This is a genomic window from Chryseobacterium sp. C39-AII1, from assembly GCF_039672645.1.
Taxonomy (GTDB): Bacteria; Bacteroidota; Bacteroidia; order Flavobacteriales; family Weeksellaceae; genus Chryseobacterium.
Window position 1 is genome coordinate 57672 of the sequence record NZ_JBDFPQ010000003.1, and the last position, 57671, is coordinate 115342.

53 protein-coding genes (2 of these 53 cut by a window edge) are annotated in these 57671 nt (G+C 33.6%); 28 read left to right on the forward strand and 25 right to left on the reverse strand.

Features of this window, described 5'->3' with window-relative positions; translation table 11 throughout:
• From ABEG63_RS05985 to ABEG63_RS06005, 5 genes are all read right to left on the reverse strand, one after another.
• Positions 1-563, reverse strand: partial view of a hypothetical protein gene (locus ABEG63_RS05985; protein ID WP_346583743.1) — the 5' portion only. It extends 211 nt beyond the left edge of the window; the window shows 563 of its 774 coding nt (coding positions 1-563); its start codon is at positions 561-563; its stop codon lies beyond the left edge, outside the window.
• A gap of 181 nt (positions 564-744) precedes the next feature.
• The gene (locus ABEG63_RS05990; protein ID WP_267406400.1) at positions 745-1371 is read right to left on the reverse strand and encodes a YceI family protein; all 627 of its coding nucleotides are present in this window, start codon (positions 1369-1371) and stop codon (positions 745-747) included.
• A 78-nt stretch (positions 1372-1449) separates the two neighbouring features.
• Positions 1450-2016 (reverse strand): YceI family protein, encoded by a 567-nt coding sequence (locus ABEG63_RS05995; protein WP_267406401.1) that lies wholly within the window; start codon positions 2014-2016, stop codon positions 1450-1452.
• A 145-nt stretch (positions 2017-2161) separates the two neighbouring features.
• A complete protein-coding gene (locus ABEG63_RS06000; protein WP_267406402.1) occupies positions 2162-3211 on the reverse strand; it encodes a glucokinase in 1050 nt (349 codons plus the stop codon).
• 115 nt (positions 3212-3326) lie between these two features.
• On the reverse strand, positions 3327-3890 hold the full coding sequence (locus ABEG63_RS06005; RefSeq protein ID WP_267406403.1) for a hypothetical protein: 564 nt from the start codon (positions 3888-3890) through the stop codon (positions 3327-3329).
• A 289-nt stretch (positions 3891-4179) separates the two neighbouring features.
• On the opposite strand from ABEG63_RS06005, the gene ABEG63_RS06010 reads away from it, so the two are divergent.
• Positions 4180-5559, forward strand: a complete 1380-nt coding sequence (locus ABEG63_RS06010; RefSeq protein WP_346583746.1) for a DUF1800 domain-containing protein — start codon at positions 4180-4182, stop codon at positions 5557-5559.
• A gap of 85 nt (positions 5560-5644) precedes the next feature.
• Positions 5645-6829: a DUF1501 domain-containing protein gene (locus ABEG63_RS06015; RefSeq protein WP_346583750.1), complete on the forward strand. Its 1185-nt coding sequence runs from the start codon at positions 5645-5647 to the stop codon at positions 6827-6829.
• Positions 6830-6888: 59 nt separating this feature from the next.
• Here ABEG63_RS06015 and ABEG63_RS06020 read toward each other — a convergent pair whose 3' ends face one another.
• The 4 genes from ABEG63_RS06020 to ABEG63_RS06035 form a co-directional block, all read right to left on the reverse strand.
• Positions 6889-7026, reverse strand: a complete 138-nt coding sequence (locus ABEG63_RS06020) for a hypothetical protein (protein WP_267406407.1) — start codon at positions 7024-7026, stop codon at positions 6889-6891.
• A 49-nt stretch (positions 7027-7075) separates the two neighbouring features.
• Complete coding sequence (locus ABEG63_RS06025; RefSeq protein WP_346583755.1) at positions 7076-8095, reverse strand: WYL domain-containing protein; 1020 nt, start codon at positions 8093-8095, stop codon at positions 7076-7078.
• A 104-nt stretch (positions 8096-8199) separates the two neighbouring features.
• The gene (locus ABEG63_RS06030; RefSeq protein WP_346584071.1) at positions 8200-8532 is read right to left on the reverse strand and encodes a HopJ type III effector protein; all 333 of its coding nucleotides are present in this window, start codon (positions 8530-8532) and stop codon (positions 8200-8202) included.
• Entirely contained in the window at positions 8526-12530 is a 4005-nt protein-coding gene (locus ABEG63_RS06035; protein ID WP_346583757.1) for an AAA domain-containing protein, read from the reverse strand. The genes ABEG63_RS06030 and ABEG63_RS06035 overlap by 7 nt, the downstream gene beginning before the upstream one ends.
• A gap of 99 nt (positions 12531-12629) precedes the next feature.
• Here ABEG63_RS06035 and ABEG63_RS06040 point away from each other — a divergent pair, with 99 nt between their 5' ends.
• The 6 genes from ABEG63_RS06040 to ABEG63_RS06065 all read left to right on the forward strand — a co-directional run bounded on the left by ABEG63_RS06040 (position 12630) and on the right by ABEG63_RS06065 (position 20524).
• Positions 12630-14009: an RtcB family protein gene (locus ABEG63_RS06040; RefSeq protein WP_346583759.1), complete on the forward strand. Its 1380-nt coding sequence runs from the start codon at positions 12630-12632 to the stop codon at positions 14007-14009.
• Between the two features lie 70 nt (positions 14010-14079).
• Positions 14080-16218 carry a hypothetical protein gene (locus tag ABEG63_RS06045; protein WP_346583761.1) on the forward strand — a complete coding sequence of 713 codons (2139 nt, stop codon included), beginning with the start codon at positions 14080-14082 and terminating at the stop codon, positions 16216-16218.
• Positions 16215-17228 (forward strand): HNH endonuclease, encoded by a 1014-nt coding sequence (locus ABEG63_RS06050; RefSeq protein WP_346583763.1) that lies wholly within the window; start codon positions 16215-16217, stop codon positions 17226-17228. Before ABEG63_RS06045 ends, ABEG63_RS06050 begins: the two co-directional genes overlap by 4 nt.
• A 271-nt stretch (positions 17229-17499) precedes the next feature.
• Positions 17500-18222 carry a hypothetical protein gene (locus ABEG63_RS06055; protein ID WP_346583765.1) on the forward strand — a complete coding sequence of 241 codons (723 nt, stop codon included), beginning with the start codon at positions 17500-17502 and terminating at the stop codon, positions 18220-18222.
• A 485-nt stretch (positions 18223-18707) separates the two neighbouring features.
• The gene (locus tag ABEG63_RS06060) at positions 18708-19457 is read left to right on the forward strand and encodes a nucleotidyltransferase domain-containing protein (RefSeq protein WP_346583767.1); all 750 of its coding nucleotides are present in this window, start codon (positions 18708-18710) and stop codon (positions 19455-19457) included.
• 11 nt (positions 19458-19468) lie between these two features.
• The gene (locus ABEG63_RS06065) at positions 19469-20524 is read left to right on the forward strand and encodes a nucleotidyltransferase domain-containing protein (RefSeq protein ID WP_346583769.1); all 1056 of its coding nucleotides are present in this window, start codon (positions 19469-19471) and stop codon (positions 20522-20524) included.
• A gap of 250 nt (positions 20525-20774) precedes the next feature.
• Here the strand turns inward: ABEG63_RS06065 and ABEG63_RS06070 are convergent, their stop codons facing one another.
• The 3 genes from ABEG63_RS06070 to ABEG63_RS06080 all read right to left on the reverse strand — a co-directional run bounded on the left by ABEG63_RS06070 (position 20775) and on the right by ABEG63_RS06080 (position 24233).
• On the reverse strand, positions 20775-21209 hold the full coding sequence (locus ABEG63_RS06070) for a cold shock domain-containing protein (RefSeq protein ID WP_267406421.1): 435 nt from the start codon (positions 21207-21209) through the stop codon (positions 20775-20777).
• Between the two features lie 294 nt (positions 21210-21503).
• A complete protein-coding gene (locus ABEG63_RS06075) occupies positions 21504-21863 on the reverse strand; it encodes a hypothetical protein (protein WP_346583771.1) in 360 nt (119 codons plus the stop codon).
• 105 nt (positions 21864-21968) lie between these two features.
• Positions 21969-24233, reverse strand: coding sequence for a polyribonucleotide nucleotidyltransferase (locus tag ABEG63_RS06080; RefSeq protein ID WP_346583773.1), 2265 nt, complete (start codon positions 24231-24233; stop codon positions 21969-21971).
• 492 nt (positions 24234-24725) lie between these two features.
• On the opposite strand from ABEG63_RS06080, the gene ABEG63_RS06085 reads away from it, so the two are divergent.
• A complete protein-coding gene (locus tag ABEG63_RS06085; protein WP_267406425.1) occupies positions 24726-26141 on the forward strand; it encodes a sugar MFS transporter in 1416 nt (471 codons plus the stop codon).
• A 375-nt stretch (positions 26142-26516) separates the two neighbouring features.
• Here ABEG63_RS06085 and rpsO read toward each other — a convergent pair whose 3' ends face one another.
• Positions 26517-26786: a 30S ribosomal protein S15 gene (gene rpsO / locus ABEG63_RS06090; RefSeq protein WP_267406427.1), complete on the reverse strand. Its 270-nt coding sequence runs from the start codon at positions 26784-26786 to the stop codon at positions 26517-26519.
• A 172-nt stretch (positions 26787-26958) separates the two neighbouring features.
• On the opposite strand from rpsO, the gene ABEG63_RS06095 reads away from it, so the two are divergent.
• The 11 genes from ABEG63_RS06095 (at position 26959) to ABEG63_RS06145 (ending at position 36854) form a co-directional block, all read left to right on the forward strand.
• Positions 26959-27510, forward strand: coding sequence for a pyruvate decarboxylase (locus ABEG63_RS06095; RefSeq protein ID WP_346583775.1), 552 nt, complete (start codon positions 26959-26961; stop codon positions 27508-27510).
• A gap of 246 nt (positions 27511-27756) precedes the next feature.
• Positions 27757-27900: a hypothetical protein gene (locus ABEG63_RS06100; protein WP_346583777.1), complete on the forward strand. Its 144-nt coding sequence runs from the start codon at positions 27757-27759 to the stop codon at positions 27898-27900.
• Between the two features lie 172 nt (positions 27901-28072).
• Complete coding sequence (locus ABEG63_RS06105; protein ID WP_267406431.1) at positions 28073-28234, forward strand: hypothetical protein; 162 nt, start codon at positions 28073-28075, stop codon at positions 28232-28234.
• 158 nt (positions 28235-28392) lie between these two features.
• A complete protein-coding gene (gene mgtE, locus ABEG63_RS06110; RefSeq protein ID WP_267406432.1) occupies positions 28393-29715 on the forward strand; it encodes a magnesium transporter in 1323 nt (440 codons plus the stop codon).
• Between the two features lie 12 nt (positions 29716-29727).
• Entirely contained in the window at positions 29728-31119 is a 1392-nt protein-coding gene (locus ABEG63_RS06115; protein ID WP_346583780.1) for a hypothetical protein, read from the forward strand.
• Positions 31119-31850 (forward strand): helical backbone metal receptor, encoded by a 732-nt coding sequence (locus ABEG63_RS06120; protein ID WP_346583782.1) that lies wholly within the window; start codon positions 31119-31121, stop codon positions 31848-31850. The genes ABEG63_RS06115 and ABEG63_RS06120 overlap by 1 nt, the downstream gene beginning before the upstream one ends.
• A gap of 137 nt (positions 31851-31987) precedes the next feature.
• Positions 31988-33010 (forward strand): hypothetical protein, encoded by a 1023-nt coding sequence (locus tag ABEG63_RS06125; RefSeq protein WP_346583785.1) that lies wholly within the window; start codon positions 31988-31990, stop codon positions 33008-33010.
• 191 nt (positions 33011-33201) lie between these two features.
• A complete protein-coding gene (locus ABEG63_RS06130; RefSeq protein ID WP_346583788.1) occupies positions 33202-34305 on the forward strand; it encodes a sigma-70 family RNA polymerase sigma factor in 1104 nt (367 codons plus the stop codon).
• A 16-nt stretch (positions 34306-34321) separates the two neighbouring features.
• Positions 34322-35215: an outer membrane beta-barrel protein gene (locus ABEG63_RS06135; protein WP_346583789.1), complete on the forward strand. Its 894-nt coding sequence runs from the start codon at positions 34322-34324 to the stop codon at positions 35213-35215.
• Between the two features lie 23 nt (positions 35216-35238).
• Positions 35239-36207, forward strand: a complete 969-nt coding sequence (locus tag ABEG63_RS06140) for a chorismate-binding protein (protein WP_346583790.1) — start codon at positions 35239-35241, stop codon at positions 36205-36207.
• 59 nt (positions 36208-36266) lie between these two features.
• Positions 36267-36854 carry an AraC family transcriptional regulator gene (locus tag ABEG63_RS06145; RefSeq protein WP_346583791.1) on the forward strand — a complete coding sequence of 196 codons (588 nt, stop codon included), beginning with the start codon at positions 36267-36269 and terminating at the stop codon, positions 36852-36854.
• Between the two features lie 89 nt (positions 36855-36943).
• Here ABEG63_RS06145 and ABEG63_RS06150 read toward each other — a convergent pair whose 3' ends face one another.
• The 11 genes from ABEG63_RS06150 to ABEG63_RS06200 all read right to left on the reverse strand — a co-directional run bounded on the left by ABEG63_RS06150 (position 36944) and on the right by ABEG63_RS06200 (position 47301).
• Positions 36944-37138 carry a hypothetical protein gene (locus ABEG63_RS06150; RefSeq protein WP_267406443.1) on the reverse strand — a complete coding sequence of 65 codons (195 nt, stop codon included), beginning with the start codon at positions 37136-37138 and terminating at the stop codon, positions 36944-36946.
• A gap of 5 nt (positions 37139-37143) precedes the next feature.
• Complete coding sequence (locus ABEG63_RS06155) at positions 37144-37746, reverse strand: MarC family protein (RefSeq protein ID WP_267406444.1); 603 nt, start codon at positions 37744-37746, stop codon at positions 37144-37146.
• A 44-nt stretch (positions 37747-37790) separates the two neighbouring features.
• Complete coding sequence (locus ABEG63_RS06160) at positions 37791-39512, reverse strand: BatD family protein (RefSeq protein ID WP_346583792.1); 1722 nt, start codon at positions 39510-39512, stop codon at positions 37791-37793.
• Positions 39513-39523: 11 nt separating this feature from the next.
• Positions 39524-40267, reverse strand: coding sequence for a tetratricopeptide repeat protein (locus ABEG63_RS06165; RefSeq protein WP_346583793.1), 744 nt, complete (start codon positions 40265-40267; stop codon positions 39524-39526).
• 99 nt (positions 40268-40366) lie between these two features.
• Complete coding sequence (locus ABEG63_RS06170) at positions 40367-41374, reverse strand: VWA domain-containing protein (RefSeq protein ID WP_346583794.1); 1008 nt, start codon at positions 41372-41374, stop codon at positions 40367-40369.
• Between the two features lie 5 nt (positions 41375-41379).
• Entirely contained in the window at positions 41380-42372 is a 993-nt protein-coding gene (locus tag ABEG63_RS06175) for a VWA domain-containing protein (protein ID WP_267406448.1), read from the reverse strand.
• Positions 42365-43261: a BatD family protein gene (locus tag ABEG63_RS06180; RefSeq protein WP_346583795.1), complete on the reverse strand. Its 897-nt coding sequence runs from the start codon at positions 43259-43261 to the stop codon at positions 42365-42367. Before ABEG63_RS06180 ends, ABEG63_RS06175 begins: the two co-directional genes overlap by 8 nt.
• Before the next feature lie 84 nt (positions 43262-43345).
• Entirely contained in the window at positions 43346-44209 is an 864-nt protein-coding gene (locus ABEG63_RS06185; RefSeq protein WP_312390269.1) for a DUF58 domain-containing protein, read from the reverse strand.
• A gap of 81 nt (positions 44210-44290) precedes the next feature.
• Complete coding sequence (locus ABEG63_RS06190) at positions 44291-44746, reverse strand: GNAT family N-acetyltransferase (RefSeq protein ID WP_346583796.1); 456 nt, start codon at positions 44744-44746, stop codon at positions 44291-44293.
• Positions 44746-45750 (reverse strand): MoxR family ATPase, encoded by a 1005-nt coding sequence (locus ABEG63_RS06195; protein ID WP_312390267.1) that lies wholly within the window; start codon positions 45748-45750, stop codon positions 44746-44748. Before ABEG63_RS06195 ends, ABEG63_RS06190 begins: the two co-directional genes overlap by 1 nt.
• 255 nt (positions 45751-46005) lie before the next feature.
• Positions 46006-47301, reverse strand: coding sequence for a hypothetical protein (locus ABEG63_RS06200; protein ID WP_346583797.1), 1296 nt, complete (start codon positions 47299-47301; stop codon positions 46006-46008).
• Between the two features lie 240 nt (positions 47302-47541).
• Here ABEG63_RS06200 and ABEG63_RS06205 point away from each other — a divergent pair, with 240 nt between their 5' ends.
• The 7 genes from ABEG63_RS06205 to ABEG63_RS06235 all read left to right on the forward strand — a co-directional run bounded on the left by ABEG63_RS06205 (position 47542) and on the right by ABEG63_RS06235 (position 55987).
• Entirely contained in the window at positions 47542-48879 is a 1338-nt protein-coding gene (locus ABEG63_RS06205) for a peptide-N-glycosidase F-related protein (protein WP_346583798.1), read from the forward strand.
• A 277-nt stretch (positions 48880-49156) separates the two neighbouring features.
• Positions 49157-49630, forward strand: coding sequence for a DinB family protein (locus ABEG63_RS06210; protein ID WP_346583799.1), 474 nt, complete (start codon positions 49157-49159; stop codon positions 49628-49630).
• Between the two features lie 112 nt (positions 49631-49742).
• A complete protein-coding gene (rlmB, locus tag ABEG63_RS06215; protein WP_267406459.1) occupies positions 49743-50495 on the forward strand; it encodes a 23S rRNA (guanosine(2251)-2'-O)-methyltransferase RlmB in 753 nt (250 codons plus the stop codon).
• Between the two features lie 51 nt (positions 50496-50546).
• Complete coding sequence (locus ABEG63_RS06220; RefSeq protein WP_346583800.1) at positions 50547-51596, forward strand: DUF6263 family protein; 1050 nt, start codon at positions 50547-50549, stop codon at positions 51594-51596.
• 161 nt (positions 51597-51757) lie between these two features.
• Positions 51758-51985 (forward strand): hypothetical protein, encoded by a 228-nt coding sequence (locus ABEG63_RS06225; protein WP_312390257.1) that lies wholly within the window; start codon positions 51758-51760, stop codon positions 51983-51985.
• A 34-nt stretch (positions 51986-52019) separates the two neighbouring features.
• Positions 52020-54554: a hypothetical protein gene (locus ABEG63_RS06230; RefSeq protein WP_346583801.1), complete on the forward strand. Its 2535-nt coding sequence runs from the start codon at positions 52020-52022 to the stop codon at positions 54552-54554.
• Positions 54555-54643: 89 nt separating this feature from the next.
• Positions 54644-55987 carry a glycosyl transferase family 1 gene (locus ABEG63_RS06235; protein ID WP_346583802.1) on the forward strand — a complete coding sequence of 448 codons (1344 nt, stop codon included), beginning with the start codon at positions 54644-54646 and terminating at the stop codon, positions 55985-55987.
• Positions 55988-56132: 145 nt separating this feature from the next.
• On the opposite strand, the gene ABEG63_RS06240 is transcribed toward ABEG63_RS06235, so the two are convergent.
• Complete coding sequence (locus tag ABEG63_RS06240; protein ID WP_346583803.1) at positions 56133-56768, reverse strand: hypothetical protein; 636 nt, start codon at positions 56766-56768, stop codon at positions 56133-56135.
• Between the two features lie 183 nt (positions 56769-56951).
• On the opposite strand from ABEG63_RS06240, the gene ABEG63_RS06245 reads away from it, so the two are divergent.
• Positions 56952-57671: the 5' portion of a YpdA family putative bacillithiol disulfide reductase gene (locus ABEG63_RS06245; protein ID WP_346583804.1), read on the forward strand. The gene runs 249 nt beyond the window's last position; 720 of the gene's 969 nt are visible here — the first part of the coding sequence; it begins with the start codon at positions 56952-56954; its stop codon lies off the right edge, out of view.

Consider the following 57671-nt stretch of genomic DNA (forward strand, 5'->3'; position numbering starts at 1 on the left):
GCAGGATTTCTAAGAATAAAAGTAATATCCTGACTGTAAATATTGGAGGATTTGGTATAATTAACGATCACCCTCCACTGATGAACCTGCCCACGTACTGCATTTTCTAAAAATTTTCCACCAGCATATACTTTAGAATCTATAGTGGAAGAATTATCCGGCCAACTTGTAGTAGGCGGTGTGGCATAAACCAACGGTGAGGATAAAGTTACCTGTTTGAGGGTATTCTCAGAAACATTCGTCCAAGTGGGTTTTGTTCCGGCTCCGGCTCCACTTCCGTTTATTTTCAAGACTCCTTCATTGGTTTTTGTTTGATCCCTACTATATACTAAAGTTCCCCAGCTGGTTCCGTCATAAAATCGGATTGTTTTATTGGTAGAATCATAGGCAACCATTCCCTCTACAGGCTGCGTAATAGCCGACAAATCAGCGAGGCGAGGAATTACCATGGTAGAATTGTTAGAAACTATATCTAAGACACCTTGTGGATGCGTGGTGTTTATTCCCACTTGAGCCGAAAGCTCCACAAAAGAAGCAATAAAAATTACTAATAATTTATTCATTTTGTATTTATTTTAATTAATTTTTCAAAAATCCAATCCCAACAGTTACGAATTGATATTTTTTAAAAACTATTTTTATAAATACTTCAAAACAAATATAGTAAATTAAAATTAATTCACAATTTTGAACAAAAAAAAGAGCGACTTACAAGCCGCTCAATTATTTATATCAAGGTTGATATTATTTCTTTTTTACAGGAACTCTGTTTTCGTTATCCAGTTTTTCAGTAGAAATTTTAAACTGAAAATCCATTTCGTTTTTAATGAAATAATCTTTTAATGAAGATTGATAGAATACTTTAAAGTCTCTTCTATTTAATGAGAACTTAGCAGATTCAATAATAACAGTAAACTGAGTAATATAAGCGTTCGCAGGGAAAGAGATTGTTTTTCTCACACCTTTGATCGTAATATCACCATAAATCGTAGAATTGTACTCACTATTTGCTAAAGGAATAATTTTAGTTAAGTGAAATTTAGCCGTAGGAAATTTTTTAACCTCGAAAAAGTTGGTACTTTTCAGATCATCTGTTAGTTTCAATTGATCTTCATCAGAGACATCTCCCGCCAGAATACTTCTCATATCTATAATAAATTCACCATCGATAAGAACAGTTTTATCAAAATTAAACTTCCCGCTTTTTAGTTTTACCGTTCCCGAGTGCGAGGAAGCCTGAGTTTTCACTACTTTGTATCCCCACCATCTGATATCCGATGAAGTCACTTTTATCACCTTATCCCCTTTCTTTTGAGCAAAAACAAATGACATGCTTACACACATCATAGCAAACAATAGTAATCTTTTCATTCTTTTTTATTTACAATTCAACAAAAATAAAAAAAAGTGTAGAACTTCTACACTTTTAACAATCTTTTTTTGTTTAAATTATTTAGCAGTTACTTTTACAAGCATATCGATATCATCTTTCACAAAAACATCCTGCATTGTAGATTTGTACGCAACATCAAATTTCTGTCTGTCGAAAGAGAATTTGTTTGAAACCAAAGCCACAACTCCTTTGCTGTAAGAAATCTTAGCAGGGAAAGAAATAGAATTTGTTTTTCCTTTTACCGTTAAATCTCCTGTTACGATACTGTTATACACTTTATCGTTGTTTTTCTTTACACCAGTAATTTTGAAACTAGCAGTCGGGAACTTTTCCACCTCGAAGAAATCTCCGTTTTTAAGATGACCGTTTAGTTTCCCTTGGTACTCACCAGAAAGGTCTGTCGCGTTGATAGATGTCATATCTAATACAAATGAACCTCCAACCAATTGGTTTCCTTTCATAATCATATCACCAGATTTTACTTTCACAGTACCGTCGTGAGAGCTAGCCTCAGATTTTGCTACTTTGTATCCCCACCAGTGTACGTCAGAAGCTACTACTTTTTTTGATTGACCGAAAGCCAGACCACCAGCTAAAACTGCTAATAATAATATTTTTTTCATTTCGAATAAAGTTATTTACCTTGTTTAATGATGCAAAAATACTATACTTATTTGATAGATTTCATTGATGTATATCAATAAAAGTAATTATTTTCATGAATAATATCAGTAAATAAAAAGCTCCGAATTTCTTCGGAGCCGTTCTTTAGTCTTGATAATAAGCAGTGTATAATACAATACCGTTCAATCCTGTATTTTTTGTCTTTATTAGGTAAATCGGGATGTTTCTCAACATATCCTCCATTTTATCACTGATCTTATATTTTTCGTAGAATTTATCTTTATTAATATATTCTCTGATCGCCTGAGCAATATCTCCTGAAATCAACAATCCTCCGGTAGCTTTTAGCTTTAAAGTAAGGTTGTTTGCCTCTCTTGCTAAAAACTCGATGAAAGTATCCAACGCGATTTTACAGATCAATACATCTTCTTCGATCGCTGCTTTGTATAATTCTTCAGCAAAATTACCATTCGCAAAACGATCTGCCAACCATTCCGGTTCAGGATGTCTTTTCACATCTCTCAGGAATCGGTAAATATTAAACAAACCTGTTTTTGAAAGTACGTTTTCCCAGCTTACAATTCCGTAAATATTATTTAAGAACTGATAAAATTCCACCTCAACATTCGTTCTTGGTGAAAATTCTGAGTGACCACCTTCTGTAGCAAAAGGTCTTAAATATTTTCCGTCGAAGAAATATCCAGCTTCTCCCAGACCGTTTCCAGGTGCAAGAATTGCGACATTTCCTTTTTCAAGGTGACCGCTTGTGTAGATAGGATCTAGCTCGCTATCTTCCAAAAGTCCCATCCCGTATGCAGAAGCTTCAAGGTCATTAAGCATTTCTACTCTTTCGAACCCGAAATCTCTTTTAAAGTCTTCTACCTCCAGATTCCAACCTAGCCTTGCAGGAGCACTTCTCCCATCAAGCACTGGTCCCGGAACCGCCATTCCCAGACGTTTTACATTTTCCAAATTATTTTCCTGAATGAATTTCTTCAAAATATCTGAAAACGAAGAAAATTCTTTGGTAGGATAATTATTTTGGATTTTTACTTCAAGACCACCGTTTCCGGAGATAAAATATCCCACAGTGGTAACATCTTCACGAAGGTTTGCCCCGATAATAGAAACATTATCATTATTACCGTTCTGTACTCCCGGTAAATAAAGTGGAAATTTTGGATTCAAATTCATTATCTCAAATTTTATCTAAATATAATAATACTTTTTGTAAATTCTCAAGGGAATGAAAAAACCTTTCCAAAAATTTGAAAAGGTTTGGCTAATAATTGTTTATATTTAAATCTAACTACTTCCCTAATGGTATATTGTAAGAAAATCCTAGACCAAGATTCCCCACATTATAGTCTTGCCCGGCAAGATCTCCTTTACTTCCCGCAAATACCTTCTGATATTGTACAAAGAAATTCCAGTCTCTGTTGTGGTACCCGATCTCAGGCTTGATGTAGAAACCACCATCTGGTCTGTCTACATTGCTGTTTGAAGCTACTTTGTCGTTACCAACTAGAAAACCATATCCTAAGTCAGTTCCAAAATAAAATCCTGTTTGTTTAGGATAAATTCTGATCAAAGCACCTACTGGCACAACTCCTACATCGTTATTATTGTATCCGTTATTATCTTTTCCAAAATAATGAGTATATCCTGTTGCGATACCCAATCCAAACCCTGGAGTGATTAAGTTTTGGTAAGCTACATCTACACCAACAGCTGCAGAAAGGTTATCAGCAGGAACCGCTAAACCTACGTTAGCACCTACTTTCAACATATTATTCATTTGTGAGCTTTGAGCACTTACAACACCTGCCGTCATAATACCAGCAAGTAAGATTGCTTGTTTTAACATTTTCATAACTCTGATTTTTAAATTTTACTATCCTGAAAGATGTAAAAATCATGCCAAGAAAGACAAATAATTCTACTTTAACATCTAAAAGAGCACAATCAAAAGTGAATCAGTCAGTTAAATTTAGTTAAAAATTAAATAGGTGTTTAAGTTATTCTTTACATTTAATATAGAATTGAGATTTTAATGAAAACTATACATTTTTTGAATTACGAAAAATAGCAATATTAAGAATTCTTAATCGTTATTATTTTAACCTTATCTCCCTCGAAACATCAAAAAACAAAGTATTACAATGACACCTCCATCTCTTATTAATAATAAACATCTTCTTTGGCGCGCCGGTTTCGGAGCCGGAATCAACCAATTGGAAGATTTGAAAAATATAAATGTAAAAGACTTAATTAATGATTTATTTAAAGAAGAACCTTTTACTGAAATTAATTACGAGACGCCTGATATAGAGATCAATAATTCTATGACCGATCAATCGCCTGCAGAAAAGAAAAAAGAAATGCAGAAGATCAATCGCGAACAAAACGAAGAGCTCAATCTGAATTTCCTTGATAAAATGGTTAACAGCAAAGAGCAAATGAGGGAAAAGATGGCATTTTTCTGGCATGGGCATTTTGCTTCGAGAGTTCAAAATCCTAGATTTAATCGACAGATTTTAAATGTTATCCGAAAAAATGCACTGGGAAATTTCAAAGATCTTTTGTTTGAAGTGAGCCAAGCGCCTGCAATGTTGAACTTTTTAAATAATCAACAAAATAAAAAAGATCATCCCAATGAAAATTTCGCTCGTGAAGTAATGGAACTTTTCACAATGGGACGAGGAAATTATACCGAAAAAGACATAAGAGAAGGTGCAAGAGCCTTTACCGGATGGGGTTATGATAAAGAAGGGAATTTTGTTGAAAGACCAAAACAACATGATGAAGGAACAAAAACATTTCTCAACAAAACCGGAAATTTTACAGGAACCGATGCTTTAAATATTATTCTTGAACAAAAGGCAACATCAAAATTCATCACCACAAAAATTTACAAATTTTTCGTGAATGAAAATGTAGACGAAGCTATTGTAAATAAACTAAGCGAAAGTTTTTATCAATCGAACTACGACATTAAAAAACTCATGAAAGATATTTTCTCAAGTTCATGGTTTTATGATAAAAAAAACATTGGGAACAGAATAAAATCGCCCATAGAATTGATTGCAGGAATGATGAGAACTCTTCCAATGAATATTCAAAATCCGGAAAACCTCATCGTTTATCAGAAATTATTAGGGCAAACGCTTTTGTATCCACCAAACGTTGCAGGCTGGCCAAACGGAAAATCATGGATTGACAGCTCGACATTGATGTTGAGATTGCAAATTCCTCAGATTTGGTCAGGTTTAAGACCGCTTGATTATCATCCAAAAGAAGATGATGATGTGGATATGGGTTTAAAAAAGAACCCAAATAATCTTGCGAAAAGCTTTAAAAATCCGAATATTACAATCGATTGGGCAAGAGTAGAAAAGATTTTTAACGGAAAAAATGTTGAAGATTATTTAATTCAAAATTCAAAATCTTTGGATATGAGCTCGGTTAAAAATTTCTCCGACAATAGTGTGAAAATGAATGTGATTAATCTAATGTCAACGCCAGAATATCAGTTGATGTAAGGTCGCAGGTTGCAGATTTTAGCTTATAGCTAAAGTACGCTGCAAAGCCTACAACCTACCATCTTTAACCTAAAACCTACTATTTATGCTAATCAAAAGAAGAGAATTCCTAAAAATAAGTTCATTGGCTACCGCATCGTTGTTGATGCCTAATTTTCTGAAAGCAATGACTTTCGATGAAGCATTGAAACCCAATCAGAAGATTTTGGTTGTGCTTCAATTCACAGGTGGAAATGATGGTTTAAATACGATCATTCCGACAAAAAATGACATTTATTTTAAAGAAAGAAAAAATATCGCCATCAAAGATTCTTTGCAATTTAACGATGAAGCAGGAATTAACCCTGCCCTCTCCTATTTTAAGGAATTGTATGACAATGGCGAGCTTTCCGTGATGAATAATGTCGGGTATCCCAATCCCGATAAATCCCATTTTCGAAGCATGGATATTTGGCATTCCGCAAGCAAAAGCGATGAATATCTGGAAACCGGCTGGCTGGGGCGTTTTCTAGATGAAGAATGTTATAAATGCGAACATCCGACTCAGGCTTTGGAAGTAGATGATATGCTAAGTTTAGCGTTAAAAGGTGAAAATAATAAAGCTTTTGCTTTCAAAGATCCAAAAAGATTATATCAAACCAGTCAGGAAAAATACTTCAAATCGTTGTACGATCATCATCATGACGATGAAACGGTTTCTTATTTATACCAAACTTTAGGTTCCACAATCAATAATGCGGGCTATATTTTTGATAAAAGTAAAGCCAAAAAGACCGAACAAACTTATCCGACTTCACAATTGGGAAAAGATTTCAAAACCGTTGCATCATTGATTAAGTCCGATATTAATACACGAGTTTATTATCTTTCCGTAGGAAGTTTTGATACGCATGTGAACCAAAATGAAAGACAACAAAAATTATTTGGAGACATTAATGAAGCCGTAAAATCTTTCGTTGCAGACATGAAAAGTAACGGACTTTTTGATGATATTTTGTTAATGACTTTCTCAGAATTCGGTCGACGTGTTGCGCAAAATGCAAGTAACGGAACAGATCACGGAACGGCGAACCAGATGTTTTTCATAAGTGGTGGCTTGAAGAAAAAAGGACTTTTGAACCCACTTCCAGATTTAACCAAATTGAATGAAGGAGATTTAATTTATTCCGAAGATTTCAGGAAAGTATATGCTACTATTCTTAAAAATTGGCTAAAAGCAGATTCTTCTAAAGTATTGGGTTGGAAAAATGGAGTTTATGATTTTATCTAAATAAAAAGAGACTGTCATCGGTTAACAGCCTCTTTCTATAGTTTTCAACATGAATCATTTTAAACAGATTCAGGAAGTTGTTTTTTCTCGTCTTTATTATATTTTTCATCTAGTTTTTCTGATATTTTCTTTATCACAAACTCGATTACCAAAGGAGCTACAATAGCTACAACTGCTTTTAATATTCTTGATTTCATATTTTTATTTTATTTTTTGATTACTACAATTTCCAAGCCATAAACTTGATTAATCTTCATCATCCAAAACCAGATTTTCATAGTTTTTACTTCCTGCCCTAAATTTTTCCTCTAATCGTACTCGAAGTTTTCGGGGTTTGTGAACAATCAGCGATTCACCAAAGCCTAATAAAAGTCTTTCCAGTTCGTAGTTTAACTGAACACAAATTTTAAAAATAGTTCCGTCATTTGATTCACTTACAATTTCCTGACTGGCGTGTAAAGGCTTGGTTTTAACATAAGGTGCATTATGAGAATCCACAAAAAAGACCACATTTCTCGGAGCCATCGTTGGGGAAACTGTAACGCCAACAATATCTTTAAAATATTCGTCGCCATCGAGATTTTTATCAATATATTCTATCTTTTCTTCGATTTGAATATTTTCCATTCTATCCAAAGCCAGATTATATGCATATTGTTTATTAAAACAAATCAAAAACCATCGGTTATTAAACTCCTTCAGCAACTGCGGATGCACGATATAAGAATCTGATTCTCTTGCTTTAAAACTTTTATAGGTAACTTTTAAAACTTTCTTATGCAAAATGGCATCGTACAGAATATCAATATATTCCAATCCTTTCAACTGTTCATTTTTATCCAGATGAATGATTGACTTTTGATTGGTGGAATGAATAGAATCCTCTAATTTCTGGATCACCCCGTTCATCTCTTTAAACATCGAAAAATCTTTGAACTGCTTTAAAATCTGCACCGCATTATTCATCGCCTTCAGGTCGCTTTCGTTCACCGAAATATTATGAATACTGTACTCAGGATCACTGTATCGGTAATATTTTCTTTCAAAAACCTCAATCGGTGCTTCATACCCGAATTTTTCACTTCGCATATTCTGCAAATCCAGTTGTACCGTACGTTTGCTAACGAAAGATTCTTTACCTTCAAACTCAAATAATGCTTCAGAACATTCGTCGATAAGATCTTCCAAAGTATATTTTCGGTATTTGTTCTTAAGACATTTATCTAAAGTTTTATAGCGGATAAGAGCATTCTTATTTGATGACATAGTTTTTGTTTTGTGTTTTATGTCATTGCGAGGAGCCTGCGACGCGGCAATCTAAAAAATATCAATTGAGATTGCTTCGTCACTACGTTTCTCGCAATGACAATTTACTTTTTACTCAACGCCTCACCTTCAAAAGAAATTCCATCCCAACCAAACTCTATAAAGTTTCTGATATTTTGATGATCTGTTCCTTCAGGATTTTTTAAAACATCTTCTCTGTAAAATTCTCCGAAAAGATTCAACGTATCTTCTTTAGATAAATTATTCAATTTGGCATAACTGAAGACTTTACACGAACCATTATTCTGATTTTCTTCATTCACCGTATTTCCATTGGTAAATTTCTTAGGAGTAAAGTCATAATTCTCGTCAATATGAGCAATTACCTCTTTAAATTGAATGGTTTCAGGTGAATTTTTTAACTGTTCTGTCATGATATTTTTTTATGTATTTTCTGTATTTCCGCGTCCAAGTTTTGCCAGCAGTTTTGGCTCCAGATTCTGATGTATTCAAAACCTGCATTTCGGACTATTTTTTCTTTATGTAAATCTTCCAGATACCCAAGATTTCCGGAATATTTCTCTTTACTCATAGCTTCGATAATGATTGATTTTCCATCTTCATTTTCAATCAGAATATCAAATTCATAACCTCCGAAATGATGATTTTTCAACATTTTCAATTGAGGAATATCTTGTTGTAATCGATCATGAATTACATCAATAAATCCATTGGAGCTTGTATTTTTATTCGAATCCTTAGCATACCCGAACTGATCCAAAGTATCCAGAATCTCCCGTCTATGACTTTCATTTTTATCACTTACCGCTTTACAATACGCAAGGTAAGCATACAAAACAGCCTTTCTGTTATTCGAACCTTCCTGCTGCAAAGCGTCTTTATAATTCGAAAAAATCTCTTCGGGAATCGAGTTGCAAACGTAGATTTTTTCCTTGGCTCTGGTGATAATCACATTCAGCAATTTATATCCTTTTGTATGATTGATCGGTCCAAAACTCTGGATAAATTTCCCACCGGATTTTCTTCCGTAAGTCGTCGACATGATGATAATATCCCTTTCATCACCCTGAATATTTTCAAGGTTTTTAATAAACAACCCTGCCGCTTCCAATCCCTGAATTTTTTCTTTAAACAATTCATTTCCGGGAAGATTGATCTGCTGAACAATTTGTCTTTTGATATAATTTCGCTGTGAAATATTAAAGGTCGCAATTCCCACCGACGGATAATTTCCATCTTTTAAAGGTTGAATATTCTTTAAAATCTCCAATACTTTATCCGCTTCCTCTTTATTCGTATGTTCATCAAAAACTCCATCTACCTGAAAGAATTCAATCGGTAACGTTTCAGATTTTGTCGGAAGAGGCTTTAAACGTGAATTATAAAACGCATGATTAGAAAAATCAATCAGATAAGGATGCTTAGAACGGTAATGAAAATCCAGATGATTCTTTTCAAACTGACTTTCAGTCGCAAAATCCAGCAAAGATTCTATATTCAACAAAGAATTTTTATAGGTGATGACCTCATTTTCAGATTCAATATCGTCTTCATCTTCGATCACTCCGTCAAAAACTTTACTGAAATAATTGGATGGCGGCATCTGATGTTCATCTCCCGCAATAATAATATTTTTCCCTTTCAGCATCGCCGGAAGGTTATCTTCCAATTTTAACTGGCTGGCTTCATCAAAAACCACATTGTCAAAATAAAAATTCTTACCCTGGAAAAGATTGCTGCACGCATCCGGAGTGGTCAGAATAATCGGAAAAAAATTAGTGAAAAGATCAATATCTTTCTGAACAATTTGTCTCAAGGTCAATCTTTTGTGGTTGACACTGCTTCTTTTATTGTAAAGATTGGCAACTGTAATGTCTTTATTTGTCTGTTCAAATTTTTTCACTGCATTTTGTTGAGAATCATTCCAGAAATACTGAATAAAATTCTGCTGAGAAGCTCCGTATTGCCTGATTTTCCTTGTAATTTCTTCGTAATTTCTTTCGCTAAAATTAAGTTTAGCATCAGAATGTTTGTTTAGCAATAATGGATAATAAGCGGAATAAAAAGAAGCTTTCCAATCATTAACTGAATACAATTTTTCCAATATTTTTTTCTGAAAAACAGTCAGTGGCTGACTAAAATAAAACCAGTTAAATTCCTTTAACAAAGGATTTTCAGGGTGACTTCTGTACGATCTGTATCGATCTAAAACAGAAATTAAATAGTCATCAAAGTTTTGATAGGTATTTCCAAAATTCAGATCTTTGATCCAGTGATCAGTTGATATACTTTTCTTCAATTGCTGAATACGCTGAGCAATAATTTCCGTTTCTTTTCCTGAAACCACAGGATCATATACATTCAGGAAATCAATCGCATTAAACTGTTCTTCCAGCTTTGAAGAAAACTCCGACTGTAAATTTTGTATTTTCTGACGGTAACTCAGAATTTCGTTTTTATTATTCCAAAGGTGATCCGACAGCTCAATGGAAGGAAAAAATTCACTTAAACTGATCTGTTTAATCGCTGAACTGATCTCCAATAATCTTTTCTGATTGCTGATTTTCTTTTTCTTTTCGGAAGAAAACAAAGCCATGAATTTATAGAAAAATCCGTTCGTCATTTCGGGATGAAACTCTTCAGAATTTTGATTCAGAACAGAGGTAATTACTTCTGTTTCGTTGATTAAAGAAGACAATTTTTGAAGATTCTGACTGAAATCCAGCTTTCTCTTTTCTTCATAAACGGGTTTAAAATCAATAATCAGCGATTGAATTTCATCCCACATTTTTTCATAATTCTGAAATGAAGTATCTAAATTCTGCAGACTGTTATGAAAATTTTCGCTGATTAGTTTTTCAGGATTAATAAATGATGATTTTTCAAAAGGTTGGTATTCCTTATACACCTCTTTTCCCTTTTCCAGCACATATTCAATGTCTTTAAACTCTTCTTCCGAAAAGGAAAACTGAATATCCTGAATATTTATATTTTCTTTTGTTTCATTGAATTTCAACAAATCAGCAACAATCTCCGTCAGGTTTTTTCCCGGAATCAAATCTGAATTTAACAATTCGTGAACTTCGTTGATCGTTGTTTTATTTTGCAGAATTCCTGTCAATTGATCTTGCAGCGACTGAACGGAATAAGGTTGTCCCGGTTTCTTGAAATCAGCAGGATCAATGGTATTTCTTACCGCATCCACCACAGGCTTTCGGTCTGAAACACTGTCTTTAATCATTATACAATAGCGCTCCAAGCCCAGTTTATGAAGGGCGTTGTACAAAACTTCCAAGGCCGTTTGCTTTTCGCAGACCACAATGGTTTTCTGCTTATTTTCCAGTGCATTCACCAAAACAGCCGTCAGCGTCTGGCTTTTCCCTGTTCCCGGAGGTCCTTGGATCAGAATTTTAGTCTGTGATTTTAACGATTCCAGAATTCCCTGCTGTGAAGGATCGGTTTCAATTGATGTTATGGATTGAAAATCCAGTTTTATATTGTTTTCAAGAGGTTTAAATTCTCTTTTTAGCGATTCATAATCATTGATGATATTCTGTTTCTGGACTTCAAAAATGGAGAATACACCGGATTTAATGATAATTGCATCACCTTTATTCTGAAGCTGATCTTCATAAGAAGCTTTGGATTTAATTAATGGAATTTCTTCATAATTATTTAAGATAAAATCAAGATTCTGGGTAATTTTAAGCTGTCCCAATAAGGTTTGGCAGATTTCCAGCAACTCAGGTTTATCTATTTTTCCATCAGCCAACATTTCTTCAGGAATCTGCTCCAGCGTAATTCCGGAATCGCTTTGTAAATGATTGATCAATACTTCATTCACATAAATAGGATCATCTTCCGTTCTGCTGATTTCCCATGTGTTCAGTTCATTGACTGGTTTGATAGTAACAGACCATATCAAAATAGGAGACGCAGAAATTTGCCCGTCCATATCTTTTCGGATCAGAATCGGAAAACCGAAGCCCAGAGAATTAATTCCTTTCTCCGATTGGATAACATCATTTTGGAAAATAAGATTTTCGAGACTGGCAGACAGTTTTTCAAGGGCTGCCTTTTTGGTTTTTTCTTTAGTAAGAGAAATTCCGATTGTGCTTTTTTCGGTTTCTTCGTTTTCATCATCAAACAGATAAATGCTGTCTTTTACCGCTTCTTTAGAAACCTCATCGGAAATTTTATCGTGAATGGAGAATTTAAAATTAACGTTTTTCTGCGTTAAAAGGTTAATGATAAAATGTTCGGGAAGACTTTTATGAATTTCTGAAAGTCGGGCAAGATCAAATTTATATCTTGAGCTTCCGGGAATAGCATTTAAGTGAACACCTCTTCTGTTACCTGTTTTCAGTTTGTTTTGAAATGCCTGAAATATTTCCGGAGTTAAGTTTTCCATCATGCCTAAAAATAATTTTTGAATAAAAATATAAAAAATTTATAATACGCAAAAACATTGCACACTTTAGTTTTTACTTTGCATCAACAAAATGAAGAACACATGGAATTTAACGGAAACAACTTAATCGAATTAGGATATAGACCAGCAAAATGGTTTGCCGAAGCAATTACTCATATCAACGAAAATCAATTAGATGAAAATCAAATCGCAACCTATTTGGAACAATTCAAACAACCCGAATTAATCCCGCTTCATGAAACGGCAAAAGATTTTGTCATCAACATCCGAGCTGAACATGAAAGTGAAACCGATAACGTGGAAAAAGTTGTCAACACCATGAAAGTGTTGATGAAAACTCCGACTTTGGTTGCCGGAGCGATTATGCCTGATGCCTGTCCGACAGGTCCGATGGGTCAGATTCCCGTTGGTGGAGTTGTTGTTGCGAAAAATGCAATTCACCCAGGATTTCATAGCGCAGATATCTGTTGTTCGGTGATGTTGACGGATTTTGGAAAAGCAGATCCTAAAGAAGTTTTGGATGCTGCCCATTCCATCACGCATTTCGGATACGGAGGTAGACCGAGAGGTGAGCAAATGGAGATGTCTCAGGAATTGATGGATGCTTTCAGAGCCAATGATTTCCTGAATGATGAAAAATTAATCAGCATCGCCCGTTCTCATATGGGAACGCAGGGTGACGGAAACCATTTCTTATTTGTCGGAATTTCTAAAAATACCGGAAATACGATGTTGGTGACGCACCATGGTTCACGAGCTCCCGGAGCTGCTTTGTATGATAAAGGAATGAAAGTCGCCAATAAATTCAGAATAGAAAATTCTCCTGAAACACTGAGAGAAAATGCCTGGATTCCCTACGAATCTGAAGAAGGAAAATCGTATTGGGAAGCGCTTCAGTTGATCAGAACGTGGACGAAAGAAAACCATACGTCTATTCACGATGCGACCTTGAATAAGTTAGGAATCGAAAAAGAAGATCGATATTGGAACGAACATAACTTCGTTTTCAAAGACGGAGATTTGTTTTACCATGCAAAAGGAGCAACACCTTTGGATGATAAATTTATGCCGGATATTACGGGACCAAGATTGATTCCTTTGAATATGTCAGAACCTGTTTTGATTGTGAAAGGAACCACCAACGAAAGAAATTTAGGTTTTGCGCCACACGGAGCGGGAAGAAATTTCAGCAGAAGTCAGCATAAAAAATCTTTGGCTCATAAAACTATTGAAGAAGTGTTTGAAGAAGAAACAAAAGGATTAGATATCCGTTTTTTCTCGAATGAAATTGATATTTCCGAACTTCCAACCGCTTATAAAAGTGCAAAAAATGTAAGAGCACAGATTGAAGAATACGGACTTTGCGAAGTTCTGGATGAAGTGATGCCTTACGGATGTATTATGGCGGGTGATGTGCAGAAAAATTCGCCGTGGAAGAGAAAGAAGAAGTTTAGAAAATAGTGAGAAGATTACGAGATGCCGTAATCTTTTTTTGTAAAGAAATCATATATTTGGTGGAAACAAGATAACCATGAGTTTTAAATTAATTGCAATAAGACCTCTAACAGATTGTGATCCTAAATTTCTAAAAAACTTAGAGGAAAATAAAGTCTACAAATTTTATGACAATTATATCTTTAAATTCAAACATACTAATATAAACAATGAGATCAAAAGTGTAAAATATAAACCAACAATTCCTGAAAATTTATATAATCAAGGGAAATTGAATATTAATATTTCCGCTATTGTTGGGAAGAACGGAAGTGGAAAAAGTACTTTAATGGAATTATTATACTTAGGTTTTTTCTATTTATCAACATTAATTGATTTACTTGAAATTGACAATATCAAAAATACATCTAAAAATTTGCAATTTGAAGATAATGGAACTGTCATAAAAAACCTTCTTTCATTCTTTCAAAGTGATTTCTACTCTACAGAATATAATTTAAGAAACAAAAACTTATCAGATTTAAATAATATTGATACTAAAGATGTTTTAAGAATAATAAAACATTTTTCCGATGAATTAAGAAGGTATAAGTTAAATCCTAATGAAAATTTTGTATCTATAGGTAGACTAAGACTAGAAATTATATACACATTTGATGATATAGCTTTTTACAATCTTAAACTAGATAATGATGAACAATTTAAAGACCAAAAAGACAAATTATATTCGCTTAAAATTATCGGTGAAGATGAAAATCTGAGTCTTAAAGGAAATGAAGAAAAAAGTAAATATTTGTTTTATAATCTAGGAGTCAATTATTCACATTATGCTTTAAATTCAAAAGACATAGGAAATTGGATAAACTCCTTGTTTCACAAAAATGATTCATATCAAGCTCCTATTGTTCTAAATCCAATGAGAACTGACGGAATTATCAATATAAATAATGAAAATTATTTAGTTCGTTCAAGAATGCTTTCAAACATTTTAATACAAAACTCTTTAAGAGAATTAGCACCAAAAAAAATAGTCAAAAAAATACTTTTAAAAATAGATAAAGAAAAATTCGAAATCAGAGATTTTGATGAAAATTTCATGAATATACTTCAATCAATTTTAAAAAAATCTGTGAGTAACTCAAATTTCTATAATTCCCAAGACAGTTTAAATATTAAAAAATATATCTATCGTAAATTTTCCAGTATACTAACAAATTACAAAAAGTATATTAATAAATATAATTCATCAATAGAATCATTAAATAAAGAGAAAATTGAAGATTTTATTATAACAGTTTTAGAAGATGATAGTCACGTTACATTAAAATTGAAGCAAGCTATTTATCACTTACATATTGGTTATTATTTTTTAGAAGATAAAAATTATATCATTGAAGATTTAAATGAATATACTTCATATTTAAAAGAAAATAACCCGTTTAATTTCCGATTAATTGAACAAATATTACCCTCTTTTTATTCAGTTGATTATCTTTTTGAGGATGAGAGTAGCTTTAATAATATGAGCTCAGGAGAAAAACAAAAAATACACAGCCTAAGTTCATTAGTTTATCATTTGAGAAATATTGATTCAGTTAATAATAAGAAAAAAAATAAAAAGGCTCTTATTGATAAAAAAGATGAAATAATTAAGTATAAAAATGTTAATCTTATATTCGACGAAATAGAGCTTTATTATCATCCCGAATTACAAAGAACTTTTATAAATGATTTATTACAATACATTGATAATGCAAAGCTTTCAGATATAAAAAGTGTTAATTGCATTTTTATCACACACAGCCCTTTTATACTGTCAGATATTCCTACACAAAATATTATGTTTCTTGAAACAGAAGAAAAAAAAGTAGCTAATGAAAATGGAATTGAAGAAATAAAAAAAATTTCAGTTCAAAAAAAGAATTTAAATAAAACTTTTGCTGCCAATATACATGACTTGTTAGCAGACAGTTTTTTTATGCAAAATGGATATTTAGGAGAATTTGCTAAACTAAAAATTAAGGAAGTAATAAGTTATTTATCGAAGAGAAGGAAAGAAACCGATAAATGGAATAAAGAAAATGTAAAAATATTTATCGATCAAATTGGAGAACCATTATTGAAGGATAGCTTAAATGAATTATACTATATAAAATTTCCAGAAGAGATTGAGAAGGAAATTAAAAGATTAAAAAAAATTAAAAATAAATTATGATAAGTATTTCTAATGATATTGTTGAAAATACGTTATCATTATTCCGTCAAGAAATTGATAAGCTGATTGCGAAAAAAAAAGCTAAAGTAAAAAATCTTTTAATAAAACCTATAGAGCCGGATTATTCACAATTAAATAAAAAACAAAAAGAACAAAAGCAAAAGCAATACAATAAAAGATGTAACTATTATAACATTGCTATGATTGATCATAACAAAAAATATATCGAATATTTATTGTCCAAATATGATGAAATAATTTATGCAAAACCATCTTTATTATTGACATTTGAATTAGAATTTGAAAAAATAATTCCAAAGCAATCTATAACAAAAAAATTTAAAGACGCATTACTTAATGCAATGGATTATGATGGTTGGAGAGATAATTTCTATCCAAAATATTTTCATGAAATAGGTATAAAAGCATGTGTCTATTGTAATTCACAATTAGCAATTGTAAGTAATAAAACTAATAATCATTTTGAAATTGATCATTATAAGTCTAAGGATAAGTTGCCGTGTTTTAGCACTTCTTTTTATAACCTATATCCAGTTTGTGGAAGTTGTAACAGAAAAAAATTAAATAAAGAAGTTTTATTTGATTTATATATTGACAGTAATAAAAATAAGTCGGACTTTTCTTTTGAAATCGAGAAGTCATCTTTAGCCAATTTTTTAATATCTAATAATAGTCAAGATTTAAAAATAGTATTCGGTGAACAGGATCCCTCAAAATCTAAATTTAATGAAACTTTTAAAATCGAAGGTATTTATGAAACTCAAAAAGATATTGCAGAAGAGCTAATTATAAAATCCAAAATTTATACTGAAAAATATAAACAATCTCTCATTACATCTTTTGATCAATTGTATAAAAAAGGTAGTATAGGTAGTAGAATAATAATTGGGAATTACATTGAAGAAAATGAGATCCATAATCGACCTTTAGCAAAATTCACTCAAGACATTGCTATACAGGTAGGACTACTTAAGAGGCCATTAGACTGAATAACTTTACACTCCTCCCGCTAATATGAGCGTTTTCCCCCGCTGGTGCGAGCGTCACGCTCGGTACCCATTGTCAATAAATACGACGATCACAAGCAAAACACTTGCGCCAGCAAAAGACCACAAAATTAAAAAAGACCAGAAGCAATTCCGGTCTTTTTTGATTACCTCAAACTTAACATAACATCCTTATAATCAAAATACTTTAAAAAACCTACCCCACATTCAAAATAATTTCTATATTTGAATCATTAACTCAAACACAATTGATATGTCTAGTACCTCAGAAGTAGGTCACGCTAAAAATGTAGCGAACCTTCAAAAAATTACTCAACAAGTTTCTACGTATAATCTTTACAATCCGCCCGTTGGTGATATTACAATTGCTAGTCTTCAGGCATTGTACAACGATGCCAATGCAAAACTAACAGAAGTTGGAGACAAACGAAGCGCTAATAAAAATGCTATCGTTGCCCGTCAGACTGCTTTCGAAAATTTGAGTTCCACCTGTACCAGCATCATCAATCTATTGGAAATTGTAGGCTTACCGCAGGGAACTTTAGATCAGGCAAGATCTTTAACCCAGACCATTCAGGGCAGCGCAAGGAAGAGCAATACACCAGTTGAAGAAGGCAAAGAAGCTCCTAAAACCGCATCTACCTCCCGACAGTCTTTCACCTCAAAAGCTGAAAATTTCGGTCTCCTCTTACAGATGCTTTCCACCCTACCCGCTTACGCTCCCAATGAAGACAACATAAAATTACAAAACCTCAACACGTATCACGACTCATTACAAGCGACGACCTTCGCCGTAGACCAAACCGAGTCTGAACTGAACACCAAAATTATAGAGCGTGATAAAATTCTGTATGCAGAAGAAACCGGACTGTATGCCATCTCCCTAAAGATTAAAAAATACGTAAAAAGTCTTTACGGAGCCACTTCCCCGGAATATACCACCGTCTCCGCCATCGAATTTACCAATAGAAAATAATGTATTTTTAAGACTGAAAAATATTGAATTACAGAATTTCAATATTGTATCAAAGTAAAGTTGCATTTTTATGATGTAACTTTACTTTTTTGTAATGTAACTTTACTTTCTTTCGATGCTATTCTACATTGGCACGATGTAACTTCACATTTTTCCGATGTAGTTTTGCTTTTTTGCATTGTAACTTCACATTCTCTCGATGTAATTTTACTTTCTTTCGATGTCATTATACATTGGCACGATGCAACTTCACATTCTTGCATTGTAACTTCACATTTTTGCTTTGTAAGTCAACTTTTTACAGAAAAAGAATCAAAAGGTCTTTTATTTTTACAGACTTATGAAATCCTTTAAATAAATCCAATAAAGTCTTTTGCCCCTTTTGCGATTACATTTAAAATAAGTTTAAACATAACTTTCATAAAACACCCAACGTAAAAAGATTGCGCAGCTAACTTTTTATTTTGCATCATAAATTAAAAACAATGACACCAAAAATATTAGAAAAATTAAAAGAAGTTGAAGAAAAACGCGGAGTAGAAATACTTCTTGCCGTAGAATCCGGAAGCCGGGCTTGGGGTTTTGCTTCGCCCGACAGCGATTACGACATACGTTTTATCTACCGACACAAAAAAGACTGGTATCTTTCACCATGGGATAAGGATGAAACGATAGAATTTATGACAGAAGATGATTTGGATGGTTCCGGATGGGATTTAAGGAAGACTTTTCATTTGTTATTGAAATCGAATGCCGCTTTATTAAGTTGGTTCTACTCTCCTATCGTTTATGTAAAAAATGAAAAATTTTACGATTTATTCAAGCCTTTGGCAGATGAATGCTTTTCTACGATAGCGGTTTCTTATCACTATCTGAGCATGAGCAAAAAATATCTCGAAGCCTGCAGAACCGATGAAGTAAAATTGAAATCTTATTTCTACTGCCTTCGAACTACACTAACCGGAAAATGGATCTTAGAAAAAGGAACAGTTCCACCAGTTTTATTCAGTGAGTTGTTAGTTTTAGTAGATCATTTCACAAGAACGAAAATAGAAAATCTCATCGCTTTAAAAGCCACCAAAAAAGAATCTTATCATCACCCGAATGACTGGGAATTATTTGGATTTTTGGAAAAAATGGTTTTGGATAATGAAGAAAGAGCTAAAAGTTTAAAGGGTGGAAATTCGGAAAAAACTAAGATGGAAAGGGTTTTTAGGGAAATATTATTAGATTAATCATTAAAATTATGGAATTAGATCACATAAAATCCCCAAACCTCATCCTCTTCCAAGCGATCTCCGGAAGCCGCTCTTTCGGATTGGCAACGAAAAACTCAGATACAGATATTCGTGGAGTGTATTATTTACCAAAAGAAGATTTTTTTGGTTTAAATTATATTCCGCAAATTTCCAATGAAACAAATGATATTACGTATTATGAAATCGGAAGATTGGTTGAATTATTACAGAAAAACAATCCGAATATTTTAGAAATTCTGGCAAGCCCGGCAGATTGTATTCAACATAAAAATCCGTTGATTGATTTGCTGAAACCTCAAGATTTTCTTTCCAAATTATGCAAAGATACGTTTGCAGGATATGCAATTTCACAGATCAAAAAAGCAAAAGGGCTCAACAAGAAGATCCTTAATCCAATTGATAAAGAAAGAAAATCTATCCTTGATTTCTGTTATATTTTGCAGAATCAAGGTTCAATTCCATTGAAAAAATGGTTTTCGGAAAATGGGAAAGTTCAAGAAAAATGCGGTTTGGTAAGCATCGACAATACCAAAGGAATGTTTGCACTTTTCTACAACGAATCGGGAGATCTGAACTATAAAGGAATCATTCAGCATGAAGAAGCCAATCAGTTTTCTGTTTCATCGGTTCCGAAAGAGGAAAAACCAATTGCTTATTTGTTCTGCAACCTCGATGCCTACTCTACTTATTGCAAAGATTACCGTGAATATTGGAAATGGGTTTCGGAACGAAATGAAGACCGATACAATGTCAATCAAAATCACGGACAAAATTATGACAGCAAAAATATGATGCATACCATTCGTTTGTTACAGTCTTGCGAACAAATTTTTAAAACCAATTCATTGAACATTCGTGTAGAAAACCGTGATGAATTATTAGACATCAAAGCCGGAAACTGGTCGTACGAAGCCGTCATGGATAAAGCAGAAAATCTGATTAAATCCATCGAACATTATCATTCGATTTCTAATCTTCCTAATTTTCCCGATATCGAAAAAACAACGAAGATTCTGATTGAGATCAGAGAGAATCTGTATTAAAAGACTAAATTCTCTGATTAAAATGATCACTCATGAAATATACTTCACTTCGAGTAATTTTTTGCAAAAAAATTGTATCGAGAAGTTCATGATGAAAAGACAAATTTTGTAGTTAAGTTCACGGGTTTTCGATACATTTTTCTACGCTTCGCTTCGAAAAACACTCGAACTGACGGAGATAAAACTTTGTACCAAAAAAGAAAAGAGCTTCATTAGATGAAGCTCTTTTTTATATCAGTATAAATGTGTATTATTTTACGATTTTAATGTCTATTGCAGAAAAACCTTTTGGTGATTTTTCTTTTTCATAAGACACTTTATTTCCTTTTTTCACAGGCTCTGTACAGTTGTTGCTGTGGAAGAAAATATTTTCTTTTGATCTATCTTCTGTGATAAATCCGTAGCCTTTTTCGCTGAAAAACGTGATGATCCCAGTTTTTCTTACCTCTTCTTCTTCGATAGGAGCTGCACCCAACTGAATATTGTTGATATCAATTTCCTCTCTTTCAGCATTATCAGGAGGTGTAGAAGTCAACTGTCCGTTGGCATCTACGTACATGATCATATCATCAAGACTTTTTCCTTTGTTGTTGCTTGATTTACGTTCTTCGCGTTTTTGCGCTTTTTCTTTTTGTTTTTGCTGTTTTTTCTTGAAATTTTCTTTTTTAGAGAAAGAATCCGCCATATATTGTTTTAAAATTTAATTGTTATTCTGAATAAAAAATCTTTCGTTTTACCGAAAGCCTAAAAAGGTGTCTAAGTCTCCGTATGACTTTAAAAACGAAGTCTATCGGAATTAATAGTAAAATTGTCTGCTGGAAAAGCGAAAACTGATGCTGGAAAATAGAAATTCTAAACCGTTCCAGAGAAAGCAAAGGCAGAGACCTTTTTAATTATTAATGTACAAATATACGAAAAATTATCCACTTTCAGTATATAATTAATTGAATTTCAATTGGAAAATATAGGCAATTGTCTGTTATTTATTTTTTCTTAGGATATAATGTACTGCTGTCGCATCATTTCCCGTATTTTTCACGGTATAAACTTGTTGAAGAGAGTATCCATTGGCAGACATAAAGTTCAGTGCGTCCGTCATAGAATTGAACTTCACTACTTTTCCTTTATCATCTAAGATAATTAAATCGTTTTTTCCAGAAAAGAATTTTGTGTTTTGTCCGAAATCTAAATCTACATCGATTTTATTGCTAAATAATCTTTCGTATCCAACAATCTGAACATATTCAACATCAATATCTTTAACAGGAACATTATTAACCGTTTGAGAAAAGGCTAAACCAGCAAAACCTAGTAAGGCTGCAATAAATATTTTTTTCATTTTGTGTATTTTATTTAAACTGCATAAACGAAAAATCATGCCAAAAATAGAGAAATAAAAAATCCCTCAAAATTGAGGGATTCATATGTTGTATAAGAATTTTTCTTAAGCTTCAGTTGAAGGCTTTTCTTCACCAGCAGGCTTGTCACCTTCCGGTCTTCTTTGTCCTTCGGGTCTGTTTGGTCTTTCAGATCTGTTGTTCTGTCCTTCCGGTCTTGGTCCTCTTTGTTCACCTTCTTTTTTCTCAGGTCTTGGAGGTCTTGGTAAAAGAACTTTTCTTGAAAGTTTCATTTTCTTACGATCATCGTAACCCATGAACTTCACTTCTACTTCATCACCTTCATTGTAAGGAACTTTATCTAAACGAGCCCATTCGATCTCAGAAATATGTAAAAGACCTTCTGTACCTTTAGCAATCGCTACGAAAGCACCGAAATCCATTACTTTAACTACTTTCCCTTTGTAAACTTCGCCTACAACCGGTACGAAAGTAATTTCGTTGATCTTAGCAACAGCAGCGTTAATCTTCTCTCTGTCTGTACCTGCAATCTCGATACGCCCGATTTCACCAATTTCTTCAATAGCGATAACGGTGTCTGTATCTTTCTGCATTTGCTGAATGATTTTTCCACCAGGCCCGATTACAGCACCAATGAAATCTTTAGGAATCTCCATTACTACCATTTTCGGAGCGTGAGGTTTAACATCTGCTCTTGGTTCAGAAATAGTTTCCGTGATTTTATTTAAGATATGCAATCTTCCGTCTCTAGCCTGCATCAAAGCTTTTTCCATGATATCCATAGAAAGCCCCTGGATTTTAATATCCATCTGGCAAGCTGTGATACCGTCTGCAGTACCAGTTACTTTAAAGTCCATATCTCCCAAGTGATCTTCATCACCTAAGATATCAGAAAGTACCGTGAATTTACCAGATTTTGTATCAGTAATCAATCCCATTGCAATACCAGAAACAGGTTTTGTAATTTGCACACCTGCATCCATTAATGCCAATGTTCCTGCACAAACTGTTGCCATTGAAGATGAACCGTTTGATTCCAAGATATCAGAAACAATTCTGATTGTATAAGGATTTTCTTCAGGAATTACCGCCTGTAAAGCTCTTTGCGCCAAGTTTCCGTGTCCTACTTCTCTTCTTGAAGTACCTCTTAAAGGTCTAGCTTCACCAGTCGAGAATGGAGGGAAGTTATAATGTAAGAAGAATTTTTCGTCGTGCTGAGTGATTACGCTGTCTACCATGTTCGCATCTTTCACAGAACCAAGTGTAACAGCCGTTAAAGACTGAGTTTCACCTCTTGTAAAGATTGCAGAACCGTGAGCTCCAGGAAGATAATCAATCTCAGACCAGATTGGGCGAATCGTTTGAGGATCACGACCATCAAGACGGATATTGTCTTCAAGAATCATCTGACGCATTGCTTCTTTCTCTACATCATGATAATATACTTTTACGAAAGGTGTTACTCTTTCTAACTCTTCTGCATCATCTACATACTGAGCAAGGAATTCTTCACGTACCGCTTTGAATTTTTCTCCTCTTTCTTCTTTTCCAGAAGGAGTTCTTGCTACTTCATATACTTTATCGTAAGTTTCTTTCCACACTTTTTCACGAATAGCTTCATCGTGAGTTTCGTGAGAATATTCTCTCTTAGGGAAAGCTTTTCCTACTTTTTCTGCTAATCTTTCCTGAGCTTCAATTTGCTTTTTGATTTCAGCATGACCGAAATTAATAGCTTCCAACATTTCCTGCTCAGAAATTTCTTTCATTTCCCCTTCTACCATTACGATGGAATCTTTAGTAGCTCCCACCATGATATCCAATTCTGAATCTTTTAAAGCTTCATAACTTGGGTTAATTGCCAATTCTCCGTTGAATCTTACAACTCTTACTTCAGACATTGGTCCATTGAAAGGAATATCAGTAATAGCAATCGCTGCAGAAGCTGCTAAACCAGCTAAATCATCAGGAATTGTTTGTCCGTCATAAGAAATCAAAGAAATCATTACCTGAACTTCCGCATGGAAATCTTCAGGGAAAAGCGGACGTAGAACTCTGTCTACTAAACGCATTGTTAAAATTTCCTGATCAGAAGGTCTTGCTTCTCTACGGAAAAAGTTTCCGGGAATTCTACCACCTGCGTAGAATTTTTCTCTGTAATCTACTGTTAATGGTAAAAAATCTACACCAGGATTTGCTTCTTTATTGGCTACAACCGTTGCTAAAAGCATTGTTCCGCCTAATTTTACTACCACAGATCCATCAGCCTGCTTTGCCAACTTCCCTGTTTCTAAAGTGATTTCTCTGCCGTCTGCTAGAGTAATCGTTTCTGTAAACGCTTGAGGTATACTCATAAATTTTCGTCTATAGTACTCCGTATTGAGTACGATTATTATTTAAACTCTTTAAATTTTCGTTTGCAAAGGTAATATATTATAATGATGTTTTAAATTTTTAGCATTAAAATATCAAAATTAGCTTACGTTCTTCATTGTACTTTTACCATTTAATAAACATACTATCAATCAATTAATATCTCACTTTGGGAAATACAATCGATTCTTATAAAAATTATTAAGTTGAAAACATTTTATCATTTTCATTCTAAAATAGTTAAAATCTGATGTAAATTTTAAAACATTTACAAATGAATAAAATAAAATTTAACATTAAAAACACAATAAAGTTTGCATAAAAACACGAACTTCAACTATATTTGCCATGCTTCTTGAAGATTTAGCTTAAAAATTTGATTAAAAATCAGCTTAACAAGAAGATTTTCAAACCATTGTGATGACTTGAATTAAAAAGAGAACAAAAAACTCTTTTGCTAAATATGTGTGTTTATGATCAATAATGAAGTAAAATCGCAAGGCAGGAATTACACTATTCCGCTTATTACCATTACTCTTTTATTCTTTATGTGGGGATTCATCACTTGTATGAATGACATTTTGATTCCTTACCTGAAACAGCTTTTTAACCTAAGTTTCTTCGAATCAATGCTGGTACAGTTTTGTTTCTTCGGAGCTTATTTTATAGGCTCATTGATTTATTTCCTGATTTCGATTTCCCAAGGCGACCCCATCAATAAAGTGGGTTACAAAAAAGGAATTCTCTTCGGAATCGGATTGGCAGCTTTTGGATGTATTCTATTCTATCCGGCGGCTACTTTCTCTTATTATCCTTTATTTTTAGGAGCTTTATTCATCTTAGGATTAGGATTTACCGTATTGCAGATCACCGCAAACGCGTACGTTTCGCTTTTAGGTTCTGAAGATTCTGCATCCAGTCGACTGAACATGACGCAGGCTTTCAATGCATTCGGAACAACGATCGCGCCGGTTTTAGGAGGTCATTTAATTTTTGAATTTTTCTCTGCAGCCGACGGGTCATTCAGTGCTGTGGCAACAAGAATTCCTTATTTGATCTTCGCCGGAATCCTTTTATTGGTAGGTTTATTGATCTCAAGGGTAAAACTTCCGTCTTTCCAAATGGAGGAAGAAGAAGTGGTAAAAGGTTGGGGTGCATTACAATACAGCCACCTGAAATTCGGAGTTTTTGCAATGTTCTGCTACGTTGGGGGCGAGGTTGCTGTTGGAAGTTTCATCATCAGTTTTCTCGAAGAAACGATGAAGTTTAATGAAGCGATCAGTAAAAATTACCTTTCATTATATTGGGGAGGTGCAATGATCGGGCGTTTCTTAGGAGCTATTTCGTTGAATCATTCAATCAGTCAAGCTAAAAAAGCGATCTTCATGTTGGGAGCAGCCGCTTTAGTTTTCCTGGTAATTTTCAGCATTGTAGATCTTACCTTTGCACAAATTAGTTTCTTCTTAGTATTTATCATTCTTAATTTCATTGCCTTCTTTGTTGGAAAAGCAGCTCCGGCAAGAACGTTATCAATTTTTGCCGCGATTAATGTTATTTTATTGATTTCAGCGATGGTAAATCATGGTGAAATTGCCATGTACAGCATCTTAGGAATCGGAATTTTCAACTCGATCATGTTCTCTAATATTTATACATTGGCTATCTCAGGATTAGGAAAATATACAAGCCAGGGATCTTCATTGGTCGTAATGGCTATTTTGGGAGGTGCTATTGTTCCTATTTTCCAAGGGTTTTTAGCCGATCATTTTGGAGTTCAGCATTCATTTATCATTCCTGTACTCTGCTATATTATGATTTTGATTTTTGGAGCGTATTGCACGAAATATCTTAGCCATGTAGAAGCTGGTGAATCTAAATCTGGACATTAATTTAAATATTAATAGAGATAAAAATATAAAATGAGGCACTTTTTAGTGTCTCATTTTTTTTATGAAGAATGTGTAATTTAGTTGTTTCTATATTTTTTCTGTTAAGATTACCCTTTTAAATACTATTTTTTCCTTATAATTTCAAACCTAAATATAGATTACTAAGAAATGACAAATAATTATTTTTGCAAAATAGTTAAGAAGAAGAGCTACATCCTAGCCCAGATAGGAACGGCTACCCCACAGCAAGCGATGGAAAAGCTTTGGCGCGAGGAGTAAAAGTGGATAGCTGGAAATAGCTTCAAAAAAATTAAACTCGGAAAACAAAAAAGCAACCTCTTTCGAGATTGCTTTTATTTGTAAAATCTTTACAGATTATTTTCTTAAACCTAGTTCAGCAATAATTGCTCTATATCTGTTGATATCTTTGTTTTTAAGATAATCTAGTAAACTTTTTCTCTTACCTACCAATTTAACCAAAGATCTCTCTGTGTTGAAATCATGACGGTTAGACTTTAGGTGTTGAGATAAGTGATTGATTCTGTAAGTGAAAAGAGCTACCTGTCCTTCAGCACTTCCTGTGTCTTGTGCAGATTTTCCGTGTTTTGCGAAAATTTCCTGCTTTTTTTCGTTTGTTAAGTACATTCCAATATTGTTTAATGATTATTATGTAACGGCTGCAAAATTACAACTATTTTTTGAATGCACAAACATTATTGATTTCATGTATCAAATTTGATAGAAAAAAATGTTAAATATTTCTTAAATAAATTATGGTATCCAACTAAAAGGCAGTAATTTTGCATTCGAATTAGTGATGAGAAAATTTATATCTTTTGTTACGCTTACTGTATTTTTATTTTCGGGATCTGTACTTCTAAAAGCGCAGAAAAATTCGACCGATAAAATAAAAAGAATTTTATACTTCAATCCCGAGGTAGAACCTGATATTGAAGAAATAAAAGAACCTACCAATCATGCGTTTTTCAGCGCTGTTTCAGACAATCTTAGCGAACGAAAAAACAGAATGATCAAAACGGAAACTCAGGTTTCGTTTGACAGCATTGATAAAAAGACCATCACGGATTACAGCGTCAACAACGAAGCAGATTTCGTGATTGTTCCTAAAGTAAAGTATTTTAAAGTAGGTCTCGGAAAGTATGTTTTCTCTAACCAAGTTGTGGTAAGCATGAAACTTTTTGATGCTGAAGGAAATCTTTTAACCGAAACCGACTACGATACTTATCGCAAAAATATGCGTCTTTTGGGCTCTACAACCAATTCTGTGAAAATCGGAACGAATGGTGCTATTAAAGATATTCTTAAAAAACTCAGAAAAATTAAACCTTCTACGGAAACGGAGTTTTAGTTGATAGTTGATAGTTGATAGTTGATAGTTGATAGTTCAAAATTAATTATTTTATATTTTTTCATTTTTATTTACTTTAAAATTTCCCCTTTTCATTTGTGTTTATAGGTATTTTTGATTTCATTTAAATCAAAACATTTTTTACATAAATCTCATAATTAACCATTTACATCAAAAATATTTTCATCAATAAGTGAATAATATAGATTTTTTTATTATTTTAGTTCAACATTAAAACTAAATAATATGAAAAATTTAAAGAAACTTTCACGAAAAGATCAGCAACTGATCAACGGTGGAACCTTGAAAAAATGTAAAAGTAACTCCGAATGCATCTACGGATGGTGCTGCGGCGGAACTTGTGTGGAATTTGCTTGTATTGAACCTTAAAATCAGAACAATATGAAAAATTTAAGAAAACTTTCAAGAACAGAGCAATCACATATTAGCGGCGGAGCTTTAGCCAAAAGATGCAGAACCGACAATGACTGCCTAGGTTTATGGTGCTGCGAAGACAGATGTTCTAACATTCGATGTGCAATTAACTAATTCTTAATAAACTATGAAAAATTTAAAGAAATTAAACAGACAACAGCAAAAAGCAATCAACGGAGGCGGAAAAATTGTAAAATGTACTGCCGACGATCAGTGTGATTTCTTTCAATGCTGCAGTTACGGAGTATGTGTATATTCAGATATTCCGATCTGTACTCTCCTGTCATAACATCCACATGGAACTTTATTTTAAATTTAATTTTTTTGAGCATCCGTTTTTTAGCGGGTGTTCTTTATTTATAATCTTAAGAAATCCTTAATTTTCTGTCAACATTCTCCAATTTTAAAAATTTGCCCTATTTTTGCATATCCTAAAATTTTAACGTTTTGAATTCTAAAGACGAACTTATCTTCAACCCGGCCGATATAGCAGAAACTCTTAGCGAACTTCACGCTGACGAGAGGCTTTTGGCGTTTTTGAAAGTTCCGAAAGAATACAAAGCCGAAGTTTTTTCTCATTTGGATCCTGATTTTCAGGAAGAAACCATCAGAAGTATCGGAAGCGATGAAGTTTCTGAGATTCTGAACGCGATGACTCCCGATGACAGAACTGCTCTTTTTGAAGATTTTCCGGATGAATTGATTAAATATTCCATCAATCATCTGAATCCGCAGGAAAGAAGGATTGCTTTAAAATTATTAGGTTACAATTCAGATTCTATTGCCCGTTTGATGACGCCTTATTATATTCAAATTCGTAAAGAATGGACGATAAAAAGATGTCTTCAACAGATCAAAAAGGTCGGAAGTAAGGTAGAAACCATGAACTATCTGTATGTAGTTGATGAAAGAAACCGCCTGATTGATGATATTGCATTAGGAAGTTTATTGTTGGCAGAAGAAGATACTTTAATTTCAGATATAACTGATAATCATTTTGTTGCTATTACCACAACCACTTCAAAAGAAGATGCCGTTCAATATTTTGAAAAATATGACCGAGGTGCTCTTCCGATTGTAACAGAAGCCGGAGTTTTGGTTGGAATTGTAACGATTGACGATATTTTAGATCAAATTGAGCAACAAAACACCGAAGATATTCAAAAATTCGGGGGATTGGAAGCCTTGGATTTGCCTTATACTCAAACTTCTTTGATCGAAATGGTGAAAAAGAGAGGAATGTGGCTAATCATCCTTTTCTTCTCCGAAATGTTAACTGCTTCTGCGATGGGTTATTTTGAAGATGAAATTCAGAAAGCTGTTGTTTTAGCATTATTTGTTCCGCTGATTATTTCCAGTGGAGGAAACTCCGGATCACAGGCTGCAACCCTTATTATCAGGGCAATGGCGCTTCAGGAAATTGGCCTGAAAGATTGGTGGTATGTAATGAAAAAAGAGATTTTCACAGGATTGCTTCTCGGTGGAATTTTGGGAATTATTGGCTTTTTAAGAATCATGGTTTGGCACGAAACAGGGCTTTTCAACTATGGAATTCATTGGGTTTATGTAGGATTGAGTGTTGGCGTTTCCTTAGTCATGATCGTACTTTGGGGAACACTTTCAGGTTCTATGGTTCCTTTTATTCTGAAAAAATTAAACCTCGACCCCGCAACCTCTTCCGCTCCGTTTGTCGCCACTTTGGTAGATGTTACCGGACTTATTATTTATTTTTCCGTAGCCGGACTTTTCTTAACGGGGAAACTTTTGTAAAACATTTTTATTATGACTGATTTTTCTATATCTCATAATAAAGATATCCTGTGGAAAAGAATATTAATCGCTTTTTTCGGTTTAGCATTTATTATTTTACTAATCGTTAAGCACGATTTGGTAATTGATGATTCTTTTATCACTTTTCAATATTCTAAGAATTTTGCTGAACATTTTAAACCTTGGTACAATCTAGATCCTCAATATCAGGGAAACGGACAAACCAGTTTATTGTGGATGTGGATTTTGGCATTATTTGCTTTTTTGCAGATAAAACCTGAAGATTCATTCATTATAATTAATCTTTTGTTAGGGCTTTTCTTAATTTATAAACTCGTCAATAATTTTGATTTTAAAGGAAATATTTTCTCGAAAATCTTCAATTTATCATTCGGGATTTTCTTTACCATTTGGCTTTATTTAAATGCTACGCATGGTTTAGAATCTGTTTTGGCTATTGTTATTTTGTATCAATTTTTGGCTAATTTTGATTCAGATAAAAACTATTACAGTATTTTATTGCCTTTGGTTCGTCCGGAATTTGCTTTATTTCAGGTATTTTATGTTTTAAATTCAAAACTTTTCAGTAAAGATTTTTTCAAAAAAGTATGTATTTCAGCCATTGGAATTTTAATTTTTGTAGGTTTTTACTTAGTATTTTTCGATTTTTATATTCCTTTGCCGTTTATTTTAAAATCACATTTAACCGTTTTTAGTTTTGCAATTGTTAAAGTTTTCATTGGTTATCTGATTATTTTTGCGCCGGTTCTTATTCAGTTTTTTGAAGAAAAAAAATATTTCAAACTACTTCCGTTATTTATCCTTATTTATTATTACACATTTCATGTAAGCAGTTATTCATCTAGTATTTACATAAGATATTTCTTTCCGTTAATGGCTTATTTTTTATTTTTTAATGCTGAAAAATTTCAGGAAAAATGGTCATTAATCAAAAAAATTATTCTGATTGCCTCAGCCTTAAGAATGTTTGATTTATGTACCAATTTCTACGAAAGCATGAAAGGCGTTGAAATTGTAAAAGAAGGTTTTGATTCTAGTTATAAAGAATGGACGAAACACCTTACAAAAAAGGATAAAGTTTCAATTATTGATGCGGGTTATGTGGCCTACTTTTCTCCTTCTATGACTTACGACGGCTACGGATTAAATGACGCGAAATTCTTATTAGCTCTAAAAAGCTGGGATGCAAATGCCTATAAAGAATATTTTAACAAGAAAGGCATTAACCAAATTGCCCTAGCTTCAACATCTGATAAGGAATTCGTTGCCAGAAGCCCTTCCGAGGCATTTATTTATCAAACATTAGACTTAAAAAAACGCGAGATTTTGTATATTTATCCTATGGATCAAGGATTTTATTTATACATCTATAAAACTCGCTAATGAAAGTAGTCTCGCTGGTTCCTTCAATCACAGAAGCCTTATTTGATCTGGGATTAACCGAAAATGAAGTTATTGGAAGGACAAAATTTTGTATTCACCCTCAAGAAAAAGTAAAAAATGTTGCCATTATTGGTGGTACAAAAAATATCAATATTGACAAAATAAAAGCTTTACAACCTGATATAGTTCTTGCGAATAAAGAAGAAAATAGTAAAGAACAAGTAGAAGCTTTGATGGATGATTTTAAAGTAATTGTTACGAATGTAGAAAATATTGAAGACAATTATTATCTGCTTAAAAATTTAGGAAACATCTTTAATAAAGAAGAAAAAGCACAACTTTTTAATCTGAAAATTTATGAGATTTTAAATGATGCTAAAATTAATTCTAATATAAAAGTGGCTTATCTTATTTGGAAAAACCCTTATATGACAGTAGGTTCCGATACTTTCATTCATAAAATTTTAGGAGAAATTGGTTTTGAAAATATATTTAAGAATCAAAAACGCTATCCCGAAATTCAAACTGAAGATCTTGCAGAAGCTGATATTATTATGCTCTCTTCCGAACCTTTTCCCTTTAAAGAAAAACATATTGAAGAGTTAAGAGAATTTTATCCCGAAAAAAAGATCATGATCGTAGACGGAGAAGCTTTTTCCTGGTACGGAACTCATATTGCCAAGTGTGAAAGCTATTTCAAGGAATTAATTTCTGAAGTCAGCACTTTTTAATGAAAACTCCATACACTTTAATCAATTAAAAATCAAACCAATACATAAAGCTCAAAAATATTTTGAGCTTTTTTATATTTTTTTTCTGCAACCTTTTTATTTTTTTTCATCTTATAAGTAAGAAAAACAAAACAACCATGAAAACTTTAATTTTACCTTTTTTATTACTATTAACGCTCTTTGTTTCGTGTACACAGAATTCTGACGAAATAGAAGACCTTCAACAAAACGTAGCTTCTTATGATGTGTATGTAGCAGGAATGGAAAACTACAAAGCATGTTATTGGAAAAACAATGTGAAAACTTCTTTAATTTCACCAGACAGCACGTATGCATCAAAAATTATTGTGAAAAACAATGATGTTCACGTATTTGGAAAAACAAAAACAACTTTCAACGGAACTTATTATTATTGGGAAAATAATACAAGAAAGGATCTTAAACAGTACTTAGGAATTCCTTCTGCTGTAGAATATCAAATTTTTGATATGGCCATTGATGATAATGATGATTATTTTGTAGGATATTACGACACCATGTCACCTATAACCAACCAAAGATATGCATTCTGTGTTTGGAAAAATGGAGTAAAAACTGTTTTAAACACTTATGACAGTATTATTTATTCGAGTTCGCAAATCAATATTTTTAATCACCAACCTTACATTTCCTCAATGATTCATGATGCAGGAACTATAAAATCGGGATATTTTGTGAACAATACCTTCCATGAAGTTCCAAATATTACTTGGTTTGGTAATTTTACCGAAACATCAAATGGTATTCATTTCCTATATGCTAAAGATCAGCAATATTATTACAGACAACTGTCTAATAACACAGAAACTGCCGTAGGAAGTGCCGGAAATATGAATATTTTCGATGGAAAAATCACTAGTGAAACAAACAATCTATATATAACAGGAACTAGTTTGGAAAATCTCTATTATAAAAATAATGTGCAAACTAATGTTTCGATTGATCCTACTTATTCTCAAATTAAAGATCTGTTTGTTCTTGATAATAACATCTATATGATTAAAGAGCAACTTAGTCTTTCAGGAAGTAAAGTTTACATCAACAATGTAGAATCTCAAAATATTTCAAACAGTGTAACCTACCTCAATGCTTTCAATTCAATTTTTGTGGTAGCGAATTAAAAAAATTACAAAAAAACACAACTTTATAAATCTTTTCATCTTATAATTAAAAACACCATGAAAACTTTTAATTTCGCCGATCAATCTTTACTAGTTTTCCTCTCATCCTGTCTACCGCAGGATGAAGAGGAAATCTTTAAAAGAAAACTCAACAGATGAAAAGAAATATTTTGCAATCTAACCTATAAAATATGAAGCAAAATAACAACACAGACTGGCAAAATATTTACAACAATTATTCCCCAAAACTCTTGGGGATTTGCCGTAGATATATTCCTGATATTCAAACTGCGGAAGATATTCTTCAAGACAGTTTCATGGCGGCAATCCAGAATAATCATCAACTTCGGGATGAAAAAGCACTTTTTGGATGGCTTAAAAAAATTGTGGTAAATAATGCTTTACAATATTTGCGTAAAGACAGCAAAGACCTTTTCGTTTCAATAGAACCCTCGGAAATTCCGGATAATTTTTCAGAAATGAACCATTCCGCTTCACAAGAAAAAAATATTTTCATTTACGATTTTACGAGAGAGCAGCTTCTTTCGTCCATCGATAGTTTACCATCTCATCACAAATCTGTTTTCAATTTATATTTTATTGATAATCATTCTCATGCAGAAATTTCAGAAATATTAGGAATTACAGTTAATACTTCAAAGTCTCATTTGTTAAGAGCAAAAAAATCTATTCAAAGCTTTTTGTTAAATAATTTCGTAAACGAAAATACTCCAAAAAACAAAAAGAAAATGGCTCAATTGCTTGTCATTTTCGGATTTGGAGGCTTACTTTGGGCTCAAACTTTTCAGGCAGCCTTTTCTAATTTTAAAATTTTGCCTTCAAAAACGTTCAAAATTCCTGCTAATAATCAAACTTATTTCTTTCAATCTTTTTCGGGAAATCATGCCTGGAAAAAGAAAATTATTATAGGTTCTGCTGCTGTCGTTATTGTAGCAGCTTCAATTGTTGCTATGAATATAAATAGTACTATTTTTAATAAAAACCATTCAGATAATGTAAAAATTTCAGATTCAACAAATCAGAACAATATTAAAAATTATGATGAAACGATAGAAAAAAGTCAAGATATAGATTCAAACATAGCACAAGATAATACTGAGGATAATTCACAAAAAGATAACGTTTCAGAAAATGCCGAAGAAAAATTAGCGCTAAAAAATCAATCTAAAACAAATAATACAATCACCAGAAAGGATTCAGCAAAAGAAGAGCCGCAAAAAGTGATTATTGTGAAAAAAATCATCAAAAGAGACACCATATTTGTAGAAAGATAAACTCAATAATCAACTTATGTTCCTTAGAAAATTTATTCTACTTTCATTCATTATTATCGTAAATTTTTCATTCGCACAGAAAAAGAAGAAAAAAATCGACACTGTTTACGTGTATGAAAATGTTATTGTTTACGACACTGTTTACTTAGAAAAACCATTGAAAATAAAACTTAATGAATTTTCTCTAAAAAATTCTGAAATTCAACACAAGGAATTAAAAGATATTATGGAACAGGAAATTAACAAAGAAAAAAATGAGGAAAAAGCAAGAAAAAAATTAGCCCAAAAATTTCAATTTGGAATCGAAGCCGGAGTGGGAATTAAAAACAGTAACTGGACAATTAATACGTCCAACAATAAAAAACAAACTGGCGAAAATCTGGGAATATGGATTTCTAAAAAAATTCTCCTTCCTCAACTATCTTTACTATTTTCCGCGAATGTGTATCGATGGAACTCTACTTTCGATCTTGACGGAAATACCGAAGACACCTATCTGAACGGATTTTATTTCACAAAAGACAATCAACCCGTGTTGTTTCAAAGATTTAATAATAAACATTTTGAATACATTTTACAATTAAAATTATTATACGAATGGAAAAATATTCGACCTTTTGCTGGATTTTTAGTCAACAGAAATAATTATAAAATGCAGTTTTTAGTACCCGAAAATAATGTCTTGAATAAGCTTGATGATTTTAAAACCACTCAAATTAATTTCGGTTTTTCACTTGGAGTTCAATATAAAATATGGAATAATTTTTTAATTTCTGTCGATTATCAGCAGTTTCAATTAAAAAATGTTTCTTTAAAAAACAGCACATTTGATTTTGACATTTTTAAGACTAATAATACCTTTGCAGAAAGAAAAGTAAACCTCGGAATAGCATATATTATTTCTAAATAAAAGGTTTCTAAAAGTATTATCTGATGATTTATTTCAAACTTCCATTCGACGAAAAACTGTATTCCACAGACGAAAAAAACGATCAAAATCCTATTCAGTTTTACACATTTGATGGAAACAGGCAGGTAAGTTTCGAAGGAAATATCATTGAAATAAATGCTGATGATTTTAATAATGAATGTATTTCAAGTGAAATATTACCGAAAGATGATAATCAAATAGAAGCGGAAACAAAGGAAGAATATCTTAATCAGCTGGATAAGGTAATTCAGGTAATTAAAGAAAATCATCTTCCGAAAATGGTGTATTCACGAAGAAAAATTTTCACCGATTTTAATACAATTGATTTAAAAGCGAGTTTTAATAATATCTGCACATCTTACCCAAATGCTTTCCGATATTTATTCTTTGATGGCGAAACTTCATGGATGGGCGCCTTTTCAGAAGTTTTAGGAAAATTCAACAAAAAAACTCATGAATTTGAAACCATGAGCCTTGCCGGAACGCTTCCCATTTCAGAAAATTGGTCGGAAAAAGAGATTGAAGAACAAAAACCTGTTTCATCATATATCAGAAATATTTTAAACAACTATTCAGATCATATTAATGAATCTGAAACTTACGATCATATTTCAGGAAATATTAAACATCTAAGAACTGATTTTAAGACAAAAATAAAGCCGCAAGATTTAAGCAAAATCATTAACGATTTACATCCTACTCCAGCAGTTTGCGGCATCCCAAAAGACTTTTGTAAAGAAAATATTCAGAAATTCGAAAAGTTTGCACGCGAATTGTACTCTGGTTATATTCGAATTGAAAATGAAGATACCATTCAGTATTTTGTGAATTTAAGATGTTCAAAACTGTATCAAAATTCGGTTCATTCTTTCGTTGGCGGTGGAATTACAGCCCAAAGCAATCCGGAAAAAGAATGGATAGAAACTGAATTGAAATCAGAAGCTGTTTTGAAAAATCTGAAATTTTCGTAAATAAAAAATTGAATAACCAAGGAAAACTATATTTTTGTACAATAACTAAATGATGAATTATGGATGTTATTTTATTGCTAATACTATTAATCATATTGATTATTTATATACTTTACACCAATTTTGTGAAACAATATTCAGGGAACATCCCGAAATACAATCAACCGCAACATCAGTTTCAACATAAGAACAGTTACACTTTAAAGCTTGAACTTCAGAAAAAATTCATAGAAAATCAGCTGAAGGAAAGTTTAAAAACCAAAACTTTCTGTACAATTTCGAGAGATGTTGTCGACAAAATATTAGCTGATCTGGAGACATTTGAAAAAGAAAGTGAATTTCTTGAAAAAGGAATTACATTAGCTAATTTATCCAAAAAATTTAATACCAATACCGCATATTTATCTGAAATCATCAATATTTATAAGGGTAAAAATTTTGCTACATATTTAAATGATTTGCGAATAGAGTGCGCTATCAATCGTTTAAGTGACGACAGAAAATTTCGTTCTTATAAGTTATCTGTCATTGCCGATGAATTGGGCTACAACAACGAGCAGGCATTCACATTGGCCTTCAAAAAAAGAACAGGAACTCCCCTTTCAGTCTATTTAAAAGAGATGGAAAGATTAAAGGAAACTCCTTAACTCAATTTAAAATATACACTTTAGCATAAACAAAAATCCTCCTTCAAAATTGAAAGAGGATTTTATATGTATTAAGATGTAATTCAAAATTATTTCTTCACGCCTACTCTACTCCATGTTTCCATTACGAAAAGAACAATAAGACCAATGACCGCTGAAGCAATTGAGAAAACAAACTTCAGGTTATCTTCAGACAAAATATCTGATTGCCAATCCAGAGCATAAAGATTGATTGCGATGAACACGATAAATAGTATTAAAAATACTTTATAAAACTTCTGCATGATTCTTAAAAATTAATATAATTCTGCACCAATTGCGCAAAATTTGCGGTGAATAATTTAATTGATATTGCCAATAGAATGATTCCGAAAACTTTTTGTAAGATCGACAATGTTGCCTCTCCCATTTTCTTCTCCAACCACTTGGCAGATTTCAGCACCAAATATACGAAAATTGTATTGAGAATGATACCCAAAATAATATTAATATCATGAAATTCAGCTCTCAGGGAAAGTGTAGTCGTTAAAGTTCCGGCACCAGCTACCAATGGAAAAGCGATAGGAACAATGGATGCCGACTTGGCTTCAGAGCTTTTATTAATTTCAATACCTAAAATCATTTCTAATGCAATAATGAAAATAACGAAGGCACCGGCAATAGCGAAAGAATTTACATCAACTCCGATTAATTTAAGAATTTTATTCCCTACGAAAAGGAAAACGATCATAATGGCACCTGCCGTTACCGAAGCTCTCCCCGCTTCTATTTGCCCGAATTTTTGCTGCAAACTTACCACAATAGGCACAGAACCGATAATATCGATTACCGCAAAAAGTACCATAAAGCACGTAACAATCTCTTTTATTGAAAAATCATTGAAAACTTCCATCCTTCCGTAATTAATAATTTCGCAAAAATATGAAAATAAATTGATTATTTGCTAATCTGTGAATACAAATTAACAATCGCCTTCAAAAGTTCATCAATTCCTTCCGAAGATTTTACAGGAGCATATTTTTCAATCTGAATCTTTTGAGATATTTTACTGTATTCATCGGCAATTGAAGCTCCGTTACGTTTTTCTAAAAGCAACTTAAAATCTTCCCTAGAACCTTGAGAATACTGCTTTCTGACCTCAGAATCCATTTCATCTACAATTTGAAAGAACTTCTGATAATCTCCACTATCTTTAAGATTTTCTAAATAACTGAAATAATCATTCACATCTGTTTCCAGATTTTTTCGAATTTCATTTTCTGTTTCAGCAATAGAGCCTAAAGATCTTGGAGGTACAGTTTCCTTAACTAAATTACGTTTTTTTTGCCAATTTTTAAATAAAAAGTAGGCAATTAATAATCCTAAAAGTATTGCAGCATTCACAAAAAGTACATTCCAGTTGAATTTGCTTTTCTCTTTTACTTTAAAGGAAGTCGTTTTTAAAACCGGACTATTTACCGTTTCAAGAAAATTATTAGTGTATTCATTTACCTTTTCAACAGTAGAACGAGCTTCTAAAATTTGATCGTGAGAAAAAGCATTTACCGCTAAAGTTTCCTGACCTAAGTCAACATACTCTTTTTTAGCAGGATTAAAAAAAGCAAACTGCTCCGTTTTAATAGCAATTTCCCCTGCTTTTTTGGGAATTAAGACATAATTTGCCAAAACTTCACCTTTTATTCCTGTAGTTCCGGGAGCAACTTTTGAGGTTATTTTTGGAGCAAAAACATCATAGTCAGGAGAGTTTTCGATTTTAGGCAATTGCATATCAGACAAATTACCTTCACCGGAAACTTTCACAAAAACATTGATTGGTTTTTTAACCTCCACTTTTTCTTTGGGTGAATGATACACGCTTACGCTAAAGTTCCCCACCGCATTTTTAAAACAGTCAGGAGAGCCTTCCGGAAGCTTTTTAACATTCAATTTAACCTTGTTGGAAAGAAGTTTATTTTTATGTGAATAAGAATTAATTGACGCTGAAACTGCAGGAACTTCAACATATCCTGCTTCATTCGGAAACACCATAAATACGGCTAAAACCTGTGAAGCCATATTGCCTGAACCCGAAGGATCAATTTCTGATTTGGTAAAACTTACAGGGTGAACATTGATGTTTTCTTGTTTAGGAAGATTGATATTTTTAACCTTCCTTAAATTATCCATGTTTTTGGAGTAAGCCTTTAAAACAGCAATGGTTGGCTGATCCTGATAAACATCACGATCTTCAATTTCCATATTAAGATAAAGATCATTATTATTGGAAGCCACAGATTTTTTCTCAACATCTTTTACCAGAATGTCGAAAGGTTCTGTCTTATAAATTTTATTATTAACCGTAACAAGCACCGAACCGATCTTGATCTTACCTTTTTGTTTTGGTTCAAGAGCAATTTGTGAAACACGTTGAGTAATAACGGTATTAGTCGCGGGATCGATATAAGTATTGTTGACAGATCCGCTTCCGATAATATTGAATTTTGAAAGATCCGGCAGACGAATTGGCGTTTGCTGATTGTACTCGCTTCCGTTCATTTCAAGCACCACCGTAAGATTTACAACCTCCTTACCCGAGTAATCATTTTTATCGGGATCAATGGATATAGTTACCTGACCGTAAGAAATTACGGAAGATAAAAATAATAATATGTAAATCAATTTGTGCTGCATCACCAATCTTTCTCGTTGCTCTCAGGCATCGAATAAGAATTTTTATTCAAAATTCTTCTGGCGGTTTCTCTTTCTTTTTCGCTTACTTTATTTAGAATTGCGTTTTCGAGATCTTTAGGCATTTTGCCCTCATTATTTTGATTTTGATTAGGATCTTTTCCTTGTTGACTTTCACCTTGATTCTGCTTTCCGCTTCCCTGATCTTGGTTTTTATCATTCGGATTTCCTTTTTGATCATCATTCTGTTTTTGGTCTTTGCCGCCGCCTCCTTTTCCTGAGTTGTTTTGCTGTTTTTTTTGTTGGTTTTCTTTTTCCTTCAGTTTGGCAATTTCATAATTTTTTCTTGTTGCCTCATTGTAAGGATCTTGTTTTAGCGCTTGCTTATAAAAATTAGCAGCCTGCTCCGGCTGTTTCATCTGCATATAAGTGTTGCCCATGTTGTGAAGAGCTGCCGCTTTATCAGGAAGTGTCTGAGCCAGTTTTTGCGCTCTTTCAAATTCTGTTTTAGCCTCTTCGTATTTTTTACTTTTATATAATGCGTTGCCTAAATTGTAATGAGCTGTAAAATCTTTTCTGTTAGACTTTATAGCTTCAAAGTATTTGGCAGACGCGCCATCATAATCTTTAGCATTAAATTTTTGATTGCCTTCGAATACTAAAGTTCTGTAATTGGTCTGCCCAAAAAGCAGCCCTGAGAACGTAAAAGCAATTATTAACGATAAAAATATGATTTTAGTATTCATACTGTGCAAAATTATTCCTTTAATTGTTAAGAAACAGCGTTTTATTTGTTAAAATTCGGTTAAAATGCTTATTTAAAATCCTGATAAACAAGGATGAAATTAAACATTAAAATTTCTTTTGGGGTTTATGAGATAAATCAGGAAGAAAAAGAATATCGAAACTGCCAAAAAATATTGATAATAATGATTCGCATTTTGAGATTTTACCAACGTTGTCGCCGATGATTGTTTTTTGCTTAAAGCATCTATAATTCTATTCGGAGCTTCGTTGATATTATTCCCGTCAATATAGCTCCCACCCGTAGATTCTGCTATTTTTGTCAAGGCTTCTGTCTGTCGTTTAGAAATCACCGTTTGTCCTGCAGCATCAGATTTATAACCCATTAACTGCCCAAAAACATATTCAGGAACCGGCGCTCCTTCTTCAGTACCAATTCCCACAGAAGTTACCATAATTCCTTCCTTATTAGCCAATCTTATCGCTGCATCGTCTTTTCCTTCGTTATCTTCACCATCGCTCAGCAAAACTATTTTTCTTGAACCTTTTCCTACATTTTTAAACTTTGAAACTGCCGCCTGCATCGCTTTCTGAAAATCTGTTCCCTGAATTTGCATGGAGTTCGTTTCAATTGCGTTGATATAAGTCTCAGCAGAGCCATAATCTGTTGTTAAAGGCATGATCGATGTCGCCTCACCAGCAAAAATCACGATCCCAACTTTATCGTTTTTCATCTTCTGCATGGTATTGATCATTAAATTCTTGGCTTCCGTTAGACGGCTTGGCTCAATATCCTCAGCATTCATCGAATTGGAAACGTCCATCATAAAAATGACGTTGTTTAATTTCTGATTGGTTTTAACTTCCTCGGAACCATTCAACAAATCAATAATTGAAAAGATTAAAAACAATGTTCCTAAAAGATATAATGTCGGAAAAAACTTCGTGAACCACGATTTCTTTTCAAACAAACCCTCGTGAAACTTTGAATCTGCAAAAACCGCTCTTTTTTTCTTCTTCCATTTTAAATAACTAACCATAAAGACAGCCAGCAGCGGCAAAAGCAACAGCAACAACAAGTACCAATAATTCCCTAAATACCAATCCATTACCATTAGCTTAAAAATTTATAAACAACCCATCTCAGTAAAGCATCAAAAAACAACATTCCCAATGCAATCCAAAGGAAAATTTTAAAATATTCCTCGTAATTATATAATTTGGATACCTTGACGTCCGATTTCTCTAATTGATTAATTTCATTGTAAACCTCTTCCAGACTGCTATTCGATGTTGCTCTGAAATATCTTCCTCCAGTCATTTCTGCCACTTCTTTCAACAAAGGTTCATCAATTTTCACTTCTGTTTCTGTAAAAACCAAATCTCCGAAAATATCTGTCTGAGTAGGCATCAAAGCATATCCATTGGTTCCAATCCCGATGGAGTATACTTTAATCCCGTTACTTTTTGCCAATTCGGCAGCCACCTGTGCAGGCATGGCGTTTTCAATGGTATTCACACCATCCGTCATTAAAATAATGATCTTACTTTTAGCCTTACTATTTTTCAAGTGATTTACCGCTACCGAAAGCCCCTCTCCAATAGCTGTTCCGGGCTGAAGTTCCATAGGATTCAGGTTTCTTAATTCATCAATCACCACCTGATGATCTGAAGTTACGGGAACTTTTGTAAACGCCTCACCAGAATAAGTCACCAAACCCAATCGGTCATTCGGGCGTTTATCGACGAATTTTATAGCAATATCCCTCAACGCAGACAAACGATCTGGTGATAAATCTTTTGCCAGCATACTTAGTGAAACGTCCACAGAAAGCATAATATCAATACCTTTTGTATCATCTCGATCCTGAGAAATCGTGAATGTACGAGGTCGCGCCATTGCTACAATTAACGCAGAAAGTATAATGTACTTTGATAATTTCAGTAAAAAAAGCACAGGCAGAATTCCACTGCTTTCACCCATATTTTTAACAGTAGGAACTTTAATCCCTTTCTTTTTCTGTCTGCTTATGTCTCTGATAAAAAGAGGGATAAACAGCAGGAAAAGCGCTAAAAACCAAGGACTATAAAACTCAAAATTAAACATCCTTTCTCAAGTTTTCGAATTCTAAATCTTCTGAAGATCGCTTTACAAAATCTCTTATATCTGCAAGATCTTTTTCCATAGTATCTTTATCGGGGAACGTTTTGGCAAATTTCACCAAATCTCCTCTTAAAAACACATCTTCCACCACTTTTTCATTTTCCTGAGAAATGGTATTATTTTTTTTCATTAAATCAATCAAATCATCTGTCAGTAAAACATCGGCTGGCAAATGATATTGTTTTGTGATAAATTTTCGCGAAATATCAATCAGTTCAACATAAAATGAACGATAATTTCCACTTTCCACATATTTTTTCTTCTTCAAAGAATCTAGCTCTTTTAATGTCTGATTTGTGGCCACAACAGGTGAACTTTTTGATTTCCTACCCCATTTCACAATCATGAAGATTGCAATAATCAAACAAATAACCGCAATAGCACCTAAAATATAAAACTTGTAAAGCTCCCAATAATCTGTAGCTTCGAGCTTTACTTCTTTATTTTTCATAATATCATTAATAGGATCATTTTTCTGAGCCGTATTGATGACATCGATTTCGTAAGGAATCGTCTTTAAAATTTTTCCGCCTACTTTAAATTCGAGTTCAGGAATCGTAAATTTACCTTCTTCATAAACCGCAAATTCAATGCTTCTGTAATAAATATCAGGATTTTGTGCAATACTGTCTTTTATTTCTTCAAAATGAAAAGGCAACAATTCGTTTTTGGGGGCAGCAGAAACTTTTTCGTTATGAAGATTATTAATCGTCACAACAATTCTGTTTACTTCTCCCAAAGCAATGGTTTTCTTGTCAACATTCGAAGAGAGCATCTGCGCAAAAGCATTTGCACAGAGTAAAAAGCAAAATATAAATAATAGTTTTTTCAATTTTTTTAAATAATTGTTCAAAGTTTAGTGTTCAAAATTTAAAGTTTAAACTAATTTTTACGCTCTAAATTTCAACTTTCATTTTTATTTCTTTTGAAAATAATTATACAACAATTTCGAATAATCTTCTCCCGTATTAATATTCATAAAACTTGCTGAGCTGTTGGCAAAGTCTTCTTCCAAAGCCCTTAATTTTTGTTTCTGAGCTTCGGCGAAAGTATACCTCCATCTCGCGCTAGAAGTATTTACCCAAACTTGTTTGCCTGTTTCAGCATCATATAATAAGGTATAACCCACATCCGGAATTTCATTATCCTTTTCATCAAAAATTCTCATTCCTAACAATTGATGCTTTTTGGAAGCGACTCTCAACATTTTAGAATCATATTCATCTTCAAAATCTGAGAACAGGAAAACCAAAGATTTTCTTTTGAAAATTCCCATCATGTATTCCATCGCTTTATCAATTTTTGAAACCGCAGGAACATAATCTGCCGTTAAAATAGTACTGATAATCGAAAGAATATGCTTTCTTCCTTTTTGTGGCGGAATCACTTTATATACTTTATCAGCAAATAAAATCAATCCCACTTTATCATTATTGCCTGCTGCCGAAAAGCCTAAACTTGCGGCAATTTCAGCAACATATTCTCTTTTGAGCTGCGTTTTTGTTCCGTAATCCATAGATGCGGAAATATCTACTACCAACATCATCGTCAGCTCCCTTTCCTCTTCCATCACTTTTACGAAAGGTTCACGGAAACGTGCTGTTTTATTCCAGTCGATTCTGCGGATTTCATCTCCAAACTGATACGGACGAACCTCTGAAAAAGTCATCCCTTGTCCTTTAAAAGCACTGTGATATTGCCCCATCAAAGTAGCTTCCGTCTTCTTACGAGTTCGGATTTCTATCTGCTTTACTTTTTTTACAATATCTTTTATCTGCATTTTTTGCGTTTGAGAGTGTTAGGGTTTGAGTATTTTTTTGAGTTTTTGCAAACCTCCATCATCTTACTTCTAACTTCCATCCTATTTAAATTCTATCGAAACATTCAGCCATTCATCATCGAATTTCGGGCTGTATTTTTTGTAGAAATTAATGGCGGGTTCGTTCCAGTTTAATACTTGGAAAACCATTCCGCTGTATTGATTAGATTTTCCATGTTCCATCGTAGCTTCAAACAATTTCTTTCCGATTTGTTTTCCTCTTAATTTTTCCGTCACCACCAAATCTTCAAGATACAATCTTCTTCCCTTCCAAGTTGAATACCTATCATAATATAAAGAGATTCCAACGATTTCTCCATTAAATTCAGCAACAAAAGCTCCCCAAACCGGCGATTTTCCGAATCCGTCTTCAATAAATTGCTCTAAAGTTAAAGTCACTTCATGCAACGCTTTTTCATAATCAGCCAATTCTTTGATCAGCTCCAACATCGGAGCACAATCTTCCTGAACTGCTTTTCTAATCACCACTTCACTCATTACGGAGCCTGGATTTTTGCTAAAATTCTATTGATAATTTCTTCTGATGAAATTTCTTCTGCTTCCGCCTCGAATGTAAGACCAATTCTGTGTCTCAAGACATCTTTAGCCAATTCTTTGACATCTTCAGGAATCACAAACGCTCTTCCTTTCAAAAATGCATACGCTCTTGATGCAATAGCTAAATTGATTGACGCTCTTGGAGAAGCTCCGAAACTTATATAATTTTTTAGTTCTGAAAGACCATAATTTTCTGGAAAACGGGTTGCAAAAACCATATCCAGAATATATTTTTCGATCTTTTCATCAAGATAAATCTGATTGATTAATTCTTTTGCCGCTACAATGTGCTCAAGCGAAATCACAGGTTTCACAGTTGGTTGATGCGAAGTTGAAACCATTCTCATTACCGTTCTTTCATCCTCAAATTTAGGATAATCAATCGTGCATTTCAACATAAAACGGTCGCTTTGAGCTTCCGGCAACAAATAAGTACCCTCCTGATCGATCGGGTTTTGAGTTGCCAATACCAAAAACGGTTTTGGAAGCTTCATGGTTTCATCACCGATGGTTACTTGCTTTTCCTGCATTACTTCCAACAAAGCAGATTGCACTTTTGCTGGCGCACGGTTGATCTCATCTGCTAATACGAAATTGGCAAATACAGGTCCTTTTTTGATGGAAAAATCATTATCTTTTACATTATAGATCATCGTTCCTACTACATCGGCAGGAAGTAAATCCGGAGTAAACTGAATCCTTGAAAATTCACCATGAACAGCATCTGCCAGCGTTTTGATTGCTAAGGTTTTTGCCAAGCCGGGAACACCTTCCAAAAGAACGTGACCATTCCCCAGAAGCCCTACCAAAAGGCGGTCTATCATATATTCCTGCCCAATAATAACCTTGTTGATTTCCTGTCTCAGGAGAGAAAAAAAGTAGTTTGCTTCTTTTACCTGTTCCGTCAATTGACGAATATCTTCAGCTTGATTGATCTCTGACATAGCTTAAATTAAATAATGGGTAAATTTCCAATAAATACTTGCATTAATCAACACAATGAATGCCATTTTTGAGTTAAAGTTTGTTAAATATTCTAGCATTAATGCGAGATTCAAAAATTATGAATTGATTTTTTAATTAATAATTTGCCTTAAAAGATTATTATTTGAGTATAATTCCAGATAAAGTTTAGAAACTAAAGACAAAAAAACGCTATGAAATCTCATAGCGCTCTATTTTATTTTTCACCTATTTAGTTACAGCTGAGTAATTGTAATGGTAAAAGCACCTTCCGGAACATCTATCGTTTCCTCATAAGATCCTACATTGATAAAATACGTAGTTCCTGCTGTAGTTGTAATAGTAGCCGTTTCTGCTCCAGCGGCACCGTAGTTATCTACATTTGCTACACATGAGAAAGCACCACAAGCACCACTATAAACATCTAATTGCGGATCAAAAGTACTACCCGAAGGCATTGTTACCTTAATTGTATATTGATTGCCATCTCCATTTATTTTAAACCAAAGTCCATCGTTCATAGCATCAAGACAAACAGCAATATTTCCCGCATTATTAGTAGCAGCAATTGCATCATTTTGAGTGTATGTATATGGGAAAGCTGACGCCAAAAATGCACCAGAACAAGCATCATTTGCAGGAACCGGAGGAAGTGTTTTAAATAAAATTTCAGAACAAGCAGATGATTCAGTACCACCAGAAACAGATTTTACCGTTAGATAATAATTAGTATCAGGATTTAAAGGTGTCGACGGAGAAAAGCTTGTACCTGTTACCACTTGTTGATTGATAACATTCGTACTTCCTGAACTAGTTCCTACAGAAACCTTATAAGAATCTACTCCGGAAACCGGAAACCAGGTAACAGAAGGAGATAAAGCAACTGCCTGTGCATTATTTAGAGGACTTAGAATATAAGGACAAGCCGGAGTAGGGCTAGGTGTTAATCCGGCAAATGTAACCGCAGATTTATAATCAGCTCTTATCCCTCCCGGAGGAGCTGCTACATCTACCACCGCAAGATCACCTTTGTAGAAAAGCGTAGAATACGGAAGATGAGAGTACACTTTAAAAGCTTCATCAAAATTATTAATATCAATACTTGGTGCGTTTTCTTTCGCCGCAACCAATAGATTATCTGTATTATTATAAGCAAAAGGCGTTGTAAACGTAAGCTCTACCTTATTACCATTTCGCGTTACATTTCCTGAAAAAACCTGAGTAAGTTGTGAAGAAGAAACCCAATCAGTTCCTGATGCAAAAGATGTTTTTGTTGTATGCCCTAAATAAACCGTCCAGCTGGAAGAATCGTTAATAGTAGCAGAAGGATCAATATAGAAAGTTAATCCTGTAATATTTCCTGCGGCATTGGCATTAATTTCCTGTTTTGGATAAATCTGCTGAACATACGAATAGGAAAAAAAACTACTTACAGGAGCTGTTCCCACTGCTGTGCTTCCGATATTCAGATTGATCTGGGCGTTAAAAGTTAGAGAAATTAATAGTAAAGATAAAAATAAAAGTCTTTTCATAATCAATAAATTCAATATGGAATATTATGCGAATTTAGCACTAAAGTTTTGATTTTAACAACAAATTAAAATTATTTTATCAAAAATATTAAATATTAATGATATTTTAAAGCAAAAAAGTTCAAAAACACATTTAATTTTAAACAATTACCAACAAAAAACCATTTATATTAAAAAATCAATCAACAAATACTAAAATTAACTACATATTTTAATACATTTGCAACAAATACCAATAGCATGTATAAAAAACTACTTTTTTTAAGTTTATTTTCGGCAGGACTGTTCCAATCACAAACAACAACACAACTCGACCTGATGTCTCAGGCAACATACTATGATGGTTATGCAGCAACGGTATCCACTCCTGTTCCTTCCGGATTAATAAGACTTGGAAACACGAGATATGCAAGAAAACTTACAGATGCAGAACTCAATTCATTTAAAGCGAAAATAGCAATGAGAGTCACTATTGGAGCGCTTTGCGATAATTATGACCGTCTGGGAGAGGTTTTTTTAGCTTTGGTTCCTAAAAATCAGGCAACATACACCATGAATGATGCGAATGTGAAAAGAATTGAAGTAGCCAGATATATCACTCCTTTCATGAACAAAAACCGTTCTCCGTTGGAAGTTCCTTACACTTATAATTTAAGCAATTTATACAGTATTTTTCACGATTCTTCACTTCGTAGCACGTATGATATGTATATGGAATTGGATGTTTTTGGTGTACCGTATGCTGCTAACACAGAGGTAAGCGGATGCTCAGGAAGAAATGATGTTTTCTCTGGAAGTCTTAGCTTCTTCTCGACCGATACAGGGGCTACCGCAACAGATTACAACAACCTTACCCCTTTGCTAAGTTACAGCCGAGTGAATAATTATGACAGCACAGATGTTACGGGTGAAACGGTAAGACTTGTCACCTTTAATTTACCTGCGGCCGTTACAGACGCTAACTTTTCGCTAATCTCTACTCCTCACGGTGCTAACAGTGGCGGTGAAGAATATATCAGAAGACAAAACTACACTTATATAGATGATGTACAGGTGCTGACGTATACACCTGGAGGGATTTCATGCGAACCTTACCGAGTTTACAACACACAAGGAAATGGAATTTACGGTACAACTCCTCAATCTTTTGCAAGCTGGACTTCTTGGAACAACTGGTGCCCTGGAAACTCAGTTCCGATCAGAGGATTTACGATTGCCAATTTGACAGCGGGAAATCACACCCTGAAACATACTATTCCGTCGGCTGTATTTAATCAACAACAGGGAGAAGTTTATCTGTCTGTTTACATGCAGGGTAAAAGCAGCAATAACTTAAATGTAAAAGATGTAAAAACAGTAGATGTAAGTATTTATCCCAATCCAACGTCTGATATTGTCAATATAAAATCACGCGTTGATGTAGCTTCAATTGCAGTATATGGTATAGATGGAAGAAAACTGACAGAAAGCTATAAGGAAAACAAAATTGACATTTCTTCTTACAATGCAGGAATTTATATTTTAGATATTGTTCTAAAAGACGGAACAACTTTCAAGCATAAAATCATTAAAAAATAAAGATTAAAATTCTTTTCAAATAATTAAAAGTCTCTTTTTGAACATTTTCAAAGGAGACTTTTTGATTTTAGATCAGTTTCAGTAAAATATCTTTCGAACTTTACAGTTTTTTATTTTAACAAAATTTCTCCTTTAAATATAGCAATTTGGAAAAATTTCTTTAACATTTATCTCTTTGAAAAAGACAACGGTGAATAATTTCCGCATTAATCTCACGGCTAAAAAATTGTCATTTCCAGTTTATTAAACTATTTTTGGTGATTAAAAATTTTGCAAAATGAATTATCATTTTCAAGCTCACAGACAAGTTAGAAGAAACCTTTTGGAGATTTTACAGAATACTTCTCACGAAGATCTTTTGTTGATTCCGGATGGTTTTAACAATAATGTTTATTGGAATATTGCGCATACCGTTGCCACTCAGCAGCTTCTGCATTATTACCTAAGCGGAAATCCGTTTAGAATTGATAAATATTGGATAGAAACCTACAAAAAAGGAACTTTACCCAACTTGGATGTTCAAAAATCAGAAGTGGAAGATCTTGAATTTTTGCTGACGGAAACTTCAAAGATTTTAATGAAAGATTACGACAGCGATTTCTTTGCAGATTATACCCCTTACACCACAAGTTTCGGGATGGATCTGAAAAGTATACAAGATGCCATTATTTTCAACAACATGCATGAAAGCTTGCATTACGGCTATGTAATGGCACAAAAAAGAGCAATTTTAGGAGAAAAAGGAAGGTAGTTAAAAGTGAATTATACTACGCAAGTGAATCGTGAAAGATGAATGTACAACACGATAAATTGACTTACGAAGTAAAATTGACAATTGACATTTCATTATTTAAATTATCAAAATGACAGATAAAAAAGACGATTTTATTTTCGGGCTTCGTCCCGTAATTGAAGCTATTGAAGCGGGAAAAACAATTGATAAAGTTTTTGTGCAAAACGCATTGCAGGGAGATATTTATGCAGAATTAAAGGCAATTTTAGCCAAAAATAAAATCCGTCCCAATTATGTTCCGGTTGAAAAACTGAACAGATTTACAAGAAAAAATCACCAGGGAGTTGTGGCATTCATTTCGGATGTTCCTTTTCATAAAATAGAAGATATTGTTCCGCAATTATTTGAAGAAGGAAAAACTCCTTTTTTATTAATTCTAGACAGATTAACAGACGTGAGAAACTTTGGAGCAATCTGCAGAACAGCAGAATGTGTAGGAGTTGATGCGATTATCATTCCTGAAAAAGGAGCAGCGCCAATTAATTCTGATGCGATAAAAACTTCTGCAGGAGCACTTTATAATGTAAAAATTTGTAAAGAACCGAATTTAGCGCATGTTGTAGATTTCCTTCAACAAAGCGGAATTTCTGTGTATGCAGCAAGTGAAAAGGCTCAAAAATTGATTTATGATGTAGATTTCAAAGAACCTTGCGCGATTGTAATGGGTAACGAAGAAACAGGAATTTCTAAAGAAGTTCTTCATCATGCGGATGATAAAATTAAACTTCCGATTGAAGGTAAAACTCAATCGCTGAACGTTTCTGTGGCTTGTGGAGCAATTTTATACGAAGCCGTAAGACAAAAAATGACTGCAAATCTGTAAAGGTTTGCAAAAATATTGAAGTAGTAAAAAATAAAATTTAAAAAAATTCAAATGAAAAATATTGCAGCGCTTGCGCTTATCTCATCCCTAGCCGTTGTATCTTGTAAAAAAGAAACAACGAAAGTAACAAAAGTAGATCCAAAAACAGGAAAAACGGTAACGGTAGAAGTTCCGGCTGATTCTGTTGCAAAAGTAGAGGCAAATCCTGCGATCAAAGATTCTGCGGGCGTAGTTACTCAAAGTTTTAAGTTGGAAAAAGGAAAAACCTATCCTTTAACAACGTATCAGAGAGATACAAAAACAATGACGGATCCTCAGGGAAAAACCATGAACGGAACCAGTGAAGCGACAGATGAAATGTCTTTCACTGTAAATGATATTAAAGGAAATGTGTACGACATGACTTTAAACCTTATCGGTAAAAGAAATTCTCAATCATCACAAGGAAAAACGCTTGTAGTTGATACAAAATTGCCGGAGCCGAAAGAGGATGACCTTAAAATGATCTGGAACATCAACAGAGCGCTTACAGGAAATAAGCTGAACATGAAGATGGATACGAAAGGAAATGTAATTTCGATCACAGGTTTTGATGCCGTTTACGCTAAAGTTGGGAGCTCTCTTAGCAAAGTTGTAAAAGATAAAAACCAGAGAGAAAGCGTTGTAGCGAGCCTTAAGGAAAGCTTTAACGAAAAAGTGTTGAAAGATCAGTTCAATAAAAACTTAACGATTATTCCTAAAAAAGGAGTAAAAGTGGGTGAAAAATGGTCTAGTTCTGAAAACGCTGATCCTACAGGTTCTGTAAAAGTGACTTCAAACTACGTTTTGAAAAGCTTAGGAAACGGAGTGGCTGAAATTTCTGTAACAGGTGGAATTCCTAAAAAAACAGAGAAAAAAGCTCAGGGACCAATGACGCACAGTTTGAGTAGTGAATTGTCACAAAACGGAACAATTAAATTTGACGAAAATACAGGATGGATCACCAATCAGAATATCAGTGTGAAAACGACACAGATTGAAACCATTTCAGACGGAAAACAATCTCAGTCGATGAAAAGCGTTTCTAATTCTTCTGTGATGGTAAATCCTTCCGCGAAATAAGAGTAAAAGGGAGGTTTTTGAGTGAGAGGATTATAGGGTTTGAGAGTGTGAGGGTTTTAGAGTTTGTATGTTTACATTAATCTAAAAACCAACAACTATCAACAATAAACCAGCAACCAAAAACCAGATTTCCTAAACTTTAAATCAAAATTAAATTTATTATGAAGTACATTCTTGAGTTGGTACTTACCGCGATTATTATTTTCTTTGTTTGGAATATTTTGAAGAGAATTTTCTTTAAAACATTCTATAGTTACAGGTTTAACAACAACAATCAAAATAACCGTCAGCAGGATATAAACTCGAATAAGAGTACCGATCAAAAATTGAAATGGGACGCAGAAACTGTGGACTATGAAGAGGTAAAAGAAACGAAAGATAAAAGGTAAAATCCCGAAAAATAAAAAGATAATAACCATACGCATGGCGAAAAATAAAAACTTAATATATATTGCAATTTCATTAGTTGTATTTATAGTTTTAGCATTTTTATATTCCACTCCTGTTTTTTCAGGAAAACAGCTTTTCCAGCACGACATCGTTCAGTACAGAGGTGGTGCCAAAGAGCTTTTAGATTACAGAGCAAACTACGGAAAAGAAACCTACTGGAGTGATTCCATGTTTGGAGGAATGCCGACTTATCAGATGGGAAGCCGATTCGAGGGCGATATCATCAAGCAGGTCGACAGCTATCTCAACTTTCTTCCAAGACCGGTTAATTACCTTTTTTTACTTTTTTCAGGATTCTTCCTTTTAGGAATGGTAGCCGTCAGAAACTGGAAATATGCGCTTCTCGGAGCGACTTTTTTCGGACTTTCCACTTATTTTTATATTATTATCGCAGCGGGACACAATGGTAAAGTAAACACCATTGAATATTTCGCACCGCTTTTAGCTGGAATTTTACTGGTTTATATCAGGAAAAGTTATATTTGGGGATTCATTGTCACGACCCTGTTCATGGGGCTTCAGATTGCGGCCAACCACCCGCAGATGACGTATTATCTTTTCATCGCTTTAGGATTTTTATTCTTATCTGAACTTATCCGAGCGATTCAGAAAAAAACACCGATGAAGCATTTCTTAATTTCTTCGGGAATTATCGCTGCTTCAGCCATTATCGGAGTGGGTATGAACTCTCAGAGAATCATGGCGAATTCTGAATATGTGAAAGAAACCGTTCGTGGAAAGCAAATCTTAACCAACGACAGTCATACAGAAGGAAATTCAGGAATGGATAAAGAAAGTATGCTGATGTGGAGCTATGGGCAGCTGGAAACTTTAAACCTTTTCATTCCAAGACTAATGGGAGGCGGAAGTCAGGAGCCTGAAGGTAAAGAAATGATGAACAGAGTTCAGGAATTAGTTCAGGAAAATGTAGGTTCACAAGCTGAAATGGACAGGATTTCAAAAGGGTTTAGCGGAGTAACGTATTGGGGCGACCAACCCGGAACTTCGGGACCTGCTTATCAGGGAGCCATCGTTTGTTTCTTAGCTGTTTTAGGATTCTTTTTTGCCTGGAAAAAATACCGTTACTGGATTTTAGGAGCTTCCATTTTAACCATTTTATTGGCTTGGGGAAGCAACTTCATGCCTTTATCAGACTTTTTTATTGATTTCGTACCGTTTTATAATAAATTCAGAGCGCCATCTTCAATCTTAGTAGTTGTGGAGTTATTATTCCCGTTAATTGCGATGGTAGGACTTTACAGATTTTTCACGGATGAAAAACTGACGCAGGAATACAAACAGAAAATTCTTTTGTATGTAAGTGGCGGAACATTAGGTTTACTATTAATTCTTTTAGTTTTAGGTAAATCTTTATTAGGTTTCCACACAGAAAACGAAAAAACATACTTCCCACCTTTCCTATTAGATTATTTGGTGGATGAAAGATTTAAACTTTTTAGAATTGATGCTATTAAAGCGTTCATCTACGTTACCATTGCAGCCGCAGCTTTATTTATGGTTTTAAAGCAAAAATTAAATCAGAATATTGCTTTGGTGATTATTGGAGTGGTAAGTTTATTCGATCTTTGGACAGTAAATAAACGTTATCTGAATGACGAAAATTATGTAGATAAAATCTTTGCTGAAAATCCTTTCCAGACAGAAAGTTCAGAATTATTGGTGGAAAAGGTTCAGGGTAACCCGAATTTAGAATCTATCTTATCGACAGTAAACGTTAATAAAACCTTAGAAACCATCGCCGATAAAGACAAAAAGCATTACAGAATTTATAACCAGACTTTAGGAACGACGAGCGAAACAAATACGTCTTATTTCAAAGCTTCTATCGGTGGTTACCACGCAGTAAAACTGAGAAGATATGATGATTTATTAAATGAATATCTTTCCAGTATGGATAGCGTAAAAACGCCAAAAATCCTGAACTTGCTGAATGCAAAATACATGATTTTCGGCGGACCGGAACAGCCACAAGTTGTTCCAAATCCAAAAGCGAACGGAAATGCTTGGTTTGTAAGCGACCTGAAATTTGTAGAAACTCCAAATCAGGAGATTAAAGCAATCGGAGATATTGATAACAAAAAAACAGCGGTAATTGCTGCTGCCGATAAAGAATATTTCAACGGAAAACCTGTTCAGGCAGATTCTACAGCAGTGATCAATCTGACAAAATATCTTCCAAATGAATTAGAGTTTAAATCTCAGTCTAAAACGCCACAATTAGCAGTATTTTCAGAGATTTATTATCCACACGGCTGGAAAATGTTTGTGGACGAAAAAGAAGTTCCTTACATCAAGGCAGATTATTTGCTTCGTGCGGTTCACGTTCCTGCCGGAAATCACAGTATCAGAATGATCTTCGAACCGGAAGTAATTGAAAAAGGGAAATGGATCTCGCTTCTTTGCTTCGGATTATTCATTGGATTGAGTGGCTTCGGAATTTTTTGGATAAATAAGAAGAAAAAGGAAGTTCAAATTAAAGAGGCTTAAATCACACTTTGTCATTCCGTAGGAATCTAAGCAAAATATTTTTAATAATAACCTAGATTCATTCAGAATGACAACAGAATGCATAATTAATGGAACAAAAAAAAATATTAATCATCACCTATTACTGGCCTCCTGCGGGAGGTCCTGGTGTTCAAAGGTGGTTGAAGTTTGCAAAATATTTACCTGAATTTGGATGGAAACCCATCATTTTCACACCCGAAAATCCGAGCTATCCTTTGTTGGATGAAAGCTTGATGAAAGACGTTCCAAAGGATCTTGAAATTGTAAAAACCAAGATTTGGGAACCTTATCAACTGGCTGAAAAACTTAATAAAAGTAATAAAAAATTCAAGGCAGGGCAATTTGATGTTGGCAAAAATCAAAGCTGGAAATCTAAACTTTCGATTTGGGTAAGAGGAAATTTTTTCATTCCCGATGCGAGAGTTTTTTGGGTAAAACCTTCCACAAAATTTTTAGAGCAATATTTAAATAAAAATAAAATTGATGTTGTGGTTACTTCAGGGCCGCCGCATTCTTTGCATCTGATTGGTTTACATTTAAAAAAGAAACTTCCGAATTTAAAATGGATTGCCGATTTCCGTGATCCTTGGACTGAAATTTCTTATTATAAACATTTAAAGCTCACGAAAAGTTCAGATAAAAAACATCGCCAGCTTGAAAGTGATGTTTTCAAAACTGCAGACATTACATTAGCGACAAGCTATACTGATGCAGAAAATTTCCGTAAAAACGGCGCGAATGCTATTTGCATCACCAACGGATTTGATGAAACCGATGCTTCGACTGCGCTCAGCATGACAAAGAAAAATGAACAGCATTCTTCTCAAACTCTAAAACCCTCAAACTCTCAAACTCTCAAACCCAAATTCACCTTAAGTTATATCGGTGTTTTGGAGCAATTAAGAAATCCCGAAAACCTTTGGAAGGCATTGGATGATTTGGTAAAAACAAATGCTGATTTTGCTGAGAATTTTAATTTAAAATTTGTTGGGCGAATTGATGATAAAATTTTACATGAAATTGAGAATTCAAGTTTAAAAAACAGCATCGTTAATTTAGGATATTTATCTCATGACAAAGCAATTAATGAAATGCAAAGTTCTGATATTTTATTAATTACGAACTTCCCAAATGAATCTTCAAAAGGAATTATTCCTGGAAAAATTTTTGAATATTTAGCAACAGGAAAACAAATTATTTCTTTTGGTCCGGATCAGGCAGATGTTTCTATAATTTTGGATGAAACTAATGCAGGAAAGCATTTTTCTTATACTGATTCTGAAAAAATAAAAGAGTTTATTTTAGAAAAATTTGAGCTTTGGAAAAATGGAAATCTTTTAGAAAATACACAGAATATTGAGCAGTTTTCAAGAAAGAATTTAACTGAGAAATTAGCTGAAATTTTAGGTTAATTGACTTTAAAATTACATTTTCATATTTGAAAATAAAGGCTTCGACAGGCTCAGCCTGACAACGCTAATAATTATTTATTTAACATTAGAATTGTCGCACAGAGCCTGTCGAAGTGTTTTTATATAATATCAGAAAAAATTATCATTAAATCGTCCACTGATCATTGATCACCGCAACCAGATAATATTTCCCTTCGAATTCCTCAAAGACAAAACGAAGACATTTCCAGTCCATTTCCGAATTGGCCTCAAAACCTTTGATGAAGTTTTCTGTAAAATCAGCTTTTGGATATATTTGCTTTAAATTATTCAGAGAATTTCCTTTTCCCTGAAATTCATTAAACGAAACCTGCCCTGTCACAAAATCTTTTGAATAAACCCACTTGGTAAGATAATCGTTGATTGTCGCTTTATAAGGATCTCCAGAACCATCCATCGCACCCCATGTGAAAAGCATTTTTGTCGGTTGATATTTTATAAAATCGGCTTTTGAAAGTTGTTTATCTTCTTTTGGATCTACAAACGCATACATCGAAAACCGAACACCTTTTTCCGGATGAATAAAATCGGCAAATCTTTTATAATCTTTGTCTTTCAAACTTTGTACAACATCACTATTGATCTGTTTTAGCGCCGCTTCTTTATTGGCAATTGTTGAATTGGCAGCTGCACTATCTGTTTTTATTGCAGTAGAATCTGTTTTATCATCAACGAATTTATCAGGATTCTTTTTACAGGCTACAACACTAAGGATCAACAGAGATACAATTATTTTTTTCATATTTATTTACTGTTTGTCGGATATATTTCACCAAATCCGATGCCACATTTTGAGTTGGAGAGTTTCGAGGGGTCGAAGTGTTTGAGAGTTTTAGCTTAATAGATAGAGTTTGATTATTGATAAGATAGTTTTTTACAGTGAGTGAAAACTCCTTTGCTTACTGGTTTTTTGTAATTTTGCCACATGGAAATTCTGGATATTCTTATTGTCGGAGGCGGGCCAATTGGTTTGAATTGCGCATTGGAAGCAAAAAAAAATAATCTTAGCTATTTAATTATTGAAAAAGGAACGATTGTTAATTCATTATACAATTATCCTTTGTACATGAGATTTTTCTCCACTGCTGAGAAGCTTGAAATTGATGAAATTCCGTTTATCTCCACTGCGCCAAAACCCGGAAGACAGGAAGCTTTAGAATATTATCAGGGAATTGCAAGACAACGAAATATTAACATCAATCTTTACGAAAAGGTTGAAAAAGTTTTGAAGGAAAATGACATTTTTGAGATAACAACTTCAAAAGGAAAATATTACGCTAAAAATGTGATTATCTCAACAGGATTTTATGACATTCCGAATTTAATGAATATTCCTGGCGAAAATTTACCAAAAGTAAAACATTATTATACCGAACCTTATCCTTATGCTCAACAGAAAATTGTAGTGATCGGATCAAGCAATTCTTCGGTAGATGCGGCATTGGAAACGTATAGAAAAGGTGCTGATGTTACAATGATCGTTCGCCATTCGGAAATTTCCGGCAATGTAAAATATTGGGTAAAACCGGATATTGAAAACAGAATTTCGGAAGGAAGTATCAAGGCTCATTTTAATGCTGAATTAATTGAGATTAAAGAAGATTCTGTCATTTTTAAAGATAAAAACGGAGAAATTCATGAGATT

Bases quoted from the DNA above. Each gene is read 5' to 3' on its own strand.
- ABEG63_RS06040 (WP_346583759.1), top strand. From the start codon at position 12,630: ATGGAATTTAACGGAAACAACTTAATCGAATTAGGATATAGACCAGCA.
- ABEG63_RS06150 (WP_267406443.1), bottom strand. From the start codon at position 37,138: ATGCAGAAGTTTTATAAAGTATTTTTAATACTATTTATCGTGTTCATC.
- ABEG63_RS06195 (WP_312390267.1), bottom strand. From the start codon at position 45,750: ATGTCAGAGATCAATCAAGCTGAAGATATTCGTCAATTGACGGAACAG.
- ABEG63_RS06210 (WP_346583799.1), top strand. From the start codon at position 49,157: ATGAATTATCATTTTCAAGCTCACAGACAAGTTAGAAGAAACCTTTTG.
- ABEG63_RS06085 (WP_267406425.1), top strand. From the start codon at position 24,726: ATGATCAATAATGAAGTAAAATCGCAAGGCAGGAATTACACTATTCCG.
- ABEG63_RS06075 (WP_346583771.1), bottom strand. From the start codon at position 21,863: ATGAAAAAAATATTTATTGCAGCCTTACTAGGTTTTGCTGGTTTAGCC.
- ABEG63_RS06185 (WP_312390269.1), bottom strand. From the start codon at position 44,209: ATGCAGATAAAAGATATTGTAAAAAAAGTAAAGCAGATAGAAATCCGA.
- ABEG63_RS06010 (WP_346583746.1), top strand. From the start codon at position 4,180: ATGACACCTCCATCTCTTATTAATAATAAACATCTTCTTTGGCGCGCC.
- ABEG63_RS06020 (WP_267406407.1), bottom strand. From the start codon at position 7,026: ATGAAATCAAGAATATTAAAAGCAGTTGTAGCTATTGTAGCTCCTTTG.
- ABEG63_RS06170 (WP_346583794.1), bottom strand. From the start codon at position 41,374: ATGGATTGGTATTTAGGGAATTATTGGTACTTGTTGTTGCTGTTGCTT.
- ABEG63_RS06205 (WP_346583798.1), top strand. From the start codon at position 47,542: ATGTATAAAAAACTACTTTTTTTAAGTTTATTTTCGGCAGGACTGTTC.
- ABEG63_RS06000 (WP_267406402.1), bottom strand. From the start codon at position 3,211: ATGAATTTGAATCCAAAATTTCCACTTTATTTACCGGGAGTACAGAAC.
- ABEG63_RS06035 (WP_346583757.1), bottom strand. From the start codon at position 12,530: ATGATGGAAAACTTAACTCCGGAAATATTTCAGGCATTTCAAAACAAA.
- ABEG63_RS05995 (WP_267406401.1), bottom strand. From the start codon at position 2,016: ATGAAAAAAATATTATTATTAGCAGTTTTAGCTGGTGGTCTGGCTTTC.
- ABEG63_RS06165 (WP_346583793.1), bottom strand. From the start codon at position 40,267: ATGAATACTAAAATCATATTTTTATCGTTAATAATTGCTTTTACGTTC.
- ABEG63_RS05990 (WP_267406400.1), bottom strand. From the start codon at position 1,371: ATGAAAAGATTACTATTGTTTGCTATGATGTGTGTAAGCATGTCATTT.
- ABEG63_RS06025 (WP_346583755.1), bottom strand. From the start codon at position 8,095: ATGTCATCAAATAAGAATGCTCTTATCCGCTATAAAACTTTAGATAAA.
- ABEG63_RS06200 (WP_346583797.1), bottom strand. From the start codon at position 47,301: ATGAAAAGACTTTTATTTTTATCTTTACTATTAATTTCTCTAACTTTT.
- ABEG63_RS06050 (WP_346583763.1), top strand. From the start codon at position 16,215: ATGATAAGTATTTCTAATGATATTGTTGAAAATACGTTATCATTATTC.
- ABEG63_RS06140 (WP_346583790.1), top strand. From the start codon at position 35,239: ATGATTTATTTCAAACTTCCATTCGACGAAAAACTGTATTCCACAGAC.
- ABEG63_RS06100 (WP_346583777.1), top strand. From the start codon at position 27,757: ATGAAAAATTTAAAGAAACTTTCACGAAAAGATCAGCAACTGATCAAC.
- ABEG63_RS06235 (WP_346583802.1), top strand. From the start codon at position 54,644: ATGGAACAAAAAAAAATATTAATCATCACCTATTACTGGCCTCCTGCG.
- ABEG63_RS06095 (WP_346583775.1), top strand. From the start codon at position 26,959: ATGAGAAAATTTATATCTTTTGTTACGCTTACTGTATTTTTATTTTCG.
- rlmB (WP_267406459.1), top strand. From the start codon at position 49,743: ATGACAGATAAAAAAGACGATTTTATTTTCGGGCTTCGTCCCGTAATT.
- ABEG63_RS06230 (WP_346583801.1), top strand. From the start codon at position 52,020: ATGGCGAAAAATAAAAACTTAATATATATTGCAATTTCATTAGTTGTA.
- ABEG63_RS06105 (WP_267406431.1), top strand. From the start codon at position 28,073: ATGAAAAATTTAAAGAAATTAAACAGACAACAGCAAAAAGCAATCAAC.
- ABEG63_RS06225 (WP_312390257.1), top strand. From the start codon at position 51,758: ATGAAGTACATTCTTGAGTTGGTACTTACCGCGATTATTATTTTCTTT.
- ABEG63_RS06125 (WP_346583785.1), top strand. From the start codon at position 31,988: ATGAAAACTTTAATTTTACCTTTTTTATTACTATTAACGCTCTTTGTT.
- ABEG63_RS06015 (WP_346583750.1), top strand. From the start codon at position 5,645: ATGCTAATCAAAAGAAGAGAATTCCTAAAAATAAGTTCATTGGCTACC.
- ABEG63_RS06220 (WP_346583800.1), top strand. From the start codon at position 50,547: ATGAAAAATATTGCAGCGCTTGCGCTTATCTCATCCCTAGCCGTTGTA.
- ABEG63_RS06120 (WP_346583782.1), top strand. From the start codon at position 31,119: ATGAAAGTAGTCTCGCTGGTTCCTTCAATCACAGAAGCCTTATTTGAT.
- ABEG63_RS06005 (WP_267406403.1), bottom strand. From the start codon at position 3,890: ATGAAAATGTTAAAACAAGCAATCTTACTTGCTGGTATTATGACGGCA.
- ABEG63_RS06080 (WP_346583773.1), bottom strand. From the start codon at position 24,233: ATGAGTATACCTCAAGCGTTTACAGAAACGATTACTCTAGCAGACGGC.
- ABEG63_RS06115 (WP_346583780.1), top strand. From the start codon at position 29,728: ATGACTGATTTTTCTATATCTCATAATAAAGATATCCTGTGGAAAAGA.
- ABEG63_RS06135 (WP_346583789.1), top strand. From the start codon at position 34,322: ATGTTCCTTAGAAAATTTATTCTACTTTCATTCATTATTATCGTAAAT.
- rpsO (WP_267406427.1), bottom strand. From the start codon at position 26,786: ATGTACTTAACAAACGAAAAAAAGCAGGAAATTTTCGCAAAACACGGA.
- ABEG63_RS06240 (WP_346583803.1), bottom strand. From the start codon at position 56,768: ATGAAAAAAATAATTGTATCTCTGTTGATCCTTAGTGTTGTAGCCTGT.
- ABEG63_RS06055 (WP_346583765.1), top strand. From the start codon at position 17,500: ATGTCTAGTACCTCAGAAGTAGGTCACGCTAAAAATGTAGCGAACCTT.
- ABEG63_RS06045 (WP_346583761.1), top strand. From the start codon at position 14,080: ATGAGTTTTAAATTAATTGCAATAAGACCTCTAACAGATTGTGATCCT.
- ABEG63_RS06190 (WP_346583796.1), bottom strand. From the start codon at position 44,746: ATGAGTGAAGTGGTGATTAGAAAAGCAGTTCAGGAAGATTGTGCTCCG.
- ABEG63_RS06130 (WP_346583788.1), top strand. From the start codon at position 33,202: ATGAAGCAAAATAACAACACAGACTGGCAAAATATTTACAACAATTAT.
- ABEG63_RS06175 (WP_267406448.1), bottom strand. From the start codon at position 42,372: ATGTTTAATTTTGAGTTTTATAGTCCTTGGTTTTTAGCGCTTTTCCTG.
- ABEG63_RS06065 (WP_346583769.1), top strand. From the start codon at position 19,469: ATGGAATTAGATCACATAAAATCCCCAAACCTCATCCTCTTCCAAGCG.
- ABEG63_RS06070 (WP_267406421.1), bottom strand. From the start codon at position 21,209: ATGGCGGATTCTTTCTCTAAAAAAGAAAATTTCAAGAAAAAACAGCAA.
- ABEG63_RS06155 (WP_267406444.1), bottom strand. From the start codon at position 37,746: ATGGAAGTTTTCAATGATTTTTCAATAAAAGAGATTGTTACGTGCTTT.
- ABEG63_RS06145 (WP_346583791.1), top strand. From the start codon at position 36,267: ATGGATGTTATTTTATTGCTAATACTATTAATCATATTGATTATTTAT.
- ABEG63_RS06060 (WP_346583767.1), top strand. From the start codon at position 18,708: ATGACACCAAAAATATTAGAAAAATTAAAAGAAGTTGAAGAAAAACGC.